The sequence below is a fragment of the Methanosarcina sp. UBA5 genome (genome assembly GCF_002505485.1).
In the GTDB taxonomy this organism is placed as follows: domain Archaea; phylum Halobacteriota; class Methanosarcinia; order Methanosarcinales; family Methanosarcinaceae; genus Methanosarcina.
This window is the reverse complement of the sequence record NZ_DAVG01000008.1, coordinates 1-57671: the sequence shown is the minus strand read 5'-3', so window position 1 is coordinate 57671 and position 57671 is coordinate 1. Positions and strand designations below refer to the sequence as shown.

General features: G+C 41.7%; 55 protein-coding genes. 25 read left to right on the top strand and 30 right to left on the bottom strand.

The window, feature by feature from the left end; genetic code table 11:
- The first annotated feature begins 112 nt into the window (after window positions 1-112).
- Complete coding sequence (locus BP621_RS00660; protein ID WP_292387225.1) at window positions 113-415, top strand: DUF1894 domain-containing protein; 303 nt, start codon at window positions 113-115, stop codon at window positions 413-415.
- Window positions 416-503: 88 nt separating this feature from the next.
- Here BP621_RS00660 and BP621_RS00655 read toward each other — a convergent pair whose 3' ends face one another.
- From BP621_RS00655 to BP621_RS00635, 5 genes are all read right to left on the bottom strand, one after another.
- The gene (locus tag BP621_RS00655) at window positions 504-1070 is read right to left on the bottom strand and encodes a hypothetical protein (RefSeq protein WP_292387222.1); all 567 of its coding nucleotides are present in this window, start codon (window positions 1068-1070) and stop codon (window positions 504-506) included.
- An 84-nt stretch (window positions 1071-1154) separates the two neighbouring features.
- A complete protein-coding gene (locus tag BP621_RS00650) occupies window positions 1155-2249 on the bottom strand; it encodes a hypothetical protein (protein ID WP_292387220.1) in 1095 nt (364 codons plus the stop codon).
- A 540-nt stretch (window positions 2250-2789) separates the two neighbouring features.
- The gene (locus tag BP621_RS00645; RefSeq protein ID WP_292387217.1) at window positions 2790-3026 is read right to left on the bottom strand and encodes a hypothetical protein; all 237 of its coding nucleotides are present in this window, start codon (window positions 3024-3026) and stop codon (window positions 2790-2792) included.
- A 168-nt stretch (window positions 3027-3194) separates the two neighbouring features.
- Complete coding sequence (locus BP621_RS00640; RefSeq protein ID WP_292387215.1) at window positions 3195-3554, bottom strand: hypothetical protein; 360 nt, start codon at window positions 3552-3554, stop codon at window positions 3195-3197.
- A gap of 19 nt (window positions 3555-3573) precedes the next feature.
- Window positions 3574-3849, bottom strand: a complete 276-nt coding sequence (locus BP621_RS00635; protein ID WP_292387212.1) for a hypothetical protein — start codon at window positions 3847-3849, stop codon at window positions 3574-3576.
- Window positions 3850-4044: 195 nt separating this feature from the next.
- Here BP621_RS00635 and BP621_RS00630 point away from each other — a divergent pair, with 195 nt between their 5' ends.
- The 5 genes from BP621_RS00630 (at window position 4045) to hisC (ending at window position 8788) form a co-directional block, all read left to right on the top strand.
- Window positions 4045-4527 carry a PUA domain-containing protein gene (locus BP621_RS00630; RefSeq protein ID WP_292387209.1) on the top strand — a complete coding sequence of 161 codons (483 nt, stop codon included), beginning with the start codon at window positions 4045-4047 and terminating at the stop codon, window positions 4525-4527.
- Between the two features lie 327 nt (window positions 4528-4854).
- On the top strand, window positions 4855-6042 hold the full coding sequence (locus BP621_RS00625; RefSeq protein ID WP_292387206.1) for a hypothetical protein: 1188 nt from the start codon (window positions 4855-4857) through the stop codon (window positions 6040-6042).
- A 137-nt stretch (window positions 6043-6179) separates the two neighbouring features.
- Entirely contained in the window at window positions 6180-6305 is a 126-nt protein-coding gene (locus tag BP621_RS00620) for a hypothetical protein (protein ID WP_292387204.1), read from the top strand.
- A 292-nt stretch (window positions 6306-6597) separates the two neighbouring features.
- The gene (locus tag BP621_RS00615; RefSeq protein WP_292387276.1) at window positions 6598-7707 is read left to right on the top strand and encodes an acetylornithine transaminase; all 1110 of its coding nucleotides are present in this window, start codon (window positions 6598-6600) and stop codon (window positions 7705-7707) included.
- Window positions 7688-8788: a histidinol-phosphate transaminase gene (gene hisC / locus BP621_RS00610; protein WP_292387202.1), complete on the top strand. Its 1101-nt coding sequence runs from the start codon at window positions 7688-7690 to the stop codon at window positions 8786-8788. The genes BP621_RS00615 and hisC overlap by 20 nt, the downstream gene beginning before the upstream one ends.
- A gap of 143 nt (window positions 8789-8931) precedes the next feature.
- On the opposite strand, the gene BP621_RS00605 is transcribed toward hisC, so the two are convergent.
- Genes BP621_RS00605 through artA form a run of 4 tightly spaced genes read right to left on the bottom strand, consistent with a single transcriptional unit; the run spans window position 8932 to window position 11646 of the window.
- Entirely contained in the window at window positions 8932-9300 is a 369-nt protein-coding gene (locus BP621_RS00605; protein WP_292387201.1) for a dihydroneopterin aldolase family protein, read from the bottom strand.
- A gap of 53 nt (window positions 9301-9353) precedes the next feature.
- Window positions 9354-10145: an archaetidylserine synthase gene (locus BP621_RS00600; RefSeq protein WP_292387198.1), complete on the bottom strand. Its 792-nt coding sequence runs from the start codon at window positions 10143-10145 to the stop codon at window positions 9354-9356.
- Window positions 10146-10147: 2 nt separating this feature from the next.
- Complete coding sequence (locus BP621_RS00595; RefSeq protein WP_292387196.1) at window positions 10148-10771, bottom strand: phosphatidylserine decarboxylase; 624 nt, start codon at window positions 10769-10771, stop codon at window positions 10148-10150.
- A 5-nt stretch (window positions 10772-10776) separates the two neighbouring features.
- A complete protein-coding gene (gene artA / locus BP621_RS00590) occupies window positions 10777-11646 on the bottom strand; it encodes an archaeosortase A (protein WP_292387193.1) in 870 nt (289 codons plus the stop codon).
- A gap of 678 nt (window positions 11647-12324) precedes the next feature.
- Between artA and BP621_RS00585 the strand changes: the two genes are divergently transcribed.
- The 7 genes from BP621_RS00585 to gatB all read left to right on the top strand — a co-directional run bounded on the left by BP621_RS00585 (window position 12325) and on the right by gatB (window position 19379).
- Window positions 12325-12741 carry an NUDIX hydrolase gene (locus BP621_RS00585; RefSeq protein WP_292387190.1) on the top strand — a complete coding sequence of 139 codons (417 nt, stop codon included), beginning with the start codon at window positions 12325-12327 and terminating at the stop codon, window positions 12739-12741.
- Window positions 12719-13033 (top strand): transcription factor S, encoded by a 315-nt coding sequence (locus BP621_RS00580; RefSeq protein WP_292387187.1) that lies wholly within the window; start codon window positions 12719-12721, stop codon window positions 13031-13033. Before BP621_RS00585 ends, BP621_RS00580 begins: the two co-directional genes overlap by 23 nt.
- A gap of 296 nt (window positions 13034-13329) precedes the next feature.
- A complete protein-coding gene (locus BP621_RS00575) occupies window positions 13330-14067 on the top strand; it encodes a DNA polymerase sliding clamp (RefSeq protein ID WP_292387184.1) in 738 nt (245 codons plus the stop codon).
- On the top strand, window positions 14015-15193 hold the full coding sequence (gene priL / locus BP621_RS00570; RefSeq protein WP_349682030.1) for a DNA primase regulatory subunit PriL: 1179 nt from the start codon (window positions 14015-14017) through the stop codon (window positions 15191-15193). The genes BP621_RS00575 and priL overlap by 53 nt, the downstream gene beginning before the upstream one ends.
- Before the next feature lie 976 nt (window positions 15194-16169).
- A complete protein-coding gene (gatC, locus tag BP621_RS00565; protein ID WP_292387182.1) occupies window positions 16170-16451 on the top strand; it encodes an Asp-tRNA(Asn)/Glu-tRNA(Gln) amidotransferase subunit GatC in 282 nt (93 codons plus the stop codon).
- 12 nt (window positions 16452-16463) lie between these two features.
- Entirely contained in the window at window positions 16464-17891 is a 1428-nt protein-coding gene (gene gatA / locus BP621_RS00560) for an Asp-tRNA(Asn)/Glu-tRNA(Gln) amidotransferase subunit GatA (protein WP_292387179.1), read from the top strand.
- Complete coding sequence (gene gatB / locus BP621_RS00555) at window positions 17892-19379, top strand: Asp-tRNA(Asn)/Glu-tRNA(Gln) amidotransferase subunit GatB (protein WP_292387176.1); 1488 nt, start codon at window positions 17892-17894, stop codon at window positions 19377-19379.
- Window positions 19380-19536: 157 nt separating this feature from the next.
- Here gatB and BP621_RS00550 read toward each other — a convergent pair whose 3' ends face one another.
- Both BP621_RS00550 and BP621_RS00545 read right to left on the bottom strand, forming a co-directional pair.
- Window positions 19537-20337, bottom strand: a complete 801-nt coding sequence (locus tag BP621_RS00550; protein ID WP_292387271.1) for a carbon-nitrogen hydrolase family protein — start codon at window positions 20335-20337, stop codon at window positions 19537-19539.
- Window positions 20338-20948: 611 nt separating this feature from the next.
- A complete protein-coding gene (locus BP621_RS00545; protein WP_292387174.1) occupies window positions 20949-21083 on the bottom strand; it encodes a hypothetical protein in 135 nt (44 codons plus the stop codon).
- 256 nt (window positions 21084-21339) lie between these two features.
- On the opposite strand from BP621_RS00545, the gene BP621_RS00540 reads away from it, so the two are divergent.
- The 7 genes from BP621_RS00540 to BP621_RS00510 all read left to right on the top strand — a co-directional run bounded on the left by BP621_RS00540 (window position 21340) and on the right by BP621_RS00510 (window position 28631).
- Window positions 21340-22251, top strand: a complete 912-nt coding sequence (locus BP621_RS00540; RefSeq protein ID WP_292387172.1) for a nitroreductase family protein — start codon at window positions 21340-21342, stop codon at window positions 22249-22251.
- Between the two features lie 13 nt (window positions 22252-22264).
- Window positions 22265-22468: a dihydrofolate reductase family protein gene (locus BP621_RS00535; protein ID WP_349682031.1), complete on the top strand. Its 204-nt coding sequence runs from the start codon at window positions 22265-22267 to the stop codon at window positions 22466-22468.
- Between the two features lie 77 nt (window positions 22469-22545).
- Window positions 22546-23466, top strand: a complete 921-nt coding sequence (locus BP621_RS00530; protein WP_292387169.1) for a restriction endonuclease — start codon at window positions 22546-22548, stop codon at window positions 23464-23466.
- Between the two features lie 556 nt (window positions 23467-24022).
- Complete coding sequence (gene htpX, locus BP621_RS00525; protein ID WP_292387166.1) at window positions 24023-24883, top strand: zinc metalloprotease HtpX; 861 nt, start codon at window positions 24023-24025, stop codon at window positions 24881-24883.
- A 440-nt stretch (window positions 24884-25323) separates the two neighbouring features.
- On the top strand, window positions 25324-25977 hold the full coding sequence (locus tag BP621_RS00520; protein WP_292387163.1) for a thymidylate synthase: 654 nt from the start codon (window positions 25324-25326) through the stop codon (window positions 25975-25977).
- Between the two features lie 146 nt (window positions 25978-26123).
- On the top strand, window positions 26124-27416 hold the full coding sequence (gene aroA / locus BP621_RS00515; RefSeq protein WP_292387161.1) for a 3-phosphoshikimate 1-carboxyvinyltransferase: 1293 nt from the start codon (window positions 26124-26126) through the stop codon (window positions 27414-27416).
- A gap of 234 nt (window positions 27417-27650) precedes the next feature.
- Entirely contained in the window at window positions 27651-28631 is a 981-nt protein-coding gene (locus BP621_RS00510; protein ID WP_292387158.1) for a 50S ribosomal protein L11 methyltransferase, read from the top strand.
- A gap of 278 nt (window positions 28632-28909) precedes the next feature.
- Here BP621_RS00510 and BP621_RS00505 read toward each other — a convergent pair whose 3' ends face one another.
- From BP621_RS00505 to mcrB, 6 genes are all read right to left on the bottom strand, one after another.
- A complete protein-coding gene (locus BP621_RS00505) occupies window positions 28910-29377 on the bottom strand; it encodes a GNAT family N-acetyltransferase (RefSeq protein WP_292387156.1) in 468 nt (155 codons plus the stop codon).
- A gap of 497 nt (window positions 29378-29874) precedes the next feature.
- Complete coding sequence (gene mcrA / locus BP621_RS00500) at window positions 29875-31587, bottom strand: coenzyme-B sulfoethylthiotransferase subunit alpha (protein WP_292387154.1); 1713 nt, start codon at window positions 31585-31587, stop codon at window positions 29875-29877.
- A 10-nt stretch (window positions 31588-31597) separates the two neighbouring features.
- Window positions 31598-32344, bottom strand: a complete 747-nt coding sequence (gene mcrG, locus BP621_RS00495; RefSeq protein WP_292387151.1) for a coenzyme-B sulfoethylthiotransferase subunit gamma — start codon at window positions 32342-32344, stop codon at window positions 31598-31600.
- Window position 32345: 1 nt separating this feature from the next.
- Window positions 32346-32966, bottom strand: coding sequence for a methyl-coenzyme M reductase I operon protein C (gene mcrC / locus BP621_RS00490; RefSeq protein WP_292387265.1), 621 nt, complete (start codon window positions 32964-32966; stop codon window positions 32346-32348).
- Between the two features lie 7 nt (window positions 32967-32973).
- Window positions 32974-33489 (bottom strand): methyl-coenzyme M reductase operon protein D, encoded by a 516-nt coding sequence (gene mcrD, locus BP621_RS00485; protein ID WP_292387149.1) that lies wholly within the window; start codon window positions 33487-33489, stop codon window positions 32974-32976.
- Window positions 33490-33512: 23 nt separating this feature from the next.
- The gene (gene mcrB, locus BP621_RS00480) at window positions 33513-34817 is read right to left on the bottom strand and encodes a coenzyme-B sulfoethylthiotransferase subunit beta (protein WP_292387147.1); all 1305 of its coding nucleotides are present in this window, start codon (window positions 34815-34817) and stop codon (window positions 33513-33515) included.
- A gap of 419 nt (window positions 34818-35236) precedes the next feature.
- Here mcrB and mmp10 point away from each other — a divergent pair, with 419 nt between their 5' ends.
- Window positions 35237-36472, top strand: coding sequence for a methyl coenzyme M reductase-arginine methyltransferase Mmp10 (gene mmp10 / locus BP621_RS00475; RefSeq protein WP_292387144.1), 1236 nt, complete (start codon window positions 35237-35239; stop codon window positions 36470-36472).
- A gap of 354 nt (window positions 36473-36826) precedes the next feature.
- On the opposite strand, the gene BP621_RS00470 is transcribed toward mmp10, so the two are convergent.
- From BP621_RS00470 to BP621_RS00445, 6 genes are all read right to left on the bottom strand, one after another.
- The gene (locus BP621_RS00470) at window positions 36827-40267 is read right to left on the bottom strand and encodes a DNA polymerase II large subunit (protein ID WP_292387142.1); all 3441 of its coding nucleotides are present in this window, start codon (window positions 40265-40267) and stop codon (window positions 36827-36829) included.
- Between the two features lie 28 nt (window positions 40268-40295).
- Window positions 40296-40529, bottom strand: a complete 234-nt coding sequence (locus BP621_RS00465) for a hypothetical protein (protein WP_292387139.1) — start codon at window positions 40527-40529, stop codon at window positions 40296-40298.
- A 76-nt stretch (window positions 40530-40605) separates the two neighbouring features.
- On the bottom strand, window positions 40606-41709 hold the full coding sequence (locus BP621_RS00460) for an L-threonylcarbamoyladenylate synthase (protein WP_292387136.1): 1104 nt from the start codon (window positions 41707-41709) through the stop codon (window positions 40606-40608).
- A gap of 49 nt (window positions 41710-41758) precedes the next feature.
- Complete coding sequence (gene rbcL / locus BP621_RS00455; RefSeq protein ID WP_292387133.1) at window positions 41759-43045, bottom strand: type III ribulose-bisphosphate carboxylase; 1287 nt, start codon at window positions 43043-43045, stop codon at window positions 41759-41761.
- 261 nt (window positions 43046-43306) lie between these two features.
- Window positions 43307-44419: a DUF1646 family protein gene (locus BP621_RS00450; protein WP_292387131.1), complete on the bottom strand. Its 1113-nt coding sequence runs from the start codon at window positions 44417-44419 to the stop codon at window positions 43307-43309.
- A gap of 419 nt (window positions 44420-44838) precedes the next feature.
- Complete coding sequence (locus BP621_RS00445) at window positions 44839-45951, bottom strand: DUF1646 family protein (RefSeq protein ID WP_292387128.1); 1113 nt, start codon at window positions 45949-45951, stop codon at window positions 44839-44841.
- Between the two features lie 512 nt (window positions 45952-46463).
- Between BP621_RS00445 and BP621_RS00440 the strand changes: the two genes are divergently transcribed.
- Both BP621_RS00440 and BP621_RS00435 read left to right on the top strand, forming a co-directional pair.
- Window positions 46464-46913: a universal stress protein gene (locus BP621_RS00440; protein ID WP_292387125.1), complete on the top strand. Its 450-nt coding sequence runs from the start codon at window positions 46464-46466 to the stop codon at window positions 46911-46913.
- 210 nt (window positions 46914-47123) lie between these two features.
- Entirely contained in the window at window positions 47124-47582 is a 459-nt protein-coding gene (locus BP621_RS00435) for a universal stress protein (protein ID WP_292387122.1), read from the top strand.
- Window positions 47583-48079: 497 nt separating this feature from the next.
- Here BP621_RS00435 and BP621_RS00430 read toward each other — a convergent pair whose 3' ends face one another.
- The 6 genes from BP621_RS00430 to BP621_RS00405 form a co-directional block, all read right to left on the bottom strand.
- Window positions 48080-48577 carry an Hsp20/alpha crystallin family protein gene (locus BP621_RS00430; RefSeq protein WP_292387120.1) on the bottom strand — a complete coding sequence of 166 codons (498 nt, stop codon included), beginning with the start codon at window positions 48575-48577 and terminating at the stop codon, window positions 48080-48082.
- A 54-nt stretch (window positions 48578-48631) separates the two neighbouring features.
- Entirely contained in the window at window positions 48632-49159 is a 528-nt protein-coding gene (gene hsp20 / locus BP621_RS00425) for an archaeal heat shock protein Hsp20 (RefSeq protein WP_292387117.1), read from the bottom strand.
- Window positions 49160-49317: 158 nt separating this feature from the next.
- Window positions 49318-51582 carry a CDC48 family AAA ATPase gene (locus BP621_RS00420; RefSeq protein ID WP_292387115.1) on the bottom strand — a complete coding sequence of 755 codons (2265 nt, stop codon included), beginning with the start codon at window positions 51580-51582 and terminating at the stop codon, window positions 49318-49320.
- Window positions 51579-52262 (bottom strand): ArsR/SmtB family transcription factor, encoded by a 684-nt coding sequence (locus tag BP621_RS00415; RefSeq protein ID WP_292387113.1) that lies wholly within the window; start codon window positions 52260-52262, stop codon window positions 51579-51581. The genes BP621_RS00420 and BP621_RS00415 overlap by 4 nt, the downstream gene beginning before the upstream one ends.
- A 618-nt stretch (window positions 52263-52880) precedes the next feature.
- Complete coding sequence (locus BP621_RS00410; protein ID WP_292387109.1) at window positions 52881-53318, bottom strand: Zn-ribbon domain-containing protein; 438 nt, start codon at window positions 53316-53318, stop codon at window positions 52881-52883.
- Window positions 53319-53765: 447 nt separating this feature from the next.
- A complete protein-coding gene (locus BP621_RS00405) occupies window positions 53766-54440 on the bottom strand; it encodes a phosphoribosyltransferase (protein WP_292387106.1) in 675 nt (224 codons plus the stop codon).
- A gap of 387 nt (window positions 54441-54827) precedes the next feature.
- On the opposite strand from BP621_RS00405, the gene BP621_RS00400 reads away from it, so the two are divergent.
- The gene (locus BP621_RS00400) at window positions 54828-55646 is read left to right on the top strand and encodes a helix-turn-helix transcriptional regulator (protein WP_292387103.1); all 819 of its coding nucleotides are present in this window, start codon (window positions 54828-54830) and stop codon (window positions 55644-55646) included.
- Window positions 55647-56241: 595 nt separating this feature from the next.
- On the top strand, window positions 56242-57105 hold the full coding sequence (locus BP621_RS00395; RefSeq protein WP_292387100.1) for a protease inhibitor I42 family protein: 864 nt from the start codon (window positions 56242-56244) through the stop codon (window positions 57103-57105).
- 121 nt (window positions 57106-57226) lie between these two features.
- Here the strand turns inward: BP621_RS00395 and BP621_RS00390 are convergent, their stop codons facing one another.
- Entirely contained in the window at window positions 57227-57418 is a 192-nt protein-coding gene (locus BP621_RS00390; RefSeq protein WP_292387097.1) for a hypothetical protein, read from the bottom strand.
- Between the last annotated feature and the right edge of the window lie 253 nt (window positions 57419-57671).

Below are 57671 nucleotides of genomic sequence, written 5' to 3'. Positions count from 1 at the left end.
AATATATTATTTTCTCAGATTTTAATTTAAATTTAATTAGCAGTCGATCAAGAATTAATGGTTATTAGAATACTTAGAGCTGATATATAGAAAAAACATAAAAGGTACAAAAATGGCGTGCTTAAGAGAATACAGGTATGAGATTCTCCTGAAAAATATAACTCTCAAGGAATGCGAAGATTATATTAAAGGGCATTCTGAGGATGTATACCTGGTACCTGGCGGGTATAAGGTAAAGGGCATCACCTTGCTTGGCATAACTTCTCCGGTTGGTTTTTCAGGTAACGATATTATATTTCGATACACAAAGTGTTGCTTAGGTTTCTTTGTGCTCAAACTGGAAAACGAAATAGAAGAAATAAAAAAGCTTAGGGACGAATATAAAAAGGACAAAAATGTAAAAAGAATTAAATGAGAATTAATAAACGCTCTTGCCGTTTGTGGCTATCGATTTTTTTAAAAGTGTTTTGGTGCTTATTTCTGGCTTTAGTATAATTTCCTTTTCAGATCTTTATCTTTCTCGTACATGCAGTCCTGCACTCAAAAAACTCAGCCCCAGGCAGTTCATGTACTGTGGTTGCGACGATCATGCCTTCTCCAATTTCTTTTACGACCATTATGGGCCTGTCCCTGCCATCCTTTAATACCACATCAGCATCGGTTTCTAAGAAATAACCGTCACATCCTACAGGAGGAACAATATTCTCCACAAGCTTCTGGGCTTCATGCTTACCCACAGGCTGAGGTGTGCATGGGTTTTCTTCCATTACGTATTTTAGAGAAAAAGGAAGCCACTCATATTCGTATTTCGGGACAAGAGGACTGAAAACAAGAAGAGTCCCCCCTTTTGTCACAAACTTTTCAAGAGAGAGTTTGCCGCGTTCAAGTCCTGCACCCGTTTTCGTGTACTGTTTATTTGCAAAACCTGTAGGCAAGATCAGAACTTTGCAGGCAGGAAGATAAGGAGTACCAAGAGACGTTGAGAGCGCACGAGTGCATTCAAGCCCATATTCCACAAACAGTTTTTCAAAGAGAAGAGGGCAATCCCAGAGCAAAATTACGTCACTCATGAAAAAGGATAGGAAACCCCTACATATGAATTTATCTATCTTACTGAATATCAGAGAATCGAGAAAGTGAGAGCTCGAGATTCGTTATTTCAGAGAAAAATCGGTTGAACCAAGGTTTTTCCCGAACTCAAAAAGGATCATATGGGGGCTGGTAGTGACTTTAAAAGGATAGTTAATTGACTTGAAAATATTGGAATAATATTTTGTAATGGATTCACATACTTTTCTGTCAGAATAGTCATGAAGAAGTTTTACATATTCTCTGCCCTTTTCCGTGCAAATTTCAATTTCACTTCCTATATTGTCCGTCAGGTAAATTTCTTTGAAAATCATTATATGCTCAGTGAGGGTGAAAGCTGCAGGGGGTCTGCCTGTAATCAACTCAAAATTTCTTCTCATTTCAGCCACGGATGGAAGATCTCCTGAAACAAAAGCCTCGAAAGTCTTTCTTTGCATGCTAAGCCGCTGGTAATTCTGCTGCCTGTAGGTCTTGATAAGATTCTTCCAGAATTCCGGCTTTTTTTGAATTTCCCGGAAAGTACTTTCCATATACCCAAAGTGTTCCTCAAGCCCTTTAGGAACTTTTTGAAAATCAAGAAATTCGAACCTTTTAAAGTAGACCTTTGTTACGTTTGATTTGCAGAATAGACCCTGAACATCCATTTTCATCTGTTTTGCCAGATAAAGAGCCAGGCTATGGGCCATAATTTCCCTGAAGCAGGAATTCCCGTTTGAGAGAGTAAGACTTGCAGTTTCAGGCTCAGGACCCTGACTGTACTCTGCACCAACCTTGATTTTCCAGCCCATTTTCTCATTAAGCGAGTTTGTATAACTGACAATCTCAGGAATTCGTTTAATTTTATAAGGGTTAATTATTTCATATACAGTTGATTCGTCGATCAGTAACCCGGAAGTGTTTTTAATAAGCCATTCAAACAGAGTATGATGAACAAGCAAGAATTCTTCTTCCTCAATCAATCCATTACGAAATTCTGCATTCTGTGAGACCTGACTTGAAACTTTTTCTCCGTTTTCACCAGTTTTTCCAGCCAGAGCGAGAGAGGCAGTTTCGATAGCATCCCTTATTGCCGCACTTAAGTTTCCGTTATTTTTTTCCAGAAAGGGCTTTAATTTATCCACATAACACTGGTCAATAGAGATATTTTTTCGGACTATCAAGCGGATTCCCTCTCCTGCCTTCTTGAGACTGTAAGCAGCTCAAAGTTCTTGACATACGCATATTTTCATTTTCGTAAACCCGATAATAGATTGTTGCTTCTACTTCTTAATATTTTTGCTAGAATTGCGAGCAAAAAAAATGTATGTCAAAACATATAAATTTAGAGGGTTTGAAGGAAAAAACGATTGTACTTGAGCGAAAAGTAAAACTAGAGGAAAAAAGACGAGAAACTCAAATGGAAAGATAAGAACGTAAAAATTTATATTATGTGATAAATTTAAAATGTAGATAGATCTAAAATGGAAATAAATCTGAAATAGTTATAGATCAAAAATGAATATAAATCTGAAAATAGGATAAATCTGAGTTCAAAGATTTTAAGGAGAATGATTGGGTAATCGAGAGTGCGTATTAACACAATCTTGCAAACTCAAAGATAATAAGATTTGATTTGGTTCTGACCTCGAAGGCGTAGCCTGCGACCCGGAAACTTTTGAGGAGAGTTCAACCAATTTGAGAATAAACTTTTCGTCGGAAAACTAGCATCTGATTTTTAAATTCATTTCCCCGCCCTTACTGGTCCTTTCAATCTTACTTACGAACTGAGTGACTGAAATTACTTTTTCACAGATAACAAACAGCTCGGAGAGAGGGATCTCCTGAATAGGTTTACCTGCAAAGGCTTCAAAAAATCTTGTTATATCTGGAACTCCACCTGAGAGGAAAACTTCAAATACGTCCTTATTGAGGTTTATTCTCTCGTATCTGTGAAGCATATACCGTTCCAGAAGAGTGGTCCAGAAATCGGGCCTGCTTTTGATTTATTTAAACGCGTAATCCAGGGTTCCAAAATTTTTCATGATCCCGGGAGGAATTTCAGTATCAGAGTTATATTCCTTAAGAAAATCAGGATAGAACTGGATTTGCGATGGACAAAAGAAATATCAAAATTCTGTGTAGAGAAGATCTCTGGAACCGAAATATTTCCTGGCTCCAGGGGCTGTCTCCTCCGGATCATGTCTGACAAAATTTCTCAGGTAGACCGTAATTGAATTAGACTTCCTATGCAATGCCTCTACGTCCAGGTTCATCCAGCGTGAGAGAAAAATGCAAACCGCCTCTACAAGAAACTCACAAAAATCCCGGTCTCCACCAGCAAAATCCATAATTGTAGGCCCGTTTTCAGGCTCTTCGCTATCCGAGCCAGAAACCTCAATATTCCAGCCCATCCTTTTACTGCAACAATTAAGATGGTCTTTCAATTCGGGAAGCGTAGTGATGTAAGGGTTGATCAGCTCATGCAAGACGTCTTCATCCAGAAGCTTACCAGCAACAGCTTCTTACAAGCCACTTCATCATCTGCTTGTTCATAATCACGGGTTCTTCGCTGCTGAGAAGTTCTTCCTTCGTCCCGGGAAATTTCCTCTCTTTTTTCAATTTCTCAGCGATTTCCTCAGGAGTTCCATGGCTTTCAAGGTCAGGACTGGACAGATCAATAATTTCCCTTACTGCCGCGCTTAAATTCCCTTTATGCTTTTCCAGAAGGGGCTGAAGCTTCTGAAGGTGAGTTTCATCAAGGAAAACGTTTTTTCGAATCAACACGACCCTCAATTTGTTTTTTAAAATGCGTTCACTCAAGAATTTATCTTACAGACCTTGCTTAAAAGGTATCAAATATAAGTACGTTATTATTTCCTTTGAAGAATATAAATTGGTATCACTTTCCTGCAGTACGGCTCTGGAAAATCCGGATAACCGGAACGGCTTTAAGGTCTGCATATATTACGTACTCTCATGAATTCTGACACCGAAAGGCTTGCGAGAGTCCGCATGATAGCAGACTATCAGTTTGGGAAAGGCATCGGAAAAGAACTTTTTCCTGACGGCTCAACATTCCAGTTATCCAGGACAAAAAGGGTACGTCAGATCTTACACTCTGGAAAACGTATGGCTACAGCAAGAGCAAAGGATGGCTTTTTTACCCTCAGTATTGAAGGAGCTTCTATCGTCCACAGGCTTTTGCCAGGAAAGAAACTCAGGGTCGTTATCTCAGAGGAAGCTGCTCCTTTTGTGGAGAAAGGTAAAACCGCGTTCATAAAACATGTAGTTGAAATTGATCCTGAATTGAGGGCCGGAGAAGAAGTACTCGTGACAGATGAGACTGACAGACTGCTTGCAACAGGGCAACTGCTTCTGTCTCCCGCAGAGATCCTGGCTTTTAACAGTGGTGCAGCCGTGGATGTAAGAGCAGGAGTGGTTTCGAAAAAAGAAAAGTGAACCCAGAGCCTTAAAAAATATATAGAGATGTGAAAGAAACCCCGGAAAAGAGAAATAAGTGTTAAATTTTATGTTGAATATAGAAGCTTTTTAAATTTTACACAAATTTACATATAGTTAAATATGATATAAAACGCTACTTTTATTGCTCAAATATTCTTATAATGAACGGATAAAATGAATAAGAATATATCATAGATAGTAATTTTGAATGAATACCATTTAGAAAAAACGGATTTTAAAAGCGCAGCTTCAACCTGAAATCCACACGTTAAAGAAGTAAAAATTTCAAGAAATAAAGTCCAAGAAATAACAGTTTCCCGGAGAGTGAGCAATATTTCAGAGTCAGAAGAGATTCTAAAAAACTTCCTGGTTCCAGATAATACCAGAATCAAAGCAAACAGGATTACAGTCGAGGGAGACGTTATTGTTGGCAATCACTCTAATATTGAATACAGCATAATTGGCGATACTGTTATTATGGGAGAAGGAGTGGCTGTCTCCGGGGATATCGCGGCAAGTAACGATATAAGAATTGACATGTGGTCAAAACTGGGGAACAGGGTAGAGGTCGGCGGAAACGCCTACCTGGGAGAATTTGTAACCATTGACGGGAAACTGCTCGTACAGGGAGACCTAGACGTAGGAAAAGAAGTTAAAATCCGGGGAGGATTCGAAGCCAAGGGATGGATAGTAGTGAGGAATCCAATCCCTGTAATTATCTTTCTATTTCTTTACATAAAGGAAATGATGCGTCTAGGCAAAGGCGAGGAAATTGAAAAAGCCGTCGAAGAACTTTTTGATGATTCTGAGGACATACAGAGCTTTGAAGGAAAAGAACCCGCTGAAAAAGTACTGATTATACCAGCCGGCGCAAAGCTTTCCCATGAAACTATTGAGGTTGCCGGGGAAGCCGTTATTGGGAACAACTGCCTGTTAACAGGAAATATTCGGGCACAGGCTGTCACTACAGGGGAAAAACTGACCCTCAAGGGAAGCATTTACTCAGAGGACAAGATCTTCATTGGTGAAAATAGCACTGTCTATGGCAATCTTTATTCAAAAGGAGATGTGCAGATTGGCAGGAACAGTCGAGTTTTCGGGGGAATAAAAGCCAACTCGGTCTTACTATACGAAAACGCAAGGGTAGACAGCACAATAAAAGCACCTTCAGGGGTATCTTTCTTACGGGATGCTGCAGAAAAGCCTGTTCTTGCAGAAGTCAATGCTTTAGGGAAATTAATTATTAGAGAAACTCATGAGTTGCCTGAAAATGAACCTCAGGGTGAACCCAAAAATAAACCTCAGGATAAAACCGGAAAAGAGCCTCCGGATGAACCAGTAAAAACCCTGAATGTGGTGGAAATCGATTTACCTATCAAGCTGAGTTCGAAAGCCAGGAATATTTTTGTGCCTGGTAGAAAAAGAAAAACTGCCAGAACCCGGGCCCTAGAAAGAACCAGACGCTTCACAGGAACCAGAACTTACAGAAAGGAGCAGAAGTATGGAGAGTAATCTGAGAGTGATTAATCCGGCTTGAGTCCATCGTATGCCTCTGACGCCCAGGAAAATCCGAAATTTCCCCTGAATAGAGCCTTCCTTTGAATTTTCGTCCAAGATATAGCAAATCTTATCCATGTGGGTGTTAGCTAATGCTTCGTGGAGAAAGAATTGCGGAAAAAATTTCTTTTTTGAGAAGGAGCAGTAACATTCATAGGGAATCAGGGAATTATCTGGGTTTCGGAGATGACAGAGCAGAACTCGACTCTGAAATTTGACTGTAAACTTTTTGAACCCTCAAGGGAAAATACTCTCAAAAATCTTAATATCTTAATAATACATTCATTTTGAGCTATTCGGTCTCCAGATATAGCTCAAAATGCCCAGAATTTAATTCAAAATACTCCAGACTTTACTCGTAAAACTTTCCGACCGGTTTAAAGGAACAAATTTCATGAAGGGATCCAATTGACAGAGAATTTTACAGAGCCTGAAAATCTACAGGTTACAGAGCCTGAGAATCTACAGGCAAAATACGATTCAATTATAGAAAAAGATTCAAAATACGTAATGCAGACCTATGGGCGTCAGCCCCTTGTACTTTCAGAAGGAAAGGGAGCGGTTGTCCGGGATATTTACGGAAAAGAGTATATTGACTGTGTGGCAGGAATTGCAGTAAACAATGTTGGGCACTGCCACCCAGCTGTTGTCAGGGCGATCCAAGCCCAAGCTGAGAAACTGATACACGTTTCTAACCTCTATTACACTGAAATTCAGGCCGAACTTGCAGAAGCCCTGGTATCGGTTACTGGAATGGAACGCGTTTTTTTCTGTAACTCAGGAGCCGAAGCCGTGGAGGCTGCAATGAAACTGGCCCGTCTGACCTCCGGAAAAAGCTCCTTTATAGCTGCTGAACACTCTTTTCACGGCAGGACAATAGGGTCACTCAGTGTAACCCACAAGAGCATGTACAGGGATCCTTTCATGCCCCCTGTGAGTTCCGAGACTACTTTTGTCCCGTACTCCGATGCTGATGCTATCAGGCAGGCTATTTCGGAAAACACGGCAGCAGTGATCCTTGAGCCCATTCAGGGAGAAGGCGGGGTTAATATCCCGGACCCCGAATACCTTAAAGAAGTAAGGGAAATCTGTGATGAAACCGGAACTTTTCTTATATTTGACGAGGTGCAGACAGGTTTTGGAAGGACAGGCACATGGTTCTGTAAAGACCAGTTTGGCGTAGAACCCGATATCATGAGCATGGCAAAAGCAATAGGTGGAGGATTTCCAATGGGAGCTATCGCAGCCAGGGATGGACTCAGCTTTGGGCGCGGGCAGCATGCTTCTACCTTTGGAGGCGGACCGCTTGCCTGTGCAGCTGCACTTGCTTCGATTGAGGTAATTAAGGAGGAAGGACTCCTTAAGCGCTCAAAAGAAAACGGGGCTTATTTCATGGGAAAGCTCAGGAATATGGAAAGGGAAGATGTTGTAGAAGTCCGTGGGAAAGGGCTCATGATAGGAGTCGAGATAAAACATCCCTGCAGCAAATTTGTGGACTTTGCAAGGGAATATGGAGTGCTCTTAAATTGCACCTCCGACTCGGTGCTCCGTCTGGTTCCTCCGCTTGTGATTACGAAAGAACAAATTGATACGGTAGTTGATGTTCTTGAGCAGGCCTGAACTGATAAAAAAAGAAATCTTTGATATCGCAGAGTACGTTCCCGGGAAATCCATTGAAGAAATAGCTTCTGCCTACGGGCTTGATCCAGCTTCAATCATCAAACTCGGCTCAAACGAAAACCCGCTTGGACCTTCTCCAAAGGCTGTTCAGGCCCTGGTGGACGCCGCTCCTTTCGCAAACATTTACCCCTCAGCAGATGCGATAGAACTCAGGGAGGCTCTCTCAAAATATACAGGATTTCCGGTTTCAAACCTCATAGCCTCAGGACCAGGAATGGATGGGCTTCTTGACGGGCTTTGCAGGCTGATTATTGAAAAAGGAGACGAAGTCATAGTCCCTACTCCTACTTTTGCCTATTACGAACTTCCGGCACGGGCATGCGGAGGAAAGCCGGTATTTGTCAGAAGAAACCATGACTTCTCGATAGATCTTGAAAAGCTTCTGGAAGCCACGTCCAGCAGGACAAAGATAATCTTTCTCTGCTCTCCCAATAACCCCTCAGGCAATCTCCTTCCCGAAAATGATCTGAGGAAAATCCTTGAAAATACCAGGGCTCTTGTGTTCGTTGACGAGGCATATGTCGAGTTTGCGGACAGGAACCTTGCAGAGCTTGTAAGGGAATATGATAACCTTGTTGTGGGCAGAACCTTTTCCAAGGTATTCGGACTTGCAGGCCTGCGCCTGGGCTACGGAATCATGCCCGAGTGGCTGGCAAAAGAGTACATAAGAGCAGCGACTCCATTTTCAGTAAGTCTTCCGGCTTTAAAAGCAGGAATTGCTGCTCTTTCGGACACCGAACACCGCAAAAAGAGCATAGAAATTGCAAGAAAGGGCAGAGAATATCTGAAAGAAAAAATTCCTTTTAAAGTTTATCCTTCCCAGGCAAACTTCGTGCTTGTGGATGTTACCCCTTTGAAAGCAAAAACCGTTACACAGAGCCTCATGAAAAAAGGAATTATTGTACGTTCCTGTGATTCCTTCAGGGAGGCTGGAGAAACTCTAATAAGGGTAACAGCCGGGACTCCGAAACAGAACGAAAAAGTTATCAGGGCTTTTGAAATTGTAAAGAATGAGGTTTAAGAGCCTCAGTTCTCTACTTTTCAATTCATTACTTTTCAATTTTACTTTAACTCTGTTTTTTATGTTAAGTTCTATTTTTACTTTAACCCTGTTTTTATGTTAAATTCAATTTTTACTTTAACTCTGTTTAGAGGCTATTTACTTCAGACGTTTGTCTCTTCTATTTCCAGAATTTCCATTAGTGGGTAATTCAGTTCAGGGTCGTATTCCATTCCGACTTTTACCCTTGAGGAGCCGTATCTTACAGTGATTTTTACTTTAAGCATAGGTCCCTGAAGTTCAGAATAACCGAATTCGTCGTTCAGCTTGCTTTTCAACATATTCCTGTCGATTTTTACGGAAATTTCCCCCACATATGGTTGGACTGAAATGCTTTCCTGGATAGCCTGCTCAAGGCTTGAAACTGTATTCAAATTTACAGGAGACCCCGTAAATTGATGGTAAAGGGCTCCGAGTTTTATCCCTGCCTCAAAGAGTGCATTATCTCTGTCAGTTGCTTTTTCTTGGACCAAACAAATCACTTCCTTCTGGGAATTCGTTAACTTATGCCTCAGACAAATTGGTTTTACTGTTTTTCTTTCCTAGCTCTCAGTTCTTTATTTCGATATTCCTTACTACCCAGATTACTTAATATAGGAACCTTGAAAAAAGGAGAAAAGATGTACGTCAACATCAGGATAAAAGGCAGGGTCGAGAAAATTCTCATATATTCGATATTATACAAGTAGAGAATCATAGTTATCCCGAAAACAGCAGCTATAAAAGCGAGAATCTTGACGTTCTTGATCTTCGGGTAATTTACCGAACTTACCATCAGAATAGATAAACCCAGAGTAAGCGCTAAAAGGAAGTCTATCTTGACAAGACTTTCGCTCAGCAACATGTATGTAACAAGCATAACACAGCCTGCAGTTATTGGAAGGCCTTCAAATCCCGTTTTACTGGAAGCTACGGAATTGAAGCGTGCGAGCCTGAGCACACCACAGATAGCATAAAAAACCGGAAATACAGCAACAAGAGGGTCTGGATCTCCAACAAGAGGATTTATTTGCCCGAACTGCAAGTATATGAGAAGAGCAGGAGCCACCCCGAAAGAAACTGCATCTGCCAGGGAATCAAGTTGTTCCCCAAGTTCTCCTCCTTTAAATCGCCTGGCAACATACCCATCCGCCCCGTCTGCAATTGCTGCAATAAGAAGCAAGATCAAAGCCAGGACAAATCCATTATGGATCGCCGCAGTTTGAAATATGGCGGCCTGGACTGTAGCCTGAGCAGCTACTGCAATTGAGCTGATTCCGCAGATAAGGTTCAAAAGAGAGACCAGGTCCGGGAGTCTTAACATTTGAAATACGTTCATGTTCAAAAATCCCTATCATTTTTTATTGTTGCTATAATAGTCTTGCCTGCAAGTACCCGTTCCCCTTTCCGTACTGTAATTTCAAAGTCATGAGGGATCGTTACATCAACCCTTGATCCGAAGCGAATCATTCCAATTCGCTGTCCCTGCTCGATCATATCATTTACTTGAGAATAAGAGACAATCCTTCTGGCAATTGTGCCTGCAATCTGCGTGACACTAACATCCCCATACTTGCTGTGAATAATAAACTCATTTCTCTCATTTCTTTCAGAGTCTTTCCAGTAAGCAGGAAGATATCCACCCTTCTTGTAAGTTATTTCCTTAATCTTTCCCGAAATCGGAGCTCTATTTACATGTACGTTCTGGAGAAACATGAAAATACAGATTTTCCGGCCTCGAATATCTATGACAGTGCCGTCGGCCGGGGAGATCATATAAGTGTCAGAAACTTCAACCTTTCTTTCGGGGTCTCTAAAAAAAAGAACCATAAAGAAAGTCAGTGCCATTGCTATGTAAGCAGCGTGGCTTAAATGGGAGCTGTTCATTGCCCTGGAAAGGATTGCAAACAGTGCAGTAACAAGCGCAGCTGTAAAAAGCCAGGGTTCCGAGCCTTTTGCAAGCATTGACCTTAATCCCCCTCGGACCTGCGCAGAAGAGATTTCAGTTCTTTAGAAAGAATGACCCAGAGACCATCAATCATTCCGAAAAGTTCGGGCAGAATCCGTAGTACTGCATATGAAATTACAAAGAGGGCAATGCATGAACCCGCTTTTGCGATGTAGTTATGCGCAATTATAAAACTGTCAGTCCCAAACCATTGCTCTCCATAAGCAACTACCACAAAAATATCCCTTATAAGATTAAGGATATAAATCACTGGCACTGACACGATAAAAGCCATAGCTAGGCGGTTAAGGGGAGCTCTCACTGCACCTATAAGCCCCATAAAGAGAGCAATGCTTTCGATTGCCGTACAGGCGAGAATGATCTCAACTGTGTACCCATTAAGTGTTATCATATTCCAGGCTTTCATATACGCAGGAACCTCGAAATACTGAAGAACCCAGAGAACCTGAGAAGTAACCCCTCCTATAATCCAGGTATTCAGAGAGGCGAAATTCGCAAATGGGAAATAAACAAGAGCTCCGAGTGCACTGGCACTTGTAAGCATCGAGGTTATGTCAAGGGAACCAGCCTCACCCTGAGCTGAAAACTTTGAATGCAGCACTTCTCTATTATTCATTATCTTTAGAGGACCTTTTCTGTACTCCAGAAACATGATATACGCTACAAGTAGACAAAACAGGGTTACTACTATTGTTAAGAGCACATTTACATAGTCCATAATTTTGAGATAATGGAGAGGCTGATAACTCCAGTGGATGGAAAATACACCCCATCCAATCCCTCCAACAAGTTTACGAACCCTTAAGGTTCTGGGGATGACGGATGACGCAACCATTAACCCGACTGCGAGCCAGAGTATACTTTCTATCATTTTTCACGCACCTTTTTTGCCAGAGGTAAAGTTTAGTTATAGATATTATTTTTCTTGTTTCTGAAAGCTCAGAAAGCCTCGGGCAAGTTATGAAGTTTCCGGAAAGTGATAAGTGAACTTATCTAAAATAATTAATAGATTTTCATATAAGTTTCCAATAAGTCCAATTATTTATAGTCGTTAGTATTTAGGAATTCAAAGCTTATGGATTTTACTTTTCGTATTGATCAGGAGATATAGAATTATTACCTCCATTATTACCTCCGTCATACTTTCTGTATTGATGAAGAGATGTAGAACACTACCTCCATTAAGATACTGATACAGAGTAATTGAGCCAGCAAATAAGATAATAGATTCCTATTATAGAAGAATAACGTTACAAACAGAACGTTACAAACATGTTCTCGTTTGTATAAAAAATATAGAGATTGAAGGATTTCAGAATAGGAAAACTTTTGTTTCGATAAAAGGGAAACATTTAAGAGAAGCAACTGCATAAGGGATTTTTCTGCTTACTTGACTTACAATGTCAAAATTGAAATAAGATGAAGAATTTGTACATTATGCCCGATACTAATATTATTTTATTCTGGCACCCCTGCCGGAAAAGCTAATTCAGAAAGGGATTGGTGGCGGAAAAAGAAATCTCCCGAATAGAAAATGCAAAGGCGTTTTATGAAACCCCAAACTCCTAGTTTAACCGTTGATACCGTAATCCTCTTTAAAAACAGGCTTGTGCTTGTGAAGAGAAAAAATCCCCCTTATAAGGGAAAATTTGCCCTTCCTGGCGGCTTCGTAGAAATCGGGGAAAGTACAGAAAAAGCAGCAGTTAGGGAAGCTTTTGAAGAAACAGGCCTTTCTGTAGACCTTATCAAACTTGTAGGAGTCTATTCCGATCCTAACCGCGACCCCAGAGGGCATACGGTTTCAGTATGCTACCTTGCAAAGGGATTTGGAGAGCTGAAAGCTGGGTCTGATGCGGATTCCGTCGATCTTTTTGATCTTGATTCCGTTCCTGAACTGGCTTTTGACCACAATAAAATTATAAACGATGCAAAAAGTGATATTAATGCAGTTTTGTCCCAAATGTAAAAGTATGATGTTTCCTAAAAACGGGAATTTCGAGTGTAGAAAATGCGGAAACATAATACCTATAAGAAGTGATGAAAAAAGCTTTGTCTCCAAAGACAAGATCGATGACCATGAGATAGTGGTTCTGGAAGGTGAGCAGACTTCAGGCCTGCCGACAACAAGTGCAAAATGTCCAGAATGTGGAAATAATACTGCAGCCTGGTGGCTCAGACAGCTGAGATCTGCCGATGAATCCGAAACCCGCTTCTTCAAATGTACGAAATGCGGGTTTACCTGGAGAGAATACGACTGAGATTTAATTCCCCTTTTGTTCCCTTTGAAAAGCGCATTTCCCGGAAAAGTAGATTTATCAGGCTACAGCTTCATTTCTGCTTCAAGCAGGGTCTGAAGCCATCCTGGTTCTGACCAAGATTTATATAGTTGCCGGGAGTTTGAATCTAATGGTTTTTCCGATTCCAGAAACCCGTTTGACTTTATTTGGAGAGTTTGTTCTTTAGACAGAGCGAGAATTTTGGAATTTGTAAAGAAATTTATATATCTCAAGGGTAATAAAGAGTTTAGATTTAAATTTATTATTGGAGAAGAAATATGTTTAAGGCAGCAATTAATGCAGAGCTTCTGAAAGACGCGGTTGCCGCACTAGCTGTAATTGTAGATGAAGTCAGATTCAAGATAAAACCGGAAGGTATTTCGGTAAAAGCTGTTGATCCTGCCAATGTTGCAATGGGAATTTTTGAGCTTGGATCATCCGCTTTTGACGAATATAACGCTGAAGAATGCGAAATAGGAGTCGACCTGAACAAGATTATGGACCTGCTGGGAATCGCGGATAAGAACGACACAGTCCGGATGGAACTTGAAGAAGGGAATCACAAACTCCTGATTGATGTCGGAGGGCTGTCTTATACACTTTCTCTTCTTGATCCTTCTACAATTCGGGCAGAACCAAGAGTTCCACAGCTTGAATTGCCTGCCAAAGTCGTCCTGAACGGTGCAGACCTCAGACGTGCTGTGAAAGCTGCCGAAAAAATAAGCGACCATATGCTAATGGGAGTTTCAGACAATACATTTTTTATGGAAGCAAAAGGCGATACCGACAAGGTCCGTTTGGAGATGGGCAGGGACCAGCTAATCGATCTGAAGGCAGGTGAAGCCTGTTCCCTTTTCTCTCTGGATTATCTGACCGATATAGTCAAACCCACAAACAAAATCAATGAAGTTACCCTTTCCCTTGGAAAAGACTTCCCAATACTCATAGATTTCGAAATTGCAAATGGTGCAGGAAGAATTTCTTACCTCCTGGCTCCAAGAATTGAGTCGGACTGAAATGGACGAAGAACATATCGCTCTTTACCCATTTGCTTCAGAAGTATCTGTTTATGTAGAAAGCCTTGGAGTCTCGTTAGAGAGTTTGCTTAATTCTTCAGCTCTTCGGAAATCTCGAGTTCGTGGGATGGAAAGAGTAATGCAATCCATCGAAGGAGAGATTGAAAAACCACTCATAAAAGATGAAAGCTGGCTTCTTTCCGAAACTCTCTCTTATCCTTTTGCTCAAATTCTAGTTGCTTGTTTGGATGACCAATTATTTACTAAGCGATACGCCCTTAAAGAAGCAGAAGCAGCCTCAAAATGGCTCGAAAAAGAAAGTACTGATTTTTTGCTTGAATTTGGGGAAGACTTTGGGATTCAAGCAGAAGCTGAAGAATTACAGTTCAGTATGCATTTTGCAGATTATATACGCTTCTCCTCTTCAATAAGGGAGCCTATATGGAAATTAACAAATCGGCAACTTAGGTCCGGAATGGTCGTAGTTGCGAAAAAAGACTTGGTAAGACTTCTTCAAGAAGCGATCAAAGAAAGGATAGAAAAATCATTTCCAGTCCCCAAAATTCCTTCTGAAGTTTCGAGTTTCTGCACCCCTTATGTTGCCGAAATAAAAGACAAGTTTGAGATCCACAAGAAAAAATTCGGAACAACGGACTTTGGTGAAGTGGAACCCGAACTCTTTCCTCCCTGCATATCCCATGCCCTTGCAAACGTACAGGGTGGAGTAAACCTCGCCCACTCTATGCGTTTTGCCATGACTTCCTTCCTGCTCAGCGTGGGAATGTCAGTGGACGAAATTCTCAACCTTTTCAATGTCTCTCCTGATTTTGACGCGGAAATAACCCTTTATCAGATAGAACATATTGCAGGCGCAACAGGAAATGTATACAAGCCTCCTGCATGCGACACCATGCGAACCTATGGCAACTGCATAGGAAAAGATAGGTTATGTGAAAAAATCAGTCATCCTCTGGCGTATTACGAGAAGAAAATATATCTGAAAAATAAAGAGAAGGAAAAGGAAAAAGAGAAGGAAGAAGGAAAGGAAAAACAAGAAGAAAAGGAAGGGGAGAAAGGGAAAGAAAGAAAAGAGGGAAAGGGAAGGAAAGAAAAGAAGGAAAGGTAAAAGAAGAAAAAGAAAGAATACAATAACCGGGTGAACCGCTAAAACACTAGCAATATCCTCAGCACTTATTCCTCAATATCCTTTAGTGCTCTGATGGCCTTTAATGGACGAATCCATAAAGTATGAAAAGCATAAAATTAGAATTATTATAATTATAGAAGTTATAACTATAAAAAGATTTATATTAAACATACTATTTTAATATTAGATATTAACTTGATTGACACAAAATCAATATCCCTTAAGGATAGCATCAAATTCGCGTGGGAGTTAAAAATTTGATGACATTTCCTGAAATTTTCTCGTATCCTGCATCGGAGGCTTTTAATGTCACTGGATCCTATTTGTAAAAATAGTTAACGATTTAGAGACATATTCGGCAGCTAATAAAAGCCTACCTGTTGATAGAATGAAGTCAGTAGAAGGCCCAATGCTCCCAAAGCAAAATTAGGGAAAAGCAGCCTCTGAGCAAATTGAAAATCGGTTTATCTTGACCATAAATTTGCCCTCTTGAACGCAAGCATTGAGCCTCAAACGTTGACCCGCAACCGTTGCGCCAGTTGATCTCGCCGCTTTTCGGGATAAGTTTTTCATTGCATCATTTTCGGTCAAGCCTTTTTCTAAAAGGGTTGTGATCACGCCGATAGGGTTTGGGGATAAGGTCCTCAAACTCAAGCATTGCCTCATGTTCGGTCAATCCTTTTCTCAAAAGGTTTGTAATCACATCCTCTGTTTGACCAGTAAAAAATTTGGGTAGGCCGTGAGCGACTTAAAATATAGCCTTTCTTACCCTTATTCAGCCCTCTTGAGCGAAGCGAAAAGGGCTCCGTCCTCCCGAGATGGGACTCGGGTGGCGGAACTCGGGGGCGGCAACGGGCGTAAGGGGAGATGAATATATATTTATCCCATTAACCTATTTGTATTATGCAGCAACCAACGGAATTTATCAGGATCATTCTATTTTTGAGGAACTTTCATGATCACAAAAGAAGATGTAGAACATATCGGCTGGCTTGCTCGCATTGATATCAGCGAACAGGAAACTGTCGAATACATGGAAAAACTTAATTCAGTGCTGGGGTACTTTGGACAGCTTGATGAACTGCCAACAGAAGATGTAGTTCCCACTTACCACGTGGCTGAGATTCATAACGTGTTCAGGGATGATGTGATGGAAGAATGCCTTCCGCAGGAAGTTGTTCTTGCAAACACCGAACACAAACAAGAAGGAGCCTTCAGGGTTCCGAAAATAGGCTGAGGAGGATTTTTAATGGCAAAATGGATGAGTGTTGCACAGGTAAAAGAGAAAATTGAGGAAAGCTCAGCCGAAGAAGTGACAGCTCAGTATCTCGAAGCTATAGGAAAGAGCAAAATTAACGGTTATGTAACTGTCTCTGAAAAAGCCCTTGAGCAGGCGAAGAAGATTGACGCCGAGGGGCACGATGGCCCTCTGGCAGGCGTGCCAATTGCAATAAAGGATAATATTTCCGTAGTCGGACTGCCAAACAGTTGTGGTTCGAAAATTCTGGAGAGCTATATCCCTCCATTCAATGCTCATGTTATCGAAAAGCTTCTCGCTGCAGGCGCCGTAATCTTGGGAAAGACCAATATGGATGAGTTTGCAATGGGTTCTTCTACGGAAACCAGCTACTTTGGACCGACTGCAAACCCCTGGGACCTTGAAAGAGTACCGGGTGGATCTTCCGGCGGCAGTGCAGCAGTCGTTGCAGCAGGAGAAGCTCCTTTTGCCCTCGGCTCGGATACAGGAGGATCTGTACGCTGCCCTGCGGCGTTCTGTGGTGTAGTTGGGCTTAAACCAACATATGGAGCAGTTTCAAGGTACGGAGTAGTGGCTTATGCAAACTCCCTTGAACAGGTTGGTCCTCTTGCAAACAATGTGGCAGACATTGCAGTGCTGATGGATGTTATAGCCGGCTACGACCGCAGAGATTCCACTTCAATTGACAGTAAAACCGAGTACCAGAAAGCTCTTGTTGAAGATGTAAAAGGGCTTAAAATCGGGGTTCCGAAGGAGTTTTTCGGGGAAGGCATCCATCCAGATGTTGAAAAAGCCGTGTGGAATGCCATACATAAATATGAAGATCTAGGAGTCTCCTGGGAAGAGGTTTCTATGCCTCACATAAAGTATGCCCTTGCTTCTTATTATATAATTGCAATGAGCGAAGCATCCTCAAACCTTGCAAGATTCGACGGAACACGTTACGGATATAGAGCTAGCGGCGAAAACTGGCATGCCATGGTTTCAAAGACACGAGCTGAAGGCTTTGGGGCAGAAGTGAAGAGAAGAATTCTCCTTGGAACCTATGCTCTTTCAGCAGGGTATCACGACAAGTATTATTTAAAAGCCCTGAAGGTCAGAACTCTTGTGAAGCAGGACTTTGACAGAGCTCTCTCGAAAGTTGATGTGCTTATGGCTCCAACTATGCCAAACCCTGCTTTTAAGATAGGAGAAAAGATCGAAGATCCGCTCACCCTTTACCTTTCGGACGTGAATACCTGCCCGATCAATCTTGCAGGCGTGCCCTCAATCTCCGTGCCCTGCGGCTTTACTGACGGCCTTCCGATAGGACTTCAGATAATGGGCAAGCCCTTTGACGAGCCTGCCGTGCTGCGTGCAGCATACACTTTCGAGCAGAATACTGACTATCACACAAAGAGACCTCCGGAGGTGGCATAAATGGTTTATGAAAATCCTGACGGGGTAAGAATCGGGCTTGAGATCCATATTCAGCTTAACAAGCTTAAAACCAAGATGTTTTGCGGTTGCTCTACAGACTATCACAATTCAGCCCCAAATACTCACACCTGTCCAATCTGCCTTGGCCTTCCGGGAACACTTCCAGTGTTGAACAAAAAAGCAGTAGAAGCCGCAATTAAAGTAGGGCTTGCCCTTGAAGGAAAGATTGCAGAAGAGACGCAGTTCCACAGAAAGAACTACTTTTATCCTGACCTTCCCAAAGGTTTCCAGATTACGCAGTATGATTTCCCAATTGTAAGCAATGGAAAAGTCGTAATTGAAGGAGAAGATGGAGAACATACGGTAGGGATCACAAGAGCCCACATGGAAGAAGATCCCGGTAAACTTGTTCATATAGGAAGTATAGAGAAGTCAAAAGGTGTACTTATAGATTATAACAGATCAGGTGTACCTCTGATTGAAACCGTTACAGAACCTGATATGCGCAGTCCCAAAGAAGCGAGAAGGTTCCTTGACAAATTCAGGAATATCCTTGAGTATCTGGATGTTTTTGACGGCAACCTGGAAGGGGCAATGCGTGTGGATGCAAATGTTTCAGTCCACTGGGGTACCCGTGTTGAGGTTAAGAACATCTCCTCGCATAAAGGAGTTGAAAGAGCTCTTCTCTATGAGATTATGCGCCAGAAGAATGTAATCCGGCGTGGAGGAAAAATCTTACAGGAAACTCGCCATTACGATGAAGGCCGAGGTGTAACGCTCTCGATGAGGACAAAAGAAGAAGCTGAGGACTACCGCTACTTCCGTGAACCCGATCTCATGCCTATGCGCATTACCGATTGGATTCCTGCAATTAAAGAGACTCTGCCTGAACTTCCGGATGCAAAACGTGCTCGTTTCATAGAGCAGTATGGAATTACGGATATGCATGCAAAGTCTCTTACGTCAAAGATCATGCTTGCTGATTTCTATGAAGACGTCTGTGCAAAAGGAGTTGACCCGAAGATTGCAGCTACATGGACAGCTGATGTTTTCCTTGGGGAATTAAATTACCGTGACCTTGAAATCTCTTCATATGACGGGAAGAAAATAGGTTTTATCCATGCAAAAGATCCAAGGATAAAGAATTCCATTAATGTTTCAGATATGGTAGAACTAGTTAACCTTTTTGCCGAAAGTAAAATCAGTGACCGGGCTGCCGTTGAAGTCATTCGAACTATGCTGGACACTGCGGAGGAAAAGACCCCATCCCAGATTATCGAAGAAAAGGGCCTTTTCAAAGCAGAAGATGACCTGGTGACTAAAGCGATTGCCGAAACAATCGCCGAAAATGAAGCTGCAGTAAAAGACTATCTTGGAGGTACGGAGAAATCCCTGAACTTCCTTGTGGGACAGGTTATGAAAAAGACAAAAGGTACGGCAGACGCAAAAACTACACGCGAACTGATAATTAAAGAGCTGAAAGGGTAACCCGACAGGGTTCACCTTTTTACTACATTTTAACTTATTTTGATTTTGTAATAAATAATTCAGTTGCTTTCATAATTTGGGCCTATTCTAACCTTGATTTACAATTAATTTTATAATACAGGTTCTTTTTTAAATTGATATCTAACTCAATCTTAAATTAATAAATCTCAGGCCTCCGATCTTCGATGATGGAACCAGTTTGCCTGATCTCTTTTACCTCTTCGAGATCGATTTCCCCGATTAGAACACATTCTTCCTTTCCGGCTTCTGCCAGAATCCGACCCCATCCGTCGGCAATAAAAGATCTGCCAGGATAAGTTGAGAATCTATCGTTTCCCGCTCTGTTACAGGCGATATGTAGCAGTTGGTTTTCAATTGCTCGAGAAAGGGACATAATGCGCCAGGGATATATATAAAAATCAGGCATGTCAGAAGCCGAAACCAGAAAATCTGCTCCTTCAAGGGCAAGTTTTCGGGAAACTTCCGGATATCGAAGTTCATTACAGACCATAAGTCCCATGGAGAGTCCATACTTCTTCAGCCGAATAGGATGTATATCTCCTCCAAGCGCAAAATATTCTTTTTCAAGACCGTAAAGCTGAGTTTTTCGATGGATGCCAACTAGCTTCCCGGATTCAATGCAGAATCCCAGATTGAACTGAGTAGGAATGTTCTTTTCACTACTGATTTCTGAGTCTTCTCTCTGCTCTATCATCGAGCCTGCAAGGACACACCTATGTTCATTTGAAAAATCGCATAAAGCCTCCAGGGTGGGACCTGAAGCAGGTTCAGCTACCTCAGCTATATGGTCGTAACAAAAACCAGTTGAGAAGACTTCTGGAAATGCAAGCAATTCAGCTTCTTTCGAAACCGCGTCTTCTGCCAGGGAGAGGGCACGCTCAAGGTTTTTCTGTTTTGAGCAAAGGGAGATATTCATCTGGATGCAGGCAGCTTTCATAGTTGTCACTCTTTCCTTTCACGAAGTATAAGTTTTTTTACTTCATAAAGTTACTCTATTTTAACAGTTAGATCGAAATTCCGATACAGGCTGGAAGAAACTTGAAAAGAAGGCAAATGAAGTTTTACAGGCGAAATACAATAGGCATGTAAACTTCAGTTCTATACAATTCTCCTTAAGCCGTGACGCATTGCTAAGGACAGATTGCTAAAAAGAGATTATGAGAGACTTCAACAGAAAAAGGCACAAGAGAACAGGCCAATCAGACGTCATCAGTAAATTACTCAATCTGTTTTTCTGGTCTCGCTGACCAAGCCTCCACGTTTTTTGAGTGAAATAGCTTATGGAGGAAATCAATGTTAATGCAACTTTTCCGGCTTTTTACAGTTTTATACAGGGATTGGAGGTTTTTGAGTTATGGGAGTTATTTTTGTTTGATTCTTAAAGGTTGTTCTGCTGGAGGCTTTTTTGAGTTTTTTACTATTTAACATATCGAGACTTTTTAGGGGTAATTAGGGGATCGAAACTTTTTAAGGCGTTATTACAGATTGTTTTCGAAAATTTTTTTGACCTGTTCAGTCATGTGTCTTTTTCAGTTTTATTCCTGGAGTTCAGCACTTTGTTGTCCGAGCAACCCCTAGGCTTTCCATGATTTCCATTTCAGCAGGAGTGATAAACATTCCGTTGCTTAACAAAAACCCGTGCAAAACGGATTTGTTAGAAGTCTCCTGAGTTGCTTCGTTCATTTTCTGAAACTCCTTTTATTTGGTTGTAGTCCATTGTTTAGCATTGTGACTACGGAATGTAATTACCGTGTGATGGTATAAATAAATATCTATAGGATTGAGTAAGTAAATTCAGAAAAGTTTGCACTCTGTATGCAGCTCAGATTTACCTCAAGTCCTTAAAAGAGATATTCAAACTAACAGGAAAAGTGTTTTCAGTTCTAGTCAAACTGAATCCGACAAAAAATTTTTATAACCGTTATTTAGAACAAGATATATGGTCATTCCTACAGCTAGACACTCTGAAACTGCAACTGTTAGGATCGATTATGAGAAGTGTAAGGCCTGCGGCCTCTGTGTTAAAGTCTGCAAAGGAGCACCTCTCTACCTTGAGAACGACAAAGTAAGGGTCGACCAAACCCGCTATTTCGGCTGCATTGGCTGCGGTCACTGTGCTGCAGTTTGCCCCACAGGAGCCATCACGGTCGAAGGAAGAGATATATCCCAGAGTTCTTTTATGGATATCCCAACGAAAGAAACCCAAGCCAGGTACGAAGAACTTATGGCTCTCATGCTTGCCAGGCGCAGCATCCGGGAATTCGAGGACAGGAAAGTTGAACAGGAAAAAATAGACAGGATACTGGCAGCAGCAAGTACGGCGCCCATGGGAATTCCACCTTCAGATGTTGAGGTCCTGGTTATAAACGGAAAAGAAAAAGTAAGGGAATTTTCCGATGACATGTTAGAGCTTATGAAAAGCCAGAAATGGATATTTTCAAAACCCGCACTTCTCCTGATGAGGCCTTTCATAAAGAGGGAAGAGTATGAAGTCCTTGATAAATTCCTGTATCCGGCGATTGAAATCTTTGAAGAACTCCGAAAAGAAGACATTGATTACCTGCTCTACGGAGCTCCCCTTGCCATGTACTTCCACGTCTCTCCTTATGCTGACCCAGCAGATCCTTTTATCACAGCCACCTATGCCATGCTTGCCGCCGAGACCCTGAACCTTGGAAGCTGCATGATAGGAACCATTGGCCCAATGCTGAAAAGTGGGGGCAAAGAAGTGAAAGAAAAGTATGGAATCAATATCCGAAACCAGCCGGGAATAGTAATCATTTTCGGTTACCCCGCAGTAAAGTACAGACGGGCTATCCGGAGAAACCTGGCGAAAGTCCATTATTATTGAAAGATAAGTTCCTCTGTTTCTTAAGCTTTCATTTAACTGCGTAAGTCCTATTAAAGAAAATCTTGTGCAGGATTTAATTGTTTTTGTAGTTCCCATTATCCTTGGAGGTGGAATTCATTTGTTTGATCACATAAGAGAAGAGGTAAAGCTCAGGAGTGGAAGGATAGAGAGGTATGGCAATGGGCTTGTGAGATTGGAGTATATAGTTAAGGAATAGAAACAAAAATAACAAACTATAAAAAGATACATACTCAAAGTTCTAAGCAGGAATAATATATTCTATTAAGTGTTCTAATGGCAGTTCCAGATTATCAATCCTTAATGCTTCCTTTGCTTAAATATGCAGGAGATGGTGAAGAGCATAAGATTCGCAACGCTATTGAGCATCTTGCGGAAGAGTTAAGATTAAGCGAAGAAGAAAAAAGAGAACTTTTACCAAGCGGCCAGCAAGCTGTAATTAATAACCAGGTTGGATGGGCACGTACTTACCTGAAAAAAGCTGGTTTGCTTGCTTCGGGAAGAAAAGGATATTTTTCAATTACCCAGAAAGGACAGGATGTTCTCAGAGAAAAACCTCCTTTCATTGATGTCAATTTTTTGAAACGATATAAAGAATTTAATGATTTTTATAACAAGGACAAGCCTACTTTAATCGCCAAACCAGAGATTCCAGAAATAAAAGGAAAAGAAGACCTAGATCCTGAAGAGTTCCTTGAGATCGCATATAAGGAGCTGCACAACGAACTCGTTTCAGAAGTTCTCTCTATCATAAAGAAATGTTCAACCAGCTTCTTTGAATCACTGGTTGTTGATGTCCTGACAAAAATTGGATATGGAGGGTCAAGAACAGATGCAGGAAGAGCAGCAGGTCGAAGTCACGATGGCGGAATCGATGGAATAATAAAGGAAGATAGGCTTGGAATAGATGTTATTTATATCCAGGCAAAACGCTGGGAAGGTACAGTCCCAAGACCCGAAATTCAGAAGTTTGCAGGAGCTCTGATAGGAAAGAAAGCAAAGAAAGGAGTCTTTATAACGACCTCTACTTTTTCAAGAGAAGCTATTGAATATGCTGATTTCACAGGAAACATTGTGTTGATTGACGGGGAAACGCTTGCAAGACTAATGATTGAATATAATGTGGGAGTTTCAAAAGCAAAGTCTTACGATGTTAAAAAGATTGATACGGATTATTTTGACGACGGGTTAACGTAACTATATATATTTTTTTCGTTTACTGAATCAGTCCATTCCAAAACTAATTTACCCTCAAATTAGTAAAGTTTCAGAACTATTTTCGTGATCAAAAAACGATTGATTATTTGGAATATGGGATTCGAAGAAGTAATTTTGAGTTTTAGAATCAGTTTTTCAATAAATACATATACTTGAAGCTGCAATAATAGTTTGAAATCAAACTAAATTATACTTAAAACGTGCAAATGTAAATATATCAAAAAAGAGATACTAGTTGTTAATGTAAGCTTTATAGGGGGAGATTCCAGAGGAAAAATATAATTTCTTGAATGAGATTTCCCAATTTGAGAATAAAATTTCTGTACAGTAGAATTTTAAAGTGATTCAAGATAAATAAGGAAATCGAAATAACACAAATGTGTTAACCTACACTTGCAGGAGAAAAAATATATATCTGTATTCAGTTTATATAAAACCGATTTTAATCTACTGGATTTATAAAAATAAGTTCAGAAATAAGAATCAAAGACCGAAAACCCAGACATTAGCCTGGGAGGACGTCGCGTGATAAGTCATGAAGAACATGCTTAAAACTACAGTTTTGCTTGCTGCCCTTACAGGTCTCCTGGTTTTGATAGGAAGCCACTGGGGCACGGGCGGAATGATTATTGCGTTCCTGTTTGCAATAATAATTAATTTTGGAAGTTACTGGTACAGCGACAAAATAGTACTCAAAATGTACAGGGCAAAGGAAGTTTCACCTGCGGAAGCTCCAAACCTGCATAGGATCGTCGATGGACTGGCTATGAGAGCAGGAATGCCAAAGCCCAAAGTGTATATCGTAGAGTCTGGAATGCCAAACGCCTTTGCAACCGGGAGAAACCCAGAGCATGCGGCTGTGGCTGCTACAACCGGAATACTTGAGCTGCTCTCTTATGAAGAAATGGAGGGCGTGCTGGCACACGAGCTGGCACATGTAAAGAACAGGGATACCCTGATAAGTGCTATAGCTGCAACCCTTGCAGGTGTTGTCACAATGCTGGCTAATATGGCGCAGTGGGCTGCAATTTTCGGCGGCTTCGGCGGTAGGGATAATGATGACAACGGTGGAATTATAGGCCTTATCGCGATGGCAATTTTAGCGCCTATCGCTGCAACTTTGATCCAGTTGGCAATCTCAAGGTCAAGAGAATATGCAGCCGATGCAGAAGGAGCCAGTATTTGCAGAAAACCCTGGGCTCTTGCCAATGCCCTTGAAAAACTCGAATACGGAAATTCTCACTACAGTCCGAAAGTTTCAGACGTGCAGGCAAAGGAAAGCAGCGCCCATATGTTTATTGTCAACCCATTAAAAGGAGGATCAATTCAGTCTCTCTTCAGCACTCACCCAGCAACCGATGAAAGGGTAAAGCGCCTTAGAGCAATGAGGTTCTGAGAACATTTTTCTCAAACCTTTATTCTTTTAATTATTTTATCCAGACTTTTTTCTTTAGTTTTTCAAGTTTTTAATTTTGATCCTTTTATCCAGATTTTAATTCAGTCTATACTCAACAGCTCATTCTTTTAATTTTTATTTGGTCTTTTTTTCCATATCCTTTTTGTCCGGAATTTTTTTAACTCAGGCATGATATATGCTATCAATATTCATTGTGGATTTTAAGTTATATCTGAGAGAAAGCACTTATAAAAGAAAGTGGTGAAAAAGAAAATGGAATAAATAACTACCTATGTAGAATACTGTACCATATTTTAGCTATAAAGTGTATCCGAAAAATCCTAAAAATTATAGACATTAATCAACTTTTGGATTTGAGATATTTCGGATCAGGATATTAATCGTGCATACTCTATCCTGATTTTATCGGGGAATTTTCAATGGAAGACAGATTTGAAATTGGCAGGATTGTCAGGGCAAAAACTATCTCTGATGCATGGTATCGCGGGCTTAACATCATCCGAAATCACGGGAAGGTTATAACGGATGAAAGAGGAAGCCAGATAAGGGAATTTATGGATTTGATGATCATAATTGAAGATCCCTACACTGACAGGATTCCGCACGAGACTGCCTGGAATGAAGAAAGGCTTGAAGAGTATGCAAAACAACTGATCTCGGGAGAAAACACACAGGACTTTGAATACACATACGGGCAACGCCTTCGGAACTGGCATGGAAAAGTGGATCAAATAGATTATGTGGTCGAAAAGTTGCAGGAAAATCCGACTTCTAGGCGAGCAATCGCGATTACCTGGATTCCTTCTGTGGATACGAAAGTTAATGAAGTTCCCTGTATGATGCTCGACGACTTTAAAATAAGAGATGGAAGGATACATCTCACAACTCTCTTCAGAAGCCACGATTTTGGAGGGGCCTATCCGGCAAACCTTTATGGGCTCTCGAAACTTCTCGAGTACGTGGCTGATAGGGTAGGAACAGAACCCGGAACGATCACAACTATCAGCATCTCAGCACATGTCTATGACCATGACTGGGATATGGTAGAAAATATCGTAAAAGGGGTGAACTGAGTTCTAAACTGAGTTCTAATAATATTCGAAATATTTAGGCCTTGTTTAAGTCATTAGCAGCATTGTAAAAAGTTATTCAGAAGCTAGAAGTAAGCACCTGAATCTCATAAAAAATCCAAATATAAAATAGAAGAGATCTGGTACACATGCGTGTTTCTATCGACAAATCCTCAATCAAAGGGGAAGTCTTTGCCCCACCTTCAAAGAGTTACACTCACAGGGCTATAACCCTGGCAGCTCTTTCAAAAGAATCAATAGTCAGGCGTCCCCTGATTTCGGCCGATACTCTTGCTACGATCCGGGCTTCCGAGATGTTTGGAGCCTCGGTTGAAAGGAGGGAAGACAGGCTTATTATCCATGGAATTAACGGGAAACCCAATGTCCCTGAGGATGTAATTGATGCTGCAAATTCGGGAACAACCCTTCGTTTCATGACTGCAGTAGCAGCGCTTACTGATGGAATTACAGTACTCACCGGAGACGCTTCCCTTCGTACCCGGCCAAATGGTCCTCTTCTTGAAGTTCTCAATAAATTGGGAGTAAAAGCCTGCTCTACTCGAGGAAATGAGAGAGCTCCGCTTGTGGTTAAAGGCGGAATTAAAGGGCAGGATGTGAGTATTGATGGTTCTATAAGTTCTCAGTTTATCTCAGCCCTTTTGATAACCTGTCCGCTTGCCGAAAATAGCACCATTCTTTCCATTAAAGGAAAACTTAAATCAAGACCTTACGTAGATGTAACCCTTGAAATGCTTGAACTGGCAGGTGTAAAAATCCATATCGATGACAGTAATGGTACCAGATTCATAATTCCCGGAAAACAGAAATATGATTTCAAAGATTTCACCGTTCCTGGTGACTTTTCCTCCGCATCCTATTTGCTTGCAGCAGCAGCCATGACAAGCGGATCTGAAGTTACAGTCAAAAACCTCTTTCCCTCAAAACAGGGGGATAAAGTAATTATTGAAACCTTGAGACAGATGGGAGCAGACATTACCTGGGATAAAGAAGCAGGTAGTGTGACCGTCAAAGGAGGAAGACAATTAAAGGCCATAACCTTTGACGCCGGGTCAACTCCTGACCTTGTCCCTACTGTTGCTGTCCTGGCTGCAGTTGCCGAAGGGACTAGCAGGATTGAAAATGCCGAGCATGTCCGATATAAGGAAACAGACCGCCTGCGAGCCCTTGCAAGCGAACTTCCGAAGCTTGGAGTAGACCTTAAAGAAGAAAGAGACAGCCTGACAATTACCGGCGGAAAACTGCATGGAGCGTCAGTGTATGGCTGGAATGACCACAGAATAGTTATGTCTCTTTCAATAGCAGGAATGGTTGCAGGAAATACAACAGTTGACACAACAGAGTCTGTATCGATTTCTTACCCGGGATTCTTTAAAGATATGTGCAGCCTTGGGGCAAAAATTGAAAAAATTTTAGAAGAATAAGTTGAAAATACAATCCAGATTTCTAAGTGCAGATTAGATACAGGTTAAATGCAGATTTTATTTAACTTTGAGAACTGATCATGAAAGAAATCCTTAGACTTTCAGTATTTTCTTTTTTGAATTAACCTTCAATCGATCAAAGAACTCACTTTACCTTCTAAAAGGATATGAACCAAAATTAAGGAATCATAAGAAGTGGTATAGTACTTATACAAAAAATCCATATTTAAGTATATGGAAACAAGGTGTAGGTGTGGAGATACGTGCATAAAGCCTCTTTCGAATGCACTAAAGGATATTGAATTATTTTACGAACCGTGCAGCGATTGTAAAACAAAGGAAATAAAGAAATTCTCTCCTCTAGCGGAACAGATTAACTTAGACGAAATAGATAACCATTTTGGAAGTTGTAAATGTGGTAAGAGACATCTCGATATTGTAATGTCTCATGTGCTAAAAGTAATGATCGATGAAGGAATAAAAGACAAAAAAGCTAATTTAAGGAATGCATGTGTTCCTCTTGTGACTCCTGGCTATCCAACTAATTCTATTCCCTATTTACCTAAGGATTCTTTAGTAATATTATCTAATGAAGTGGATAAAAAATGTGCTGAAACGATCATAAAGGAAGTTGAGGAAGTAAGAGGGGTTTTAAAGGGAGATATAAGAAAAACTGTGGGTATAAAAGATTCTGATTCCAACCCTCATGTATATGAACTTCTTGCTGGATGCGATTTGAGATGTGATATTATACAGACTCTTTACGGTGCTTTAGGAATATACAAATATCAACATGAAATTCATATAGAGTTTCCACAGGTAAAATCGCCCAAAATAAAGATACTTGAAAAAGCTTTAAAAGATCATGATAAGCCTACTGTTCTTGATTGTACGTGTGGTCCTGGAACTTTAGGAATAGCATGCCTTAAAGCCGGCGCACAAAAAGTTGTTTTTAATGATATATGGAATCCTGCAATAGAAATTACTTTGATTAACTTAGAAGCAAATGGCTTTCCAGTCAAACTTTCAGGCAGTGAAGAAAAATTAATAGCATCTGGAGACAAATTTGAAGTTTACAGTATGGATATAAGAAAATTAGCTAATTCATTGGACGAAAAATTTGATATTTGTATTATAGACACATTTCCTGATGTAGATACAAAAGAATTTGTGGAAGCAGCAGATAAATTAGGCAAAAAAATTGTCGTTATCTAAAGTAGAATAATACGAATTGAGAATGTATCAAATTTAGTCTTGTTATTTAATCTTTTGGAATACCTTATTGAAGACTCTACGCAGCCAAAGACCTTTTCTAGTGTATTGATTCCAAAATAAATCCATCTTAGACTGTTATTCCACCAGTATTACATCTCTTTCTTATTTTATGTTCCCACATAAATATAACTGATTTTCGTTAATTTGGTATATATATTGACTAATTCTTTCTATTATTCAGTTATTAAGTCGACTCTTATTCCTCTCAACACGCTTTTTCAATGACTCACCTTCAGCTTCATAGGTATATATGTTATGCCGTGCTCCGTAGTCTTTTCCCCCGTAACAACGAAGCCAAGTCTCTCATAAGCTATTACTGCATAAGGAGATGAATGTACTGAGAGAAATGAAACATTCGGTTGCTCTTCTTGTACTTTAATAATTGCTCTAGCTAGAAGCTCCCTAGCGATACCATGACCACGATAATCTACAAACAAAAGAGCTATCCTGTCAGGTGGCATAAATTCTATCATACCAACTATCTTCTCATATCGAAAGGCTAAGAATACAAAACTGCCTAATGCAGAACGTTCTGCCATAGACACAGGGTTTGCAAAGCGATAAAACTCTTTTATTCCTTCAGCATTAAAATCCGGTGCTACAAGCTTATCAAAGACTGTCCTGATCAAGGTACAGATATCTTTTTCTTCACCTGATTGCATGGTTCTATAATATATTCTTTCCATAACATTCTTTGAATGTTCCTTATTTCATTTATATTTGTTTTCTATGTAGCGAATTTAAGTATGGACAATCTAGCATTCGATTCCAAAATTAACCATCGATGGAAGAAGAATTCATTGATCAATGGACAAATTAAAAAGTTTAGGTTTGTGAGAGTATTTTGGAATCAAAGCACTAGTGTACTTTTTTGACCCATCTCAATTTACCATTATTGTTTTTACGCTCTTATTTTTCTTTTGCTTTTAAAATACTGGTACATTGAGCTTTATTCATTTCCTTGTGAGTTTTAGAAAAGAAAATAAAGAATTGTAGTTTCCATGAAATCATCAATTTCGTGAAAGAAAGTTCAAATTTATAATTTACACATAATATTGTTTTAAGACATCTTCTTAATTAAAATAAAGCTTCCTGAAAAACAGCAAGAGAAAACAAGGTGGAAAAAAGAGATAAAAAGTAGGCCAAAGGCCTACTCTGTTTTAATAAATTTTTGTTATTGAATTTACTTTGCTGGAATGACGAGGGATCTCTCACCAGCAGGCACGAACTCTCTCATGGCACCGCGGCCGAATTCTCTCCTGGGCTCAGCGAAGTTGAATGGCAGGAGATCGTCAGCGAAGCAGACCTTGATGAGTGGGTTGACGGTGAATGCGTCTCCACGGCCGGAGTGAGCTGCCTGAGCAATACCTGCGTATCCACCCTGGTGACCGACGTTCATTGCGTAGTTGGGGTAGTTTGGACCACGGAGTTCGTCTGGGAGACCTTCGTCGCCCTGGTAGGACAGAACGTTTGTGGCACCGCACTGGTCCTGCAGGTCGTATCCGAAGAATCCGAGTCTGCCCCATGCTTCCTTGTGCAGGTACATGGAGAGGTACCAGCCAGAAAGACCAGCGTTTGCGTTTGCGGTTGCGAGGGCAGTTGCGACACCGGCTGCGGCTGCGAGCACGGTTGCTCTCTGGGAACCACCGAAGTGATCTTCAAGGGCTGTCGGGAACTTCTCGTAGGTCTCGATACCGTAGAGTGTGGACTCTGTTGCGATGTCCTTTACGACGTCGAGGGTTGCCTTTACCTTGTTGTCCTTGCCGACATTTGCAGCACCGTTGTACTTGTCGTTGATATAGTCTACGTCATAGTACACGTTGTTGTCGAGGATATCATCGGTGTATGCAGCTGTTGCATACTGTGTGAATCCGACACCACCGGACATGTAGGATCCGAGCCAGATCTGGTCGTAGAGCATACAGCCTGCACCGACGACTTCAAGAGCGATCTTTGCTGGGTCTTCGGATGTGCGGCTTGTCTGGACGATGTCTGAGAGGTGACCGAAGGAAAGTCCACCGGGCTCGTTAGGTCCACGTGCACGCCTTGCTGGGAGCATTTCACCCATCGAAACGAGGGCTGCGTGCTTTGCAGCGAAAGACAGGTCAGCGACAGCTGCTTCACCGGCACACATTGCGTATGCGGAGATAAAGGACATACCGATCTGCATGGCTGCCCACCTGGAGGTCTGAGCACCATCTGTTGTTCTGGAGACAATTGTTGGGATGTGGATTGCCTGCCAGGATGTCTTGCCGATGGAGGCTTTAATCTGGGCTGCCTGTTCTTCTGGGAATTCCTTGTTGATGTCAATAAGGAACTGCTTGTCGATTTCGTCTGCAAGGGCGTCATCGCCTGTGAAGATTTTCACATAGCAGTCGTCAACAAGGGCAGGATGGGTTTCGACCATCATTTCCTGAACCACTGCTGCACCGGGCATGGCATGGTTAAGGACTTCAAGGTAGTGGTTGATGGTTTCAGGGGTAACTTCCTTACCCAACCTCTTCTCGAGAGTCTCGTGAGCCATGTCAAGACCGACAATACAGGTTCTCCTGATATCATCCCACATCTGCTGCATTGCAGCGTTGTTGACGTAGTGCAGGTCATCAGGTTCTGCAACAATGTCAGTACCAGATATGGTGTAAGGAGTAATTGCACGCTGACCGAGGGGAGCACCTGAGTGCATCATCGGGTTGTAGAATGCAATACCTCTCTTCTCAGCAATTTCCTTACCGGCTTTAATCATTTCGACCTTTCTGGGGTCCTGCTCAGGGCCTAACCTCAGGAACTTTTCAGTCTTGCCGGTGATGTCCCCACCAGTCTGCTTGTTTGAACCAAATTCCTGTGCGAATTTGACTTCCATATCTTTTTTGAATTTTGAGAAAATGTCTGCTGCCATTGTGGTCACCTCATTTCGGCTGGAAACCGAATTTTGTCCTCTGATCGAATATCCTGTGTACCCATTCAACGACTTCTGCATCGTCCCTGAAGGCTACATTGTCCACACGGTAGATTGTGGTTCTCTTTGCGGCTTCCTCACTGGACATTGGCTTGCCGAGGTCTACTTTCCTGTCGAGTGGGATTGCAACCTGGTCCTTGTCCATTATGATGGTGCCGTTTTCAAGTCTTCTCCTGTCGAGCATGTCGAACATTACACCGTCTTCCTGGAGACGGACAGAGTGACCGTGCACAGTTGCACCACGCACACCTGCGAGTGCATGGTCAGTGATTTCGGTTTCCATCTGAACCTTTGCGCACTGTTCCATATCTCTTTCACGGGCTTCAACGATCTGACGGCCGGAAAGGGTACCTGGGTCTACACCTCTGAAGTTGATTGCTGCGAAGTATGATCTGAAATATGGGGTTGCAGGCGCGTTGTACATTGAGTCAGCGAACTGAATATACCTTACTCTGTCTCCTGCTGCTGCACCGGGTGTAGCTGCAACGTTTTCACGGGTCGAGCATGCAGGCTCTCCCATCTCTGCAAGTGGCGGATGAGTGCTTGGATAGTCGCTCCCTGGGGCACGGTGCCCGAGAACTGCAGTTAAGTCTTCGTCTGAAATTTCCCTGAGTTTCTCAAGTTTTCCAGACATGTGTTTTCTTCTGTTAGCAGCAACTGATGTTGCGCCTGGATAAAATTGTCTTTTGTAAGCCATCTCATGCAACTCCTTTATGATCTTCTAACTGGTCTAATGTAGTCTTGACGTATTTAATGATAAGATTTAGCTTGTCTCTGGGACAGGAATCACCGCGTGTAACTCCGCTTACCATATCCATCACGATTCCTTTTGTACGAATATTTTCGTCCCTTGGCATCACTAATCTCGTCTTTATCCCTGCCTCTGCAAAATCCTCAAAATCTACCGGGATCTGGCTGACTACAATTGCCGGGATATTAGCTTGGCTCAGGATTTCCCTGGCCTTTCTAACCACATGGTCCTTGATATTTCCGAGGTGAATAACAGCCAGCTTGTGCATTTCAATCTGTGCGACTTCTACCGGGCTCAGTACAAAAGATCCGGTCCTCATGCCGGATTCAGGAATTCCGGAGCCTGAGTAGAGCACCAGCACACTGACCTGAATGTTTTCTTTCCTCATCCCATATGTGATCTCACATACCGGTTTTGTGATATGCCTCTGGCCGGGACTCATGGCAATAGCTACAACCTCAGCACGGCCGGCTTCCGAGAGAGTACCTCGCTGGGCAAGCCCTCCCCCTCTACCAAGTCCCGCACCACATCGGCAGTCAACTACCTGTGTTTCCCGATCGATCATCATACTTTTTTCACTCATCTTTGTCCTTTTTCTCTTCTTGCTCCTCTTGTTTCTCGATAAAGATGAGCTGGTCTGTCCTAGCTTTAGGATCTACCATACCAAGCAGCCGAGGGTCTGCTTCAGGACCAAGTTTAGCATAGTCAGTTACAGTAGGCTTTTTCCTGAGAAAATGTCCTTCCCTGAATTCAAAGGGGAACGGGAGCAATTTTTCGCATACTTCCCTGATCTTTTCTTTAGCTTCGGCGTTTGAAAGTTCAACCCTGATCCTGCCCACACAGACCTTCAATTCAATAACCTGATCTCCAATCTGAATAGGCTTTTTCAGTGGATGTTCCACTTTTTCCCCGGTGCCGGGACCTGCACCTACCTTATCAGGCAGCCTGTTGCCCTGCACCATGACGCGGATTACCCCGTCCACCTTGTAGATTTCAGCCATGAGCTTCTGAGCTGTTTCAGGGGACAGGATTCTACTGGGAAAAATTTCGATTTGAATAGAATCTTCCGTATTTGAAGCAGAGTCTGACATCTTTAGACCTTTTGAGTTATTGTTTAGAGCGCTCCTGCAACTGCCTTAATCGGCTCGCGGAATTCCTTAATTGCACCAAAGACGTCACCAATGAGGCCGGATGTTGATTCGATTGTGAACATCTGGGTACCTGCGTCAAGGGCTACTGCTGCGCATACGCAGGGAATTGCGAATCCTCTGGAGTGTCTGGTAACGACGTGGTTACCGTTGAAGACACCAGGCCCACCGCCGCCATAAATGGAGTGGCTGAAGAATGAGAAACCTACTGCGGTACCTTCCACTTTACCGTAGTCGCATCCTGGGAGACCGGTTTCCTTCTCAAGAATATCGTTGAAGTAGAGAAGTGTTGAGGAAACGTTCTGAGCTGCACGACCTGCACCACAGTTCACAAGGGTGGCTGCAAGGGTACCGACTGCTGCACAAGCATTCCACTTGGGAACATCGTTTGCTTTATAGAACTTGTATCCAGAGGGAGCGGTCTTGTCAACGGAGATAATACCTGCTTCAATTGCCCTGCGGACAACGGACTCGATAACGGTTCCAATGGTGCCGTCCTTACCGTTTTCTTTTACAATGTCATATAAGAGGTTGTTGGCGTTGAGACCCTGGTATGCAAGACCTAGGAGCTGATGCCTCTCGAACATACCGACTGCTCCACCCATCTCGAAGATACCAGCCTGCTCGTAGATGGAAGAGAGAGCTGATGCGTTCATTGCATTCCGGTTGGAGATTGCTGCAACGTGGTTGGCCATAATGTTCCTGAGGGAAAAGCCAAGACCTTCGTTGTTCTGGGGGATGCTGAGAATGCCCTGAACCTGACCTCCCATGAGATCCATTGTCTGTGGGTAGCTTCCCCAGACAGCGGCTTTTACGATGGGAGCATCATATGGGTCTGTTCCGAACATGTCCATGATAGTCTGGGTGACTGCTGCTGCACCAACTGTGGTTGCGGACATGAAATCGGCACCTGCAATCATCCTGGAATGTGGGGACTGAACCAACAGGCTCTTTCCGCCTTTGACTTTGATGACATTGGTATCGTCACCTTCATCAACCTTGACGAGTTTTTTAACATTTTCTGCAATTGCATCAGCATTGCCTACAATATCGTAGTTGAGCCCACGGCCTAAGATCTGACGGCCCTTTCCGCCCATCTTACCGCTGGCAAGTGCACCCTGGATACCTGCGAGGTTGACTGCAACGGACCTCTTGGTGTCCATGATAATCTTTTTAATTGCTGCGTTTCTTGTTGGAGCAAGGGACATAATGTCGACATTGCTCTCAAGCAGTTTTCCTCTGTCGTCGTAGATGTCTACTGTGTCAGACACTTTAATTTCCTCCTTAATTTATTAAAATTATTTTGGGACTGGTCACCTACTCGAGTGCTTTTGCACTCAATAAATCAATTACCGCTTTGTTTTTAAGTGTCCACTATTCCCAATGAAATCTCATTCGTTTAGAAGGTACTTAAATCTTTTGTGTTCTCCGATAAATGAATTCATGTATTTTTTTAAAATATATTTTATTAATTTGTAATCTATTTTTGTAAAAATATATAAAAAACCAGCATCGATGGAAAAATAAAATTTTAATGTACTTAAAGCCGAACAAAAATATACTAGATGACTTAATAAAAATATTCATCAGGAAAATGAAGAGATTACATTAAATTTATCAATATGTTGCTTTAGACCTAAGAGTCATACCAAAAAGATTTAGTAATATCTTGGTAATACGAAAGTTTAATATGGAAGTCGTTGTCGACGTAGGTGGAAATCCAGGGGTAGACTGTAGAGGCTTTTGCAAGTATTGTTATTTTAAAAAGGTCAAAGACATTCAGCCTCTGGGCTGCAAGTATTGTCTTCCGTTCAAAAAAGGATGTGACTACTGCACGCGTAGTGTAAAGGAATCATATTCGGGTTTCAAGCCTCTTCAGATAGTACTGGAGGAAACTTCAAGAAAACTTTATTTTGAAAGTGGAGAGATTAAAAAATTCACTATTAGCGGAGGAGGCGATTTAAGCTGTTACCCTGAACTGAAGAATCTCGTCGCTTTTTTATCTCAGTTCAAGACCCCCATACACCTGGGATACACCAGCGGAAAAGGTTTCAGCAAGCCTGATGATGCTCTTTTCTATATAGACCATGGGGTCACAGAGGTGAGTTTTACAGTCTTTGCGACTGATCCGGTCCTAAGAGCTGAATACATGAAAGACCCGGAACCCGAAGCTTCCATACAGGTTCTTCGGGACTTCTGTGCTCATTGTGATGTATACGGGGCGATTGTGCTCATTCCGGGAGTAAATGACGGAGAGAACCTTGATAAGACCCTTAGTGATCTTGAAACTATGGGTGCAAAAGGAGCTATTCTAATGAGATTTGCAAACTTTCCAGAGAACGGGCTTATCCTGAATAATGCCCCTATTATTCCAGGAGTAATCCCACATAATATTCAGGAATTCACAGAGCTGGTACGCAAATCTGCAGCAAAATACCCTTCCATGAGGATCACAGGAACCCCGCTTGAAGATCCCTTAATAGGCTCTCCTTTTGCTATCCGGAATGTTCCCGAAGCCCTTGAAAAACTTCCAAGAACCAAAAAAAGAGCCACTATAATCACAGGCCGGATAGCAGCTCCAAGGCTGAGGGAAATCTTTGAAGCTCTTGGAAGTTCCGTGAATGTCGTCTCCCCCAAAAAAGACATAGGATGCCTCATTACTATAGAGGACCTCAAAAATATGGATCTCTCGGAAGTAAGCGAGACTGTTTTTATCCCGGGAAGGGCTTTTGTTCATGATAGAGAAGTTAAAGAGACCTTTAAAAGAGACGGGATTGACAGGCTTGTTCGTAGGGGTCCGGAGCTTCTTTCTGTAGATGGTGAAATGTCAATAGGCATGAACAAAGAAGAGGTTTTGGAACTGGAAATTAAAAACTTTACCGAACTTATAGGACAGATTAATTCCCTTGGGCTGCCTGTAGAATAAATCAGGCTATATCAAAATTCCCAGCCTTAATCTGAAAAAAAAGGCATTTACAGTATGAAAAAAAAAATTCTGTGAAAGATACAGATAATAAAACAGATAACAGATAAATAGTTTTGTAATTATATAATTACATAAAAAATATATAGAAGAGTTATCAACTCTAAGAGAGTTGATTTTTCCCTNNAAGAGCCTCTCTACATGAGAAGAATAGGACTGTGTACAGTAAAAATTAGAGAACTAATTAATAAATACTTCTGTGATTTAGGGCTCTTAAACTGCCCTGCCTCCTTCCACTTAATTAGAGTAATTAATTTTAAGTGTTGATATGCTTATTATGTCTTATTATTCGTGCTCTCAGCGCGCAGATCCAGACATGAAATCCGAAAGTCCCAGTTGCTTAACCCTGTGATTCTCGAACAGAGAACATATGTCTTTATCCAGAAGTTCAATTCTCTGTCGGGTGTAACTGGAAACTCCGTACCGTTCTCCAATTTCTTTTGAAATTTCGAGATATTTACGGACAGCTCCTTCATGTACAGTCAGTACCACATTACCTCCGCATTTAGGGCAGGCTCCGGTTAGCGGAGGACGCCTGAACTTCTCTCCGCATTTTATACAGCGCATCCGCTGCCTGGAAAAAGAACGGAGATTTCCTAGAAGATCAGGAAGGAAATGAGACTTGAGCACCCTTTCTGCTACATCTGGAGCATCCACTGCTCTTATTTTGTTAGCAAGGGAAAGTTGAGCCTCCATTTTCTCAATCATGCTTCCAAGAGTTTTATATGAAGAATTGAGCGGGCCTGCAGCAATATCCGTAGTATCATGTGTGAACATAAAATGCTCATATTGTTCCGGTGTTCCAAGTCGGCCACTCACAAGGTCCATAATACTTTCAAGCTCTGTGGGATTTTTGATCTCCTGGGTAGCCCTATAGAACTCCAGAGGGTATCTTGCAGGCACATCTATATTATGTGCCTCCTTGTCCACTTCTTTGGGATCGATTCTGGTAGTAAGTACAAGAGGCGCATCCATTTTCCCACCCCTTTTATCCGGGAGATAAGCCCTTGAGAAATTAAGAATTCCATCCATGAGAAGCATTACGCAATCTTCGTCTCCGTCGCAATTCCTGCGTTTTGAAGCATGAAAGAAAGGATGAGCATAGCCAACCGAAGCTCTCGTAAACCCTATTAAACGCCCTAGTACGCCTGCAGAGGTGTGTGGAGCAAGCCCTATGAGCAGTACGCCTACGAGATCCTGGATTGTTTTGGCATTATAGTAGGGCTCAACCCCGTAATATTTCACAAGCAGGTCATCCACATATTGTGCGGTACGCAGCATATACTCACCACCGTCATAAGAAATTACAAGATCCTGAACCTTCAGGCAGACGATCTGATCATCTCTTTCAAGGAGATTTCCGTAAATGTCCTCCACATAACCGAGTTCCCGGAGTTTAGCTGCTGTTATCCCGATTTCATCAGCCCTGATATGTGTAAGAGGAATATCTGACATATCATAGCGGACAGTCCCGTCCTTGAAAATATATACATTGTGTTTTGCCCTCAAAATTCCCTTTTCTAGAGGTTCGGGAGTCATCTGCCCGTTCATGAGCCGTTTTACGCCTTTGATGAGGTCCATTTTTTCCCTTTCCCCTACATTTTTAAAGGCCTGCTTGTATATAGAACGGAAATCCAGTTTGACATTTGCAACGGAAGTTGGCTTTCTACCGCATTTAGGGCAGGTTTCAGAACCTCGAACCTCAATTTTGCATCGGGGGCAGAAGAGTTTAGGACGGGTATACTCTCCGCAATCACAGCGCCAGAAATAAGTCTCTTTCCCGCAGGCAGGACACTCACGGACTCCCATCTCAACTTCAATTTCGCCTATTTTCCCATTCATGGAAGCCGAATAACCTGAAGCAGATACAAGGTTCCGCGTAATTCCCCCGGCATTACCTATAGGAAATAGAACCTGAGCCGCAGGAGACATCTTTCTCAGGTTGGATTTTTCCGGTCTTCCCATCCTTGCCCCTATTCTCGAGGGAGCCCTTGGGAGAACTTTAAACCCGCTTAAAAGAGCCGCAGCATTTACCATATTATCGGTATCAGGCATTTTCATCTTTTCTTTAAGGAGGAGGTCAAGCCCAAGGCAGAGAATAAAAGGAAGGGCTTCTTCAATCAAGATTGTATCAGCTTTTACCCTGTGAAGTACAAGGAGTTTTTCAAGTATCAGTTTGACACCATTTTTCACACAGGCTTTCAAGGGTAACCTGAGAATCCCCTCTTCAATAGATAAATTTCCGTCCTCAATCACGAATTTCCTTAAAGCCTCAAACTCGGTTCGATTTATATCATGCCATAAATACGTAAACTTCGGATGTAGAGGTACATCGTATTCCTCCGCAAGCCTTAGAGCCAGAGCTGCCGACGGATTCTTTAATTCCTCTTCAGGTATTTTCTCAGAACAAGCTGCTTTATAGTCATAAAGCCACCATTCAAAAACGTAAGGTGAAGGCATGAGAGGATGGTTGTTTTCCAGAAAATCCCCATAATTAATCAGGATCTCTCCGATATCTACTATTACCTCGACCTGCGAGCGAAGCTCGTAAGCCTCCTTTATATCGTCTATGCGGACAAGGTCTCCGGAACAAAGGCGCACAGTTGGCCCTTCTATCGAGTCTACCGCGGACATGGCTGCAGCCTTTCCAGGCCTTTCAACCTTGAGCTGAGTCCCGTTAGCAATAAAATCGTCAAGCAGCACCATAGTAGACGGATTGACCCCTGCAGCCGCAAAAGAAGTATTTCTGGAACGCCCGTAGCGGAGCCTGAACCCTCCTGGCCTTGAAGGATGGGAAAAAACCGGCCTCCCTGCAATCAAGTCTCTTATGTACTTATCCTTAGGCTTGATCTTGTTTTTCTGCTCATTTTCTTCATCGTCTCCGCTTTTTGCACCCCCTATGAGGATATCCAGCCAGTCCCATCCATCCATATTCAACTTATTGACATGTTTCTTGACCTTGGGTGCCTTAAGGGCGAGCCCTTCGGCAAGCACAAGGCACATTCCCCCTCTGACGCGGTTTGTCCCAATCCTCTCTAGATCCCTGTGCCCTTCAACCTCGGCCTCTTCAGTTGGATCGCCGTCAATACAAACAGGGCAATTCTTGACTATTAGGCGGATCTCATCTTCAGAGGGCATATACTGCAGGCTTGAAACTCTTTTGTAAAGAACGATCTCTTCTACATAACGCTCTACTTCTTCAGGTCTTGGCTTATAGCGGTCAATCCCTATCCCGCGCCTTACGTAATCGCCAACGAGCACGGAAAGGGCCTGGGCCGTTCCACCTGCACTCCGGATGGGCCCGGAATAAAAAATCCGGATATACTCGGAACCATCGTCGTTCTTTCCCAGTTCGACCTTATTGATCCCTTCAATCGGGGCTGCAACCACTCCTTCTGTAATGACGGCCATGGAAACCCGGATCGCAGCTTCAACTGCATCCTTTTTTGTTGCAAAGTTCCCCACCTCTCCTTCTGCTACCTGACGCCCGATTTCAAGAGCAGATTCTTCTCTTGACATTTTTTCCTCAAGCGCCCGGATCTTTGCAGCTACTCCTTCTACTCCTATAAGGTTCTCAACCCTATCCGCAAGATCCTTGGCAAGGGGGATTTCTACAATGGGCTTTGGGTCTCCTCCACGAGCTCGAGCTGTATTTGCAATCTTAATTGCCTCTTTGAGTCTTGCTTCAAGCTCATCGAAGTATTTGTGCATTTCCTTACTCGCAATCGTTTCACCCATTTGAAAGCTCCTTTAAAAAAAATTAGTATTACCTCTGCCTGCGAAGAGACCCTGATGCAAGAATGCTTGAAATTGTGGTTACAAAAAGGACAAAAATACCTACCCAGAGAAGATAGCTTCCTACCTTCTCCATGCCCAGAATTGTTAAAAGCAGACTCGCAGCCAGCACTACAAGGTTAATCTTAATTATTCTTTTATTCTGATTCACGACTTTTTTATAAGACTGCATTCTTACCAGATTTTCCTTTTTCTCGGCATTCAAAATTCATCCCTCTCAAACACTAACTAAATTTTCAATTTTGCATCACAATTGAGTTAAAAACTGCGTAAAATTAAGCTTAAACAACAATCTTTATGGAAGAAGCTTCCCTCAGTCGGTTGATGAGAGCTTCCCCAAGCCCAGAACGGCTGAAAGACCCATCAGCCACGATTATATCCAGCCCTTTCTTATCAAGTTCTCTGAGCCCTTCAAAGAGTTTCCTGGCAGCCACATCCGGCTCTTCCCTGGGACCCAGCAAAAGGTACTCATTTGGACCCAAGTTTTTTAAAGCAAGGAAAGTTGCAGTCTCCTTATTGGTTTCCTCGCTGAGAAGAAGCCCGACTTTCTGCCCTTCGCTTCTGTAACTTTCAAGTAATTTGACAAACTTTTCCGAAACCGATTTACCTTCTCCTTCGACAAGCACGACCTTTGTATCAGGAGTATAATGCCCGTATTTCTGACCTGCCTTTTTTTCCGACAGATCAGATTCATCTCCAGTTTTGCCACTTTTATATCCGGACCTAACCTTCCCTGTAACGCTTTCAAGCTCATCAATACTTACGGCTCCGGGCCTTAGCACAACAGGTGGTTCGACAGTCATATCAATTACAGTTGACTCAAGCCCTATGGCAGCCTCCCCTCCGTCAAGAATTGCATCAATCCTGCCTGTAAGATCTGAAACGACATGGGCTGCAAGGCTAGGACTGGGCTTTCCTGACAGGTTGGCACTGGGAGCAGCAAGAGGAGTGCCTGCTCTCTTTATTAGTTCCAGAGGAATTTTATGGTCGGGCATGCGGACTCCTATTGAATTCAGTTTTCCTGAAGTAATATCGGGAACAATATCGTTTTTCTCCAGGATAATCGTAAGAGGGCCAGGCCAGAAAGCATCCATTAGCCTGAAAGCACTTTCTGGAACATTTCTTGATACTTTCTCAACATCTTCTCTTGAATGAACAAGCAGGCTAAGAGGATTCCCTGGAGGGCGCTTTTTTGCCTCGAAAATCTTCAGGACTGCCTCGGGGTTCAGACCGTCAGCTCCAAGCCCGTAGACCGTTTCCGTGGGGAAAGCCACAGTCCCGCCACGCTTGATAATTGCCGCCGCCCTGTTAAGGACGGAATCAAAATTTTCGTCGGAAACCCGAAAAACCAGAGTCTTTACTTTCCTTTCGTTTTCTGCCTGCACAAGGGTAAACTCCTTTTCGATTATAATTTCCTGTAGCTCTTTCTCCGGCTTATTTCTTCAGCCACTTATCGATAGCAGCTTCAAGTTCTCTGTGGTTTTTCGCATATTCCTGCAGACTAACTCCCTCAAGGGCTGCTTCGAGTGCCTGCCTGGAAGCAGTGGCTCCGGCTGCCGTACCCATAGGATGAGCATGAATTCCACCACCAAACTGCATAATAACATCCCTTCCGAAGATAGTGTAAAGATCAGGAATCATAGTAGGGGCAAGCCCTCCAGACGCAACCGGGAACATAGGCTTCAACCCTCCCCAATCCTGGGCAAGTACGTGCTGGCTTTCGTCCGCAGGCACATTATCGAGCACACACTCATCCCGAAGATTCAGAACCTCATGTTTTTCTCCATGCATTTTCCCTACGACCGTACCTATGTGAAGCTGGTCAAGCCCTATCAGTCTGCAGAGTTTTGCAACAACAAGCATACTTATCCCGTGACGTGGGTTCCGGGTATAGGCTGAATGCATGCATCGATGAGCATGGAGAGCAAGTCCTGCATCTCCTGCTTCTTCCCTGAGAGTTTGAAGCGCAGTCCAGCCTGCAGGTACGATATCGATCATCGCATAGCTGGCACCCAGGTCTTTAAGGACGTTCATGCGGCGGATCATTTCCTTACATGTAGGGGCAGTAATGTTGCAGAGATACATTTTACGCTCTCCGGTCTCGGACTCTGCCTTTTCTGCAAGTTTCAAGGTAAGTTCAGCTCTTTTTTCAAAGCTGTTAAATTTCTGATCCGTAAGATTCTCATCATCCTTGACAAGGTCACAACCTCCTGCAAAGGAGTTGTAAGCAACTTCAGCATGTTTTTCAGAAGTTAATCCAACTTTTGGCTTGACAATAGTTCCTATAAGAGGCCTGTCCTGCACACCTGTAAGTTCCCTGATTCCTGGCAATCCGAATTCAGGCCCTTTGAACTCACGGAGCATTGACTTCGGGAAAGCAATATCCTGCAGCCTTAAATTGTCAACAATTTTCATGCTCAGAATATTTCCTGCAACCGCACTGAGTACCTGCGGAACCGAACCCAGTTCAAAAAGATCTTCCGAATAAGCCACCCTTACAGTCTGTGCTGCTTCATCCACGTAAAAAACATGGGGCTTTAGCCTAGCTGCAAGTTCGGGACTGAGTGTGGCAATTTCAGTCCAGGAGTCTATAGAGCTTTCCCCTGCCATATGGGTTGCAGCTTCCTCAAAATTCACTCCTGCTGACGGTTCGATATGGAATTCACATATCAGATCGGTATCCTTTGGGCTGTAGCCCGTGTCTATATAGTCCCTTCGCATTGTCTTCCTCCTGACTGAATCAGCTAATATGCAGAATAGAATGTTAGAATATATTAGATAGAATTATAGTCCTGATTGAAGGAAGTAACTGAACATAAATAAAAACTTGTTTATTTGGCGGAAGTAAATCCAGATCTAAAGCAGAAAGGTGTATGAAGAGAGCAAAAAGGAGGGAGCTCATGAGATATGAAGAAAAAAGCAGTCAAATAGAGAGTCTCCGCGAACTAGACAAAGAATGATTTTGAGTTACTTACTTGAAAGTCAGATATTAAACACAAACAGTACCATGAAGTATAGGGTCATTGAAGTAAATCCCAGGGGTAATCCAAGCCTTGCCCATTCCTTGCTGGTTATACCCAATTTGCTCGCAGAGATGATGTTCGGGATGTTTCCTGGGATCAGCATTCCACCTGATATTAAAAGCCCCATAAGTACGCTTTTTATCTGAAATTCGCTAAGGACAGGCCCTATCTCAGCAGCTGCTAAGGTGGCATTATCAAGAACGGCTGAAACCGTATTAATCCAGTAGAGAGCCATAGGCGGGACCTGAATAAAGTACTCGAAGATAATAGGCTTGAATCCTTCCCCAAGCAATACGAGTGCTGCAATAAACACATAGACCTTGACAGCCCTCATTATGATGTCTTTTACAGTCTCATTATAGTCTGCCGCTTCCATTTCATGCTCATTTGCATCGGCCTTTCCAAGGAAGAACATTCCAACAATACCATAAGCAAGGATGCCTGGAATTATATATTTACCAAGCATATCAAATAAGAACATGAAATCAGCATTGTAAGGCTCACCGGAGAGTTTTGAGACCGCAACTGTCGAAAGAGGTTCGCCAAGGGGGGTAAGAGCAGCGCCAAGGCCAATTGAAAAACATGCAATGATCGTCAGGTCTATCTTGGATTTTCGTGAGAGAGGCATCGCATTAACCACCTCAACAAGAATAATTGCCGCAAGAATAGCCGACATCACGCTTGAAGATAAGCCAAGGGTAACAATGAGAACAAAAGCCAGAATCCTGACTGAAAGTATGTCAGTCAATTTTCTGATTGTTTTATGAATTGGCTCATGCCATTTATAGATAATCAAGCCAACAACTAACACTATCTGAAATATACCTATTGGTATGCCGGCTATGTCTCCAACATGTAACGGTGCAGTTAATGCCTCTTCGATTATCTCCAAACTCCAGCCGGTCTCTACGCCAGGAATCACAGCAAAGCCTGATAGAGTCATTGCAAACACTCCGCATACAAATAGGAATGCTTCCAAGTTTTCCTCAACAACATGTATTTTGAAAGGCCCGAGCAATACAGCCAAGAATATTATAAGAAATCCAATTAAAACTCCTAAGTCAAGAGCCATTAACCTTTTTCCTCTTATGGTAAATTTTGGATTGTAAAAGATCTGAGGGAATTTATTTACTGTTAAATACTACAAAGTCTTGAATTTTTAGACATTCAAGTGACCTACTTTACGATTTATTAGCCTATAATTACACTATTTTATAATATATTTATTACGTTTAAATTCAATTTAATGTCCTTCTATTTGGAAAAAAAGCAGAGCTTTCTTCTGGTTTTACACTTCTATAAAAGATATTAATCGACGAAATTAAGAATTAAAATCTCGTTGATCAGCTACAAAAAAACTTACAAAAAACTTGTACTGCTTACCAAAGTTGAAGGTATATAGAGATTCTACCCAAAAATCCAGTGATTTAACTATGGTTTCGTCACTGGATCTTGAAACTGAATATATTACACCAAGAGCAAATTTTAATTTTAGAGTTTAAGCACAAAGATAATGAAGAAGTAGATAAACATCGAGACAAGACCCATGGGTACTCCAAGTCTTGCCCATTCTTTGCTGGTTATACCAAGTTTGCCTGCAGAAATGATGTTTGGAATATTTCCTGGGATCAACATTCCGCCTGCAATCAAAAGTCCCATGAGAATACCCTTTATTTGAAGTTCAGTAAGATTAGGTCCTATTTGAGCTGCTGCCAGGGTAGCATTATCAAGGATAGCCGAAACCATATTTACCCAGTACAGAATTGTCGCGGGAATTTGTGCAAAGTATTCGAAGATAATAGGCTTGAAACCATCTCCAAGGAATGTAAGAGCCATGATAAACAAATAGACCTTAACAGCTCTCATTATGACATCCTTCAAAGTCTCGTTATACTCTTCAGCTTTCATTCCCTTGTCGTTCATATCAACTTTTCCAAGGAAGAACATGCCAACAAGACCGTAAACAAGGATGCCTGGAAGTATATATTTACCCAGCATGTTAAATAAGAAGTAAAAGTCAGCATGGTAAGGCGCACCTGAGAGTTTTGAGATAGCGATTGTCGAAAGAGGTTCGCCAAGGGGGGTAAGTGCAGCGCCAAGTCCTATTGAAAAACATGCAACAACTGTCAGGTCTATCTTGGATTTTCGTGAGAGAGGCAGTGCATTAACCATCTCAACGAGAATGATTGCCGCAAGAATAGCCGACATTACACTGGAAAATAAACCAAGGACAGCAATAAGGATAAAAGCCATAATCTTAAGAGAAAGCGCCGAGGCCATTTTTCGGATTGCTTTGTGAATTGGCTCATGCCATTTATAGATAATTAACCCGACAATCAGTACTATCTGGAATATTCCTATAGGAATGCCACGAATATTTAAAGAATTCAACGGCGAAGTCAATGCTTCTTTGATTATTCCCATTCTCCAGCCTGTTTCTAGTCCCGGAAGTTCGACCATACCTGCAATTGTCATTGCTACAATTCCGCAGACAAAAAGGAAGACCTCAAGATTTTCTTCAATTATTTTTACTTTAAAAGGACTGAGCAATACGGCTAGGAATATTAAAAAAAATCCAGCTAAAATTCCTAGTTCGAGAGCCATTTAATTTTTCCTCCTTGATTATTGCCTACCGTTTTCATATTATAAAGCCAAATTAAAAATTATTGAATTTAAATTCCTAAAAGAATATAGCCTACTCATTTGAGGGCTAAGTAACTGAATTAGTGCTTGAAATATGTAGTGGTTCTTTCTGTTTACAAAACACAGTAATCAAACAATTATTAATTGTAAGAACTGTTTATTATAAAACTGTAGGTTATTGTGTATTATAGTCCTCGAAGAGCTTTATAAGCCCTCGAAGAACTCTTTCCGTTAAACGTTAGCATTACAAAAGGACCGAGCATCTTGGAGAAGATTTTTGCGTTCAAGTTCGGCTTTTCGGTCAAGCCTATTTAATGGTAATTTAGAGATAAGTCATCTCGTTAACCGGAAGTTTACAATATTTTTCAGAATTTGCACAATACTTTTCAATTATTTCCATTAACAGAAGAGCTTTAGCTTATCTTGAACTATAATATGGTATAGAAAACGAGATAGAATAAGGGAGGTCAAGTATGGATAGTCGTATTTTCTGGAATATAATGGTTGCAACTGACGGTTCGGAATTAGCAAGAAAAGCAGTTGATTCAGCAGTTAAAATTGCAAGGTTAAACAACGCAAAGCTTTATGCTGTAAATGTAATTGCTCCGGGAGAGATTTCTGTAACTCAACATGATCCAAGAGATATTGAATGGAAAAAGCAAATGAAAGAGCATCTTGAGGCACAAGGTAGAGAAGCCACAGCTTATGCCGAGACTGCAGGAAAAATTGAAAACGTTGCAGTAGAGCCTGTAATTCTTGAAGGAAACCCTGCAGATCAGATTGTCAATTTTGCGGAAAAAAATGACATTGATCTTATTGTTATGGGTACACTCGGAAAAACTGGAATTCAGAGATTTCTGCTTGGAAGTGTAACCGAAAACGTGGTTAGGCATTCTAAAAAGCCAGTGCTTGTTATAAGGTGAGAAACTTTCGAAAAAGAGGAATTAAAGACTTTCTCAGAAAAATGATTTTGTTGAATACAATTTAAATTTACACAAATCTACAGCGAAATTACTTTTTTTAGTTCAATAATGAATCTGTATCTAGTATTTCTGGTGGTCAAACAGCAATGAGCCTGTTAAAGTATTAAAACTTAGAGTAAAGGGAAAGCAAATCTGGAAATGGTGAGAAATATGGAAAAAGGTACTAAAATGAAAGATAAAACGTACAGACAAATTTTGATCGCTACCGATGGCTCAATAACCGCTGAAAAAGCAGCTGATCTTGGGGTAAAATTTGCGTGTCAAAGTGGAGCAAAGGTCTATGCCATGTATGTCATCGATGTAACTTCTTATGATTCGATTCTTATGGACGAATCATGGACAATAGATACATGTGAGGAACTTGAGAAAAAAGGTCATGATGCAAATATTTATGTTGAGAAAAAAGCAACGGCTGCCGGACTAGAAGCTGAATCTATAGTTCTTAAAGGAAATCCTGCAGAAAAGATTTTGGACTTTGCTGATGAGCATGATGTTGACATGATTGTGGTAGGTTCGCTTGGGAAAAGCGGAATCAAGCGATTCGCAATTGGAAGTGTATCCGAAAAGGTTGTCAGGAATGCAAAAGTTTCGGTCCTTGTTGTCCGATGATGGAGTAAATAAGAAAAAAGAGGGTTTCTGTAAAGTAACAGGAGGATTAGAGTATTTTCCAGTAGAGTTAAACCTATAAAAAGATCCATTCCCTGAAGACTTTACACAACCTGATCTCCTAAGTGTAGATTTAATTATGTTAAGAAAGTCTCCTTTCAGAAATGAAACATAAGGAAGAAGCTGAAGAACAGTAATACGCTTGAAATTGAATTAAAAAGTAAATACCAAAAACTCAAAATTGCATCTCTGAATCCCGAATAATAAAAAGAGTTAGACCGAAAAATAAGTATACAAATAGTACGCATTGAAAAATTTAGATTTGTTTTATTAACAAACAAGCAAGTTTTGCTCTAATATAAGGGATTAGCATACTATCTGTTAATTATTTTTGATATTAGTTATATCCAGCTTTAGACCAATTCTTCTGGCCTACAGCTTTCCAATTACTTTCTATGACTCTTGAATTGATATTCCACATCGTTGATATTAATCTGACATCAGTTAATCTCGATTTCAACGGGTTTTTCTTCGGTACAGCGCCTGAAGGTAACTTCAAGCACCCCATTTTTATAGCTGGCTTTTGCACTCTTAGGATCCACACGGGCCGGAAGCTCTATGTCCTGCGAGTATTCGGAAGCTCCAAGTATCCTGATTTCAAGATTTTGAGCAGTCGCATGCAGAAGGAGATCTTCCTTTTCGATTTCCGGAATTTCTGCAAGTACGTGTACTAGTTCTTCGCTTTCAAAGATATCAATTAAAGGATCTCTTATTTCGGAGGGGAAGAGATTCTCTTCATCTTCAGAATGATCCGGAACGTTTCCAAACTCCCGGAGTTCGGGATCTTCCCCCGGGCGACGAATGATAGAAAATCCATAAACGAAGGGGCCGGACTCTCCCATATCTTCCAGGAGGGCTTCGATTATTTCTTCCAGGTTATCAAAAAGTTCAGACCCAAAATCTTCAAAGAAATCCTTTCTTTTTCTTGTGCCCACCATTATTACCTCTGCTTTTCCTCGTGCTGTTACACCTGCAGTGCAATTCCCAGAAAGTCACTCAATATTTATTGAGGTTCGGGAACTGGATTCCAGCCTCTTAAAGGTAACTTCCAGCACACCATTTTTGTATGTAGCTTTCGCGCTCTGGGGGTCCACCTTTACGGGCAGTTCTACATGTTCGGAATATTTTGGATTCCCATCTATTGTTTCGATGTCAAGTATTAAATCAGTTGCGTTCAGTCTGATGTTTTCTTTCTCAATGCCCGGAATCTCGGCAATCACATGTACTGTTTCTTCGGTTTCCAGTACATCAATCAGGGGTTTTCTTGTGTCAAGATAACGCTTTTCTTCGGTCTCAGTCTGTTCAAACATAGGAATATTTCCGAATTCACGGATTTCAGGTTCTTCTCCTGGTCTCTGGGTTAAGGAAAAACCGTAGATGAAAGGGTCCTGCCCGAAGTTTTCCGCACTCATACCCATTGCCCTGCTAAGGCGCTCGAACATTTCGTCCACATCCTCAACCGGGTCGATTCCGAAGATTTCATCGAAAAAATTTCTCCTTTTTTTGCTGTCTCTGTCCATATAATTACCCCGTTATTAATTTATCCATTGTAATTCGTTATTAAGTTATTAAGTGAATATATCAAATCAGCCAGTAAATCAGTCATTATTTCTTTTCAGGAATTTCTGAACCTTTGATTATAAAAAGCCGGGACTTGCAGGCTTATAAGGAAGTGGGCTTACTGGGCCTGAAAGAAACCCGGAACACTTTCATGTTCGACTTCTTTTTCCTGTTCTTCAGCTTCGGGAGCTTCTTCTTCAGATTCAGTTGCGTATTTTGCAAAGAGTTCAGCACTATGTTCGTAATCCACAATACTTTCCTTGGATGTCGTAGGCTTTACACGACGGATTGCACGTTCAAAGTGCTTCTTTGAAATCCTGACTTCTCCTGCCCGCTTCTCGATTTCCTTTCTGCCAACTCCTGGAGTGACAATCTCCCTCAGTGCCAGCATCGCAGCCTCCCTGCAAATGCCCTCAATATCCGCACCCACATACCCTTCGGTCATATCAGCAAGCTCGGAGAGATTGACGTCTTCTGCAAGGGGTTTTCCCTGTGTATGGATCTCAAAGATCTTTTCCCTACTTGTGTTATCAGGCGGCTTGATATAGATAAGCCTATCAAAGCGGCCAGGTCTCAGAAGAGCAGGGTCTACCATGTCAGGCCGGTTTGTAGCCGCAACAATAATCACGTCCTTGAGCTCTTCTATTCCATCCAGTTCGGTGAGGATCTGACTGACAACTCTTTCAGACACGTGCGTATCTGAAACCGAACTTCTTTGGGGAGCAATTGAATCGATCTCATCAAAGAAGACAACCGTCGGTGCAGCCTGTTTGGCTTTCCTGAAGGTTTCCCTAACCGCACGCTCGGATTCTCCAACGTACTTGCTGAGAAGCTCCGGACCTTTAATGCTGATGAAATTAGCTTCGCTTTCACTGGCAATGGCCTTTGCAAGCAAGGTTTTACCCGTACCCGGAGGCCCAAACAGTAATATTCCTCTGGGGGGCTTTACACTGATAGTGCTGAAGAGTTCAGGATACTTCAAGGGCCACTCAACAGCCTCAATAAGTTCCTGCTTTGCATTTTCAAGTCCTCCGATATCTGCCCATCCTACATGCGGAACCTCAACATAAACTTCCCTCATTGCAGACGGCTCGATATTCTTCAGGGCTTCCTTGAAATCATCTTTGGTGACTACGAGCTTATCAAGAATTTCCTGTGGAATTTCTTCTTCTTCGATATCGATTTCGGGAGTTATCCTTCTGAGAGCATGCATTGCAGCTTCTTTACAGAGGGAAGACAGATCAGCGCCTACAAACCCATGAGTTACATCTGCAATTTCACTAAGGCTTACATCCTGAATAGGCATGCCTCTGGTATGAATGAGAAGAATCTGCTTCCTACCGTTCCGATCAGGAATTCCTATCTCTATTTCCCTATCAAATCTTCCACCGCGGCGGAGAGCTTCATCTATTGAATTCGGGCGGTTTGTGGCAGCGATTACAACTACCTCACCTCTGGACTTTAGCCCGTCCATGAGGGAGAGCAACTGGGCAACTACCCTGCGTTCCATTTCTCCTGTGACTTCACCACGCTTAGGGGCGATGGAATCGATCTCATCTATGAAGATGATAGACGGTGCATCCTTTTCGGCTTCTTCGAAAATCTCACGGAGCTTCTGCTCGCTTTCTCCGTAATACTTGGAGACAATTTCAGGGCCGCTAATAGTAATGAAATTTGCATCGGTTTCACTTGCAACTGCCTTTGCGATCAGTGTTTTGCCCGTACCCGGTGGCCCATGAAGCAGCACTCCTTTGGGAGGCTCAATCCCAAGCTTCTGGAAGAGTTCAGGATGTCTTAGCGGCAGCTCAATCATTTCCCTGACAAGCTGAATTTCCCGCCTGAGCCCACCGATATCCTCATATGAAATGCCTTCTGGAATCCTGATTTGTTCAGCAGATTTTTCCTTAATGACTATATCAGTATCTTTAGTAACAACAACAGGTCCTGCAGGTCTTGTAGATGCAACCACGAAAGTCAGAGGGTTATTTACAGTTTCTACCCTGATCTGCTGACCTTTATTCAAGGGTCTTCCTTCAATAATTCTGAGAATGTAGTGAGCCCCTCCAACAAGTCTCACAGGCTGAGAAGGAGCAAGGGTAACTCTCTGGGCGTGTTTTGCCTGGACTTTCTGAATTGTAACCCTATCATCAATCCCAACTTTGGCATTGCTACGCAGGTTTCCATCGATCCGGATCCGATTTTCCTGTTCACGCTCCACATTTGGCCAGACAATTGCGTAGGTCTTGGCTCTCCCTGAGATCTCAATTATATCCCCGCTTACAAGCCCCATCTGCTGCATCAGGCGGGTGTCAATTCTTGCAATTCCCCTACCCACGTCCTTATGATAAGCTTCAGCAACTCTCAAATTTATTTCTTCAATCATTCGTTCTCAACTCCGGTCTCACGGATTTTCCAGTAATACTGGTTATTTTTGATACCATACTCAATAAACCCCCTCTTTGTAAGGTCTATCAGGTTAGCGTTAACAATACTCGGGTGCAAGCGCAGATTGTAACATAGAGTAGCGAGAGTGGTTTCGTTTTTCAGAAGCTCAAACAGGAGCTCACACTCCACAGGGGTCCTGGCTATTTCTTCAATTGAGTCCAGACAATGGTCCATAACTTCTGTGTACTCAGCCTGGAGTTGCTGCTGCATCTGTGCAAGTTCTTCTTGCCTTGTTTTGAGTCCCTTAAGTTTGCTGCTCAATTTAAGAAAGAAAGTCGAAGGTTCTTCCCCTAGATGAGTCTCCTTTCCCACAGGATCCTCTTCTTTTTCCCTGTCAAAAGTAACATCATGAAGTGTTACTGTATAGGCATATGGGGATACTGACACTTCAAGTCGCATATTGTTTGCGATGTTGAAGTACTTGCGCCTCTGTTCATCCACACTGCATTCTATAAGTCCTGCCTGCTCAAGTAGACCTAGATGACTTATTATGGCTTTTGGCCCTACTCCCAACCTGTTAGAGATCTCACTGACATAGCAGGGACGGCTTGCAAGAAGTTGAATGATCTTCCTGCGGTTTTCATTCCCCAGGATGTCAAGTAATTTTGCCGGGTCCATTATTTTCCTCTGATAATCATCTAAATTTATGAGATATTAAGGCAATAGTGCCATATTTTTGCGATTGTATATTTTGATTATAGGTATCCAGCCTTGAGTAAATTCGGACAGGAAGCCCTGCCTGAAACTTTACCCGGAAGACTAAATGGAAAGGAGAATGCATAGGATAGTAACCTATAGTTATCATTAATGATATATAAATCTATCTGTAGTTATTTATTTTCTTTCGTAACCAAAAAATAAGAAAGCCCCGGATATGAGGCACTAAAAAACAGCAAAACTGGATTGAAGTGTAAGAAGCAAAAGGCTGGACTTGAGTGCAAGCTAACAAATAATAGTGTCATTCACGAATCTGGAGAATGAACTGCTTATTGCTTTCACCAGTAACTGACATGAATATAGAAAAGTGAGAAGTGGTAAAGTGAGAAATACTTAATGAAGAAATTTATAATTAAAAATAATAGAAATAGAATAAGCTAGTTAATCTAGTTAAACTTAAGGCTAAAAGTATAGGCTTTTACGCTTTTTTCTATAGACTATTCGGGGATTTCTCTCAAAAACATCCGGGCAAGAAATTCCCAGGAAAATTTGGAAAATTTGAAGGTTATTTCTGCTTTTTTAATTTTTCTTTTTGTTTTCCTTTTGCTGGCTGAAAACAGAGGGAAGATGCAGGGCGTAAGACCCTTCTTCCCGAATTGCCATAACGAGTTCTTTTCTTTCAAAAAGGGAGTCCAGGTTAAGTTCATAGGAGCCAGGTCCAAGGATTCTTACGGACTCTACTCTTTCTTCATCTGTTTCCCTCTCGGCTTCTGGTTCCTGCTTTATACTTTCCTGCTCAGAAGCAAGAGCCTCATCAATATTCCTGACAACTTCATCCAGAGAGGATTCCAGATCCAGCTTTTGTTCTTCCAGAGCAAGCCTTTCCTGATTTTCCAAACCTTCGCATTCTTTTTTCACATAAAGGAATTTATTCCAACCGCAGTTCGGGCAGCCGCTCAGGATGACAGAATCTCCGTCTTCAAAAATGGTTCCGCATCTGGTACATCTATGGGACATGAATTCACCGGTAATAGATCGTGGGTTAATTTGATGTTAATGAATTAATTTATTGTAAATAATGTAATTATGTACTCGGTTTTTTAGACCAATCTGGTATTCTGGATTTTAGACCAGTCGCATATCCTAGACTTTAGATCAATTTAGTGTCCTAGATTTCAGATCAATTTAGTGTCCTGGATTTCAGACCAGTCTAGTGTCCTGAATCGAGATTTAAATGGATATACAACGTGGCTATAGTGATAGCCTTATGGGTACTTCAAATATAGATACCCTGAATAGATATGTATATTTGTATTTACAGCTTAATGTCTTCTTTTAAACGAAAGATATAACTCCAGCCAGTAAAAGTAAAAACATCCTCTTCGGTTGTAGGTTCTTTCCGGCTTCCCAGTAGAAATGGTTGCCTATTAGCCTGTTCAGGAAGAAAATTTAGAATAAGACTTTTTATAAAAGCCTCCAGTACTTCTTTCCATTGATGATTTCGGAACTGACCCTGCGCACTCTCTCCATTTCCTCCAGAACTTCTGGAAGCCTTCCAGGCTGGGTGATTTCAAAGATAATAGAGTCCAGATCATGGTTTATGTAAAGGCTGTGTTTAAGATCCTCAAGATTCCAGAGTTTTTTAGGGTCTTTTCTCATGCATTTAATCAAGATACTTGTCATATCTTCCATGAAGTTCCAGGGATAGACAATCCAGGCCCAATCCTCAAGCCGTTCGCCCACATAATCGGGGTCGATTTTAGAACTACCCAGATACTGTAGTGAAGCGGTCCTGACTTCCGTGGGATTGTGGTTTTCCACGTAAGCCTTGGCACTAAGCATACTTTCTCCAGTATCAACAATATCATCTACAATAAGTACCTTTTTTCCTTCCATCACATTGTTCGAAAGAGGATATCGAATGTAAGGCTCACCGGTATCGATAGCTGTGGCTCCTACGTAGTGCTCGACTTTCAGACTGGACAGATCATCAAGCCCCAGGAAATCGCAGAGCACTCGCCCGGCAAACCAGCCTCCTCTTGCAAGCGCAATAATTACGTTCGGTTCATATCCAGAACGTTTGATATCAGTAGAGACATTTCGGCACAAACTATAAATGTAATCCCAGTTCGTAAGCACACACTTGAATGATTTTATGCAAAGTCCTCCATTATTTGGAACTCGCGCTATACGGTTAGGATACTATCAGATAAGAAGTATCACTTTCCAGGCTCTATATCCGATCTATATAATCTAGATTATAGACTTTAAGTTTTCTTATCTTGTCAAAAGATAATTCAGAAAAAGATTGAAACGAACTAGCCAAGATTAAAAAGAACAGGATAAGATTAAAAAGAACAAAATAAGATTAAAAAATAAACATTTAAAATGTAGGATAGGACCTCTCATCATACTCGAAAGGACGCGGCTGAAAGAACGCAATTGAGGTTAATTTCAAATACCTTTATATATCTCTCGTAGAACTGGAAAATTCCTTAAAGACCCTTTCTGAAAACCGATGGAAAAATGAATCTTTCGCAAAAGCGCAAGATCCGGAAAGTGAAATCAATGGACAAAGCCCTGATAGACCTGATTTTTATGTCCCAGAAAAGAAAAGACCTTTTGCTCCTGCTCAAAAACGGAGGAAAAACGATAGAGGAAATAGTAAACGGTCTGAACGTTAACCCGACGGGCATGCTTCCGCAAATCAAAAAACTGAAGGATGAATATCTGGTTTTTCAGGAAGATCGAGATTACAGGCTAACACCTCTTGCGAAAATTTTGGTTGAGAAAATGGAGCCTTTGCTCGATACTCTGCAGGTCATTGAGGAGAATGCGGAATACTGGCAGGACCGCGACCTCTCTGAGTTACCCAAGATATTTCTGGAAAGGCTTAATGAGTTGAAGTTCTGCTTCCTTGTTAAACCTGATCCCGAGAATATTTTTGAGCCTTCTTCGGTGTTCCTGGAAAACATAAGAAAATCAAAGAAGATATTCTGTTTTTCATCAATATTTCATCCGGTCTTTTCCGAAATATTTCTAGCAAACAAAGATGATGATACCAAGATAACTCTTGTAGTAACAGAAAAAATCTGTGAAAGACTGAAAACCGATTTCGAAGAAGAACTGGAACTTTATTTGGCCAGAGAAAAAAAGAGACTTTTCATCTGTAAGAACGAGATAAAGATTGCTATGCTGGTTAAGACCGAATATTTCATGGCTGCTGATTTTCTTACTTTGAAAGGGATTTTTGACCAGGAAACTATTATAGGCTTCGAGCCTGCGGCTCTGAGATGGACTGAAGATCTTATTCTGCATTACAAAGAGCAGGCTCAGCAGATATAAGGATAAATCCTGGCAAGAAAACTTGCAGGTGAAAATGTAACATCAACATATATTTTTCCATTTTTACAAATGAAAAAGCGCTTTGAATTCTCCTTATAAAGTTTTCCTACTTTATATCTGAAAGTATTACATTTATCTTTATTCAAAATTTTAATCGTGAGCCCAAGTTTGCGTAAATCGGTTTTTCAGCAGAGTATGATGATACTTCAGTAACGAATTCAAAAACATTAGATCCTTCCTGTGTGAGAATTGCAATTCTCAATTCTCAATAGAATCCCACCGGACCATTACTTGAGACAAGACAAGAAAAAATATCTGATCTAATCATTTCTTTTAACTTCCACACTGTGTTTATTTTAGATGTTTTCTGGGAACCCGAGCTGGAGCCTCCTTAAACAGCAATTCTAAGTTTTTTTTCAATTCTGCTGCGAAAAAATTTCCTCTTTCAGTCTTGAAAATACTGAAAATACTAATCGTGAAAACTGATCCATAAAGCTGTGAATAGAACTGAAGTTTAAGTAAAGGATAAATCCAAACAGGCGCATCTTTTCATAAACGTATCAAGAATAAGAGTAGAGAGAAAAAGAGGGGAAAAATGAAAATAGGAACAAATAATAAATTTTTGAAATACGCAAAAACTACAACAATTCTGCTTACGGCCTTTGTGGTTATTTTTTCCGGCTGTGTTGGTGAAAAACAGAACGAAACCGAATCAGAAAATACAACAAATAATAGTCAGGGAATCCCCGGAATAAACAATAGTCACGGAACTGGGGGAGATTACATATACGGTACTGCAAACGTAGAAAGTATCCAGATTGTGACCCTTGAGTCTTTTCCTGTACAGATACAGGTCATAGCAAAAGGCTACCTGCCTGACGGATGTACTGAAATCGATGAAATAAAGAATGAAAGCGAAGGAAACGTCTTCAATATCAATATCAGTACAAAACGCCCTAAAGATGCATTCTGTACGCAGGTTATAAAGAGCTTTACTGAAACCATTTCCCTTGAAGTCCGGGGTCTCAAAGCCGGAAACTACACTGTTAATGTGAATGGAGTGACCAAATCTTTTGAACTGCCCGTAAATAACGTACCTGAAGAAGCTTCTGGCTCTATGCCGCCGAAACAACAGGTAATAACCGAAGCTGACAACGGAACAAGTATAAGTCTTGAAAATGGAAGCACATTTTTCCTCAGGCTTAAGGAAAACCCGACTACAGGCTATTCATGGGAACTCAATCTCAGCCAGGGGCTCAATAATATCTCAGGAGAATACTATCCTCCAGAGCAGCCTGAAGGAATCGAACAGCCTCTTGTGGGTGCGGGAGGAGTCCATTTATGGAAGATTAAAGCTGTATCTGAAGGCAGCCAGCAAGTAACGGGAATATATAAAAGACCCTGGGAGAAAGTAACCGGAAATGAAGAGAAATTCACACTCAATGTTGAAGTTGTCTGATTTACTGGTCATACCTGCCTTTTCTCGATTTACTCATCCCGTTCGGTAAAGGAGAAGGGCATTTTTAACTTTTAATTTGGTACTGCATTCTTGGTACTGTATTCTTCTCCGTTTGGCCCTTTCAAAGGGATCCAAGAGCCTGTTTCAGGTCTTTAAGGCAGTTTTCGCAGATATAGGATGTGCCGATTTGTGTGCATCCAAGAATTTCCGCACTTCCTTCCTTTTCTCTTTCCCCCTGGCCTCCAGGATAGCCTTCGCAGTAAACTCCACACTTAACCTCGCAATAAGCTCCGCAGAATAGGCACCTTGTCATAATATGATTTAGGGTTTGGAGTTTCAAATATGTTTTCTGAAAAAACAGAGAACAGGGAAAGAAAAGAAAAAAGAAACTGAAGGCATGAAAAAGTCGAGGAATTTCTTTAGAGAAATGCCTGAGCTTCCAAATAAGTTTTAAAAGATTGGGAAAGCAACCGAAAGTTATATAAATTATCGTTAGTATGTTCTGATAGTTGTCCCAGGCAAGTTGGCCTGATAAATAAAACCTCGTAGCGGGGTGGGGTAGCCAG

What these genes read in the sequence shown, in the direction of transcription:
- BP621_RS00660 (WP_292387225.1), top strand. Translation starts at nt 113, where the DNA reads ATGGCGTGCTTAAGAGAATACAGGTATGAGATTCTCCTGAAAAATATA.
- BP621_RS00655 (WP_292387222.1), bottom strand. Translation starts at nt 1,070, where the DNA reads ATGAGTGACGTAATTTTGCTCTGGGATTGCCCTCTTCTCTTTGAAAAA.
- BP621_RS00645 (WP_292387217.1), bottom strand. Translation starts at nt 3,026, where the DNA reads ATGCTTCACAGATACGAGAGAATAAACCTCAATAAGGACGTATTTGAA.
- BP621_RS00630 (WP_292387209.1), top strand. Translation starts at nt 4,045, where the DNA reads ATGAATTCTGACACCGAAAGGCTTGCGAGAGTCCGCATGATAGCAGAC.
- BP621_RS00620 (WP_292387204.1), top strand. Translation starts at nt 6,180, where the DNA reads ATGCTTCGTGGAGAAAGAATTGCGGAAAAAATTTCTTTTTTGAGAAGG.
- BP621_RS00615 (WP_292387276.1), top strand. Translation starts at nt 6,598, where the DNA reads ATGCAGACCTATGGGCGTCAGCCCCTTGTACTTTCAGAAGGAAAGGGA.
- hisC (WP_292387202.1), top strand. Translation starts at nt 7,688, where the DNA reads ATGTTCTTGAGCAGGCCTGAACTGATAAAAAAAGAAATCTTTGATATC.
- BP621_RS00600 (WP_292387198.1), bottom strand. Translation starts at nt 10,145, where the DNA reads ATGAACGTATTTCAAATGTTAAGACTCCCGGACCTGGTCTCTCTTTTG.
- BP621_RS00595 (WP_292387196.1), bottom strand. Translation starts at nt 10,771, where the DNA reads ATGCTTGCAAAAGGCTCGGAACCCTGGCTTTTTACAGCTGCGCTTGTT.
- artA (WP_292387193.1), bottom strand. Translation starts at nt 11,646, where the DNA reads ATGATAGAAAGTATACTCTGGCTCGCAGTCGGGTTAATGGTTGCGTCA.
- BP621_RS00585 (WP_292387190.1), top strand. Translation starts at nt 12,325, where the DNA reads ATGAAACCCCAAACTCCTAGTTTAACCGTTGATACCGTAATCCTCTTT.
- BP621_RS00580 (WP_292387187.1), top strand. Translation starts at nt 12,719, where the DNA reads ATGCAGTTTTGTCCCAAATGTAAAAGTATGATGTTTCCTAAAAACGGG.
- BP621_RS00575 (WP_292387184.1), top strand. Translation starts at nt 13,330, where the DNA reads ATGTTTAAGGCAGCAATTAATGCAGAGCTTCTGAAAGACGCGGTTGCC.
- priL (WP_349682030.1), top strand. Translation starts at nt 14,015, where the DNA reads ATGGTGCAGGAAGAATTTCTTACCTCCTGGCTCCAAGAATTGAGTCGG.
- gatC (WP_292387182.1), top strand. Translation starts at nt 16,170, where the DNA reads ATGATCACAAAAGAAGATGTAGAACATATCGGCTGGCTTGCTCGCATT.
- gatA (WP_292387179.1), top strand. Translation starts at nt 16,464, where the DNA reads ATGGCAAAATGGATGAGTGTTGCACAGGTAAAAGAGAAAATTGAGGAA.
- gatB (WP_292387176.1), top strand. Translation starts at nt 17,892, where the DNA reads ATGGTTTATGAAAATCCTGACGGGGTAAGAATCGGGCTTGAGATCCAT.
- BP621_RS00550 (WP_292387271.1), bottom strand. Translation starts at nt 20,337, where the DNA reads ATGAAAGCTGCCTGCATCCAGATGAATATCTCCCTTTGCTCAAAACAG.
- BP621_RS00545 (WP_292387174.1), bottom strand. Translation starts at nt 21,083, where the DNA reads ATGAACGAAGCAACTCAGGAGACTTCTAACAAATCCGTTTTGCACGGG.
- BP621_RS00540 (WP_292387172.1), top strand. Translation starts at nt 21,340, where the DNA reads ATGGTCATTCCTACAGCTAGACACTCTGAAACTGCAACTGTTAGGATC.
- BP621_RS00530 (WP_292387169.1), top strand. Translation starts at nt 22,546, where the DNA reads ATGGCAGTTCCAGATTATCAATCCTTAATGCTTCCTTTGCTTAAATAT.
- htpX (WP_292387166.1), top strand. Translation starts at nt 24,023, where the DNA reads ATGAAGAACATGCTTAAAACTACAGTTTTGCTTGCTGCCCTTACAGGT.
- BP621_RS00520 (WP_292387163.1), top strand. Translation starts at nt 25,324, where the DNA reads ATGGAAGACAGATTTGAAATTGGCAGGATTGTCAGGGCAAAAACTATC.
- aroA (WP_292387161.1), top strand. Translation starts at nt 26,124, where the DNA reads ATGCGTGTTTCTATCGACAAATCCTCAATCAAAGGGGAAGTCTTTGCC.
- BP621_RS00510 (WP_292387158.1), top strand. Translation starts at nt 27,651, where the DNA reads ATGGAAACAAGGTGTAGGTGTGGAGATACGTGCATAAAGCCTCTTTCG.
- BP621_RS00505 (WP_292387156.1), bottom strand. Translation starts at nt 29,377, where the DNA reads ATGGAAAGAATATATTATAGAACCATGCAATCAGGTGAAGAAAAAGAT.
- mcrA (WP_292387154.1), bottom strand. Translation starts at nt 31,587, where the DNA reads ATGGCAGCAGACATTTTCTCAAAATTCAAAAAAGATATGGAAGTCAAA.
- mcrG (WP_292387151.1), bottom strand. Translation starts at nt 32,344, where the DNA reads ATGGCTTACAAAAGACAATTTTATCCAGGCGCAACATCAGTTGCTGCT.
- mcrC (WP_292387265.1), bottom strand. Translation starts at nt 32,966, where the DNA reads ATGATGATCGATCGGGAAACACAGGTAGTTGACTGCCGATGTGGTGCG.
- mcrD (WP_292387149.1), bottom strand. Translation starts at nt 33,489, where the DNA reads ATGTCAGACTCTGCTTCAAATACGGAAGATTCTATTCAAATCGAAATT.
- mmp10 (WP_292387144.1), top strand. Translation starts at nt 35,237, where the DNA reads ATGGAAGTCGTTGTCGACGTAGGTGGAAATCCAGGGGTAGACTGTAGA.
- BP621_RS00470 (WP_292387142.1), bottom strand. Translation starts at nt 40,267, where the DNA reads ATGGGTGAAACGATTGCGAGTAAGGAAATGCACAAATACTTCGATGAG.
- rbcL (WP_292387133.1), bottom strand. Translation starts at nt 43,045, where the DNA reads ATGCGAAGGGACTATATAGACACGGGCTACAGCCCAAAGGATACCGAT.
- BP621_RS00450 (WP_292387131.1), bottom strand. Translation starts at nt 44,419, where the DNA reads ATGGCTCTTGACTTAGGAGTTTTAATTGGATTTCTTATAATATTCTTG.
- BP621_RS00445 (WP_292387128.1), bottom strand. Translation starts at nt 45,951, where the DNA reads ATGGCTCTCGAACTAGGAATTTTAGCTGGATTTTTTTTAATATTCCTA.
- BP621_RS00440 (WP_292387125.1), top strand. Translation starts at nt 46,464, where the DNA reads ATGGATAGTCGTATTTTCTGGAATATAATGGTTGCAACTGACGGTTCG.
- BP621_RS00435 (WP_292387122.1), top strand. Translation starts at nt 47,124, where the DNA reads ATGGAAAAAGGTACTAAAATGAAAGATAAAACGTACAGACAAATTTTG.
- BP621_RS00430 (WP_292387120.1), bottom strand. Translation starts at nt 48,577, where the DNA reads ATGGTGGGCACAAGAAAAAGAAAGGATTTCTTTGAAGATTTTGGGTCT.
- hsp20 (WP_292387117.1), bottom strand. Translation starts at nt 49,159, where the DNA reads ATGGACAGAGACAGCAAAAAAAGGAGAAATTTTTTCGATGAAATCTTC.
- BP621_RS00420 (WP_292387115.1), bottom strand. Translation starts at nt 51,582, where the DNA reads ATGATTGAAGAAATAAATTTGAGAGTTGCTGAAGCTTATCATAAGGAC.
- BP621_RS00415 (WP_292387113.1), bottom strand. Translation starts at nt 52,262, where the DNA reads ATGGACCCGGCAAAATTACTTGACATCCTGGGGAATGAAAACCGCAGG.
- BP621_RS00410 (WP_292387109.1), bottom strand. Translation starts at nt 53,318, where the DNA reads ATGTCCCATAGATGTACCAGATGCGGAACCATTTTTGAAGACGGAGAT.
- BP621_RS00400 (WP_292387103.1), top strand. Translation starts at nt 54,828, where the DNA reads ATGAATCTTTCGCAAAAGCGCAAGATCCGGAAAGTGAAATCAATGGAC.
- BP621_RS00395 (WP_292387100.1), top strand. Translation starts at nt 56,242, where the DNA reads ATGAAAATAGGAACAAATAATAAATTTTTGAAATACGCAAAAACTACA.
- BP621_RS00390 (WP_292387097.1), bottom strand. Translation starts at nt 57,418, where the DNA reads ATGACAAGGTGCCTATTCTGCGGAGCTTATTGCGAGGTTAAGTGTGGA.